At 70.3% G+C, this 57,461-nt stretch carries 49 protein-coding genes, 3 tRNA genes and 5 pseudogenes (2 of these 57 cut by a window edge); 33 read left to right on the top strand and 24 right to left on the bottom strand.

Annotation, left to right across the window (positions count from 1 at the left end; genetic code table 11):
* The 6 genes from ABXS69_RS00770 to ABXS69_RS00745 all read left to right on the top strand — a co-directional run.
* Positions 1–750, top strand: partial view of a fructose bisphosphate aldolase gene (locus ABXS69_RS00770; RefSeq protein WP_366180730.1) — the 3' portion only. 141 nt of this gene lie to the left of the window's left edge; only the last 750 of its 891 coding nucleotides appear in the window; the start codon falls outside the window, past its left edge; its stop codon occupies positions 748–750.
* Between the two features lie 249 nt (positions 751–999).
* Positions 1,000–1,842: a HAMP domain-containing sensor histidine kinase gene (locus ABXS69_RS00765; protein ID WP_366180729.1), complete on the top strand. Its 843-nt coding sequence runs from the start codon at positions 1,000–1,002 to the stop codon at positions 1,840–1,842.
* On the top strand, positions 1,839–2,549 hold the full coding sequence (locus tag ABXS69_RS00760; RefSeq protein ID WP_366180728.1) for a response regulator transcription factor: 711 nt from the start codon (positions 1,839–1,841) through the stop codon (positions 2,547–2,549). Before ABXS69_RS00765 ends, ABXS69_RS00760 begins: the two co-directional genes overlap by 4 nt.
* 142 nt (positions 2,550–2,691) lie before the next feature.
* Positions 2,692–3,744: an ABC transporter substrate-binding protein gene (locus ABXS69_RS00755; RefSeq protein ID WP_366180727.1), complete on the top strand. Its 1,053-nt coding sequence runs from the start codon at positions 2,692–2,694 to the stop codon at positions 3,742–3,744.
* Between the two features lie 33 nt (positions 3,745–3,777).
* The gene (locus tag ABXS69_RS00750; RefSeq protein ID WP_366180726.1) at positions 3,778–5,550 is read left to right on the top strand and encodes an iron ABC transporter permease; all 1,773 of its coding nucleotides are present in this window, start codon (positions 3,778–3,780) and stop codon (positions 5,548–5,550) included.
* 58 nt (positions 5,551–5,608) lie between these two features.
* A complete protein-coding gene (locus ABXS69_RS00745; RefSeq protein ID WP_366180725.1) occupies positions 5,609–6,781 on the top strand; it encodes an ABC transporter ATP-binding protein in 1,173 nt (390 codons plus the stop codon).
* A 39-nt stretch (positions 6,782–6,820) separates the two neighbouring features.
* On the opposite strand, the gene ABXS69_RS00740 is transcribed toward ABXS69_RS00745, so the two are convergent.
* From ABXS69_RS00740 to ABXS69_RS00730, 3 genes are read right to left on the bottom strand one after another with little or no spacing between them, the layout of a single operon-like run.
* The gene (locus ABXS69_RS00740; protein WP_366180724.1) at positions 6,821–7,693 is read right to left on the bottom strand and encodes a DUF5926 family protein; all 873 of its coding nucleotides are present in this window, start codon (positions 7,691–7,693) and stop codon (positions 6,821–6,823) included.
* A gap of 53 nt (positions 7,694–7,746) precedes the next feature.
* Entirely contained in the window at positions 7,747–8,901 is a 1,155-nt protein-coding gene (locus ABXS69_RS00735; RefSeq protein ID WP_366180723.1) for a DUF5129 domain-containing protein, read from the bottom strand.
* A 35-nt stretch (positions 8,902–8,936) separates the two neighbouring features.
* Positions 8,937–9,332, bottom strand: a complete 396-nt coding sequence (locus ABXS69_RS00730) for a RidA family protein (RefSeq protein ID WP_366180722.1) — start codon at positions 9,330–9,332, stop codon at positions 8,937–8,939.
* 181 nt (positions 9,333–9,513) lie between these two features.
* Between ABXS69_RS00730 and pgm the strand changes: the two genes are divergently transcribed.
* Positions 9,514–11,193, top strand: a complete 1,680-nt coding sequence (gene pgm / locus ABXS69_RS00725; protein ID WP_366180721.1) for a phosphoglucomutase (alpha-D-glucose-1,6-bisphosphate-dependent) — start codon at positions 9,514–9,516, stop codon at positions 11,191–11,193.
* Positions 11,194–11,342: 149 nt separating this feature from the next.
* Positions 11,343–12,272 carry a YwiC-like family protein gene (locus tag ABXS69_RS00720; protein WP_366180720.1) on the top strand — a complete coding sequence of 310 codons (930 nt, stop codon included), beginning with the start codon at positions 11,343–11,345 and terminating at the stop codon, positions 12,270–12,272.
* A gap of 16 nt (positions 12,273–12,288) precedes the next feature.
* Here ABXS69_RS00720 and hisC read toward each other — a convergent pair.
* The 5 genes and pseudogenes from hisC to ABXS69_RS00695 form a co-directional block, all read right to left on the bottom strand.
* Positions 12,289–13,429: pseudogene (gene hisC / locus ABXS69_RS00715) on the bottom strand (histidinol-phosphate transaminase).
* Positions 13,430–13,528: 99 nt separating this feature from the next.
* Entirely contained in the window at positions 13,529–14,449 is a 921-nt protein-coding gene (locus ABXS69_RS00710; protein WP_366180719.1) for a hypothetical protein, read from the bottom strand.
* 1,072 nt (positions 14,450–15,521) lie between these two features.
* Positions 15,522–15,734 (bottom strand): hypothetical protein, encoded by a 213-nt coding sequence (locus tag ABXS69_RS00705; RefSeq protein WP_366180718.1) that lies wholly within the window; start codon positions 15,732–15,734, stop codon positions 15,522–15,524.
* Positions 15,735–15,890: 156 nt separating this feature from the next.
* Entirely contained in the window at positions 15,891–16,553 is a 663-nt protein-coding gene (locus tag ABXS69_RS00700; RefSeq protein WP_366180717.1) for a hypothetical protein, read from the bottom strand.
* Positions 16,550–16,684, bottom strand: a complete 135-nt coding sequence (locus ABXS69_RS00695) for a hypothetical protein (RefSeq protein ID WP_366180716.1) — start codon at positions 16,682–16,684, stop codon at positions 16,550–16,552. Before ABXS69_RS00695 ends, ABXS69_RS00700 begins: the two co-directional genes overlap by 4 nt.
* A 113-nt stretch (positions 16,685–16,797) precedes the next feature.
* Between ABXS69_RS00695 and ABXS69_RS00690 the strand changes: the two genes are divergently transcribed.
* Together ABXS69_RS00690 and purB are read left to right on the top strand one after the other, a co-directional pair.
* Entirely contained in the window at positions 16,798–17,205 is a 408-nt protein-coding gene (locus tag ABXS69_RS00690; protein WP_366180715.1) for a phage holin family protein, read from the top strand.
* A gap of 57 nt (positions 17,206–17,262) precedes the next feature.
* The gene (purB, locus tag ABXS69_RS00685) at positions 17,263–18,717 is read left to right on the top strand and encodes an adenylosuccinate lyase (protein ID WP_366180714.1); all 1,455 of its coding nucleotides are present in this window, start codon (positions 17,263–17,265) and stop codon (positions 18,715–18,717) included.
* A gap of 231 nt (positions 18,718–18,948) precedes the next feature.
* On the opposite strand, the gene ABXS69_RS00680 is transcribed toward purB, so the two are convergent.
* The gene (locus tag ABXS69_RS00680) at positions 18,949–19,656 is read right to left on the bottom strand and encodes a hypothetical protein (RefSeq protein WP_366180713.1); all 708 of its coding nucleotides are present in this window, start codon (positions 19,654–19,656) and stop codon (positions 18,949–18,951) included.
* A 141-nt stretch (positions 19,657–19,797) separates the two neighbouring features.
* Here ABXS69_RS00680 and ABXS69_RS00675 point away from each other — a divergent pair, with 141 nt between their 5' ends.
* The 4 genes and pseudogenes from ABXS69_RS00675 (at position 19,798) to ABXS69_RS00660 (ending at position 24,168) form a co-directional block, all read left to right on the top strand.
* A complete protein-coding gene (locus ABXS69_RS00675) occupies positions 19,798–20,439 on the top strand; it encodes a phosphoribosyltransferase (RefSeq protein WP_366180712.1) in 642 nt (213 codons plus the stop codon).
* 216 nt (positions 20,440–20,655) lie between these two features.
* Positions 20,656–23,050 (top strand): annotated as a pseudogene (locus tag ABXS69_RS00670) (carbon starvation CstA family protein).
* Between the two features lie 36 nt (positions 23,051–23,086).
* Positions 23,087–23,302: a YbdD/YjiX family protein gene (locus ABXS69_RS00665; RefSeq protein WP_366180711.1), complete on the top strand. Its 216-nt coding sequence runs from the start codon at positions 23,087–23,089 to the stop codon at positions 23,300–23,302.
* A gap of 242 nt (positions 23,303–23,544) precedes the next feature.
* Positions 23,545–24,168 carry a VanZ family protein gene (locus tag ABXS69_RS00660; RefSeq protein WP_366180710.1) on the top strand — a complete coding sequence of 208 codons (624 nt, stop codon included), beginning with the start codon at positions 23,545–23,547 and terminating at the stop codon, positions 24,166–24,168.
* Positions 24,169–24,225: 57 nt separating this feature from the next.
* Here the strand turns inward: ABXS69_RS00660 and ABXS69_RS00655 are convergent.
* Positions 24,226–24,312, bottom strand: a tRNA-Leu gene (locus ABXS69_RS00655).
* Between the two features lie 231 nt (positions 24,313–24,543).
* On the opposite strand from ABXS69_RS00655, the gene ABXS69_RS00650 reads away from it, so the two are divergent.
* The 8 genes from ABXS69_RS00650 to ABXS69_RS00615 are packed head-to-tail and all read left to right on the top strand — an operon-like array spanning position 24,544 to position 33,691.
* Positions 24,544–25,266, top strand: a complete 723-nt coding sequence (locus tag ABXS69_RS00650; protein WP_366180709.1) for a DUF3662 and FHA domain-containing protein — start codon at positions 24,544–24,546, stop codon at positions 25,264–25,266.
* Positions 25,263–25,760, top strand: coding sequence for an FHA domain-containing protein (locus ABXS69_RS00645; RefSeq protein ID WP_366180708.1), 498 nt, complete (start codon positions 25,263–25,265; stop codon positions 25,758–25,760). Before ABXS69_RS00650 ends, ABXS69_RS00645 begins: the two co-directional genes overlap by 4 nt.
* Positions 25,757–27,214, top strand: a complete 1,458-nt coding sequence (locus ABXS69_RS00640; RefSeq protein WP_366180707.1) for a PP2C family serine/threonine-protein phosphatase — start codon at positions 25,757–25,759, stop codon at positions 27,212–27,214. The genes ABXS69_RS00645 and ABXS69_RS00640 overlap by 4 nt, the downstream gene beginning before the upstream one ends.
* Positions 27,215–27,254: 40 nt before the next feature.
* Positions 27,255–28,853: an FtsW/RodA/SpoVE family cell cycle protein gene (locus ABXS69_RS00635; protein ID WP_366180706.1), complete on the top strand. Its 1,599-nt coding sequence runs from the start codon at positions 27,255–27,257 to the stop codon at positions 28,851–28,853.
* Positions 28,850–30,343, top strand: a complete 1,494-nt coding sequence (locus tag ABXS69_RS00630; RefSeq protein ID WP_366180705.1) for a penicillin-binding protein 2 — start codon at positions 28,850–28,852, stop codon at positions 30,341–30,343. The genes ABXS69_RS00635 and ABXS69_RS00630 overlap by 4 nt, the downstream gene beginning before the upstream one ends.
* A gap of 8 nt (positions 30,344–30,351) precedes the next feature.
* Entirely contained in the window at positions 30,352–31,818 is a 1,467-nt protein-coding gene (locus ABXS69_RS00625) for a serine/threonine-protein kinase (RefSeq protein WP_366180704.1), read from the top strand.
* Complete coding sequence (gene pknB / locus ABXS69_RS00620; protein WP_366180703.1) at positions 31,815–33,404, top strand: Stk1 family PASTA domain-containing Ser/Thr kinase; 1,590 nt, start codon at positions 31,815–31,817, stop codon at positions 33,402–33,404. Before ABXS69_RS00625 ends, pknB begins: the two co-directional genes overlap by 4 nt.
* Complete coding sequence (locus ABXS69_RS00615; protein WP_366180702.1) at positions 33,383–33,691, top strand: PASTA domain-containing protein; 309 nt, start codon at positions 33,383–33,385, stop codon at positions 33,689–33,691. Before pknB ends, ABXS69_RS00615 begins: the two co-directional genes overlap by 22 nt.
* A 541-nt stretch (positions 33,692–34,232) precedes the next feature.
* Here the strand turns inward: ABXS69_RS00615 and ABXS69_RS00610 are convergent.
* Positions 34,233–34,989 (bottom strand): annotated as a pseudogene (locus tag ABXS69_RS00610) (class E sortase).
* 228 nt (positions 34,990–35,217) lie between these two features.
* Here ABXS69_RS00610 and ABXS69_RS00605 point away from each other — a divergent pair.
* A complete protein-coding gene (locus ABXS69_RS00605; protein ID WP_366180701.1) occupies positions 35,218–35,580 on the top strand; it encodes a cell division protein CrgA in 363 nt (120 codons plus the stop codon).
* A 131-nt stretch (positions 35,581–35,711) separates the two neighbouring features.
* Here ABXS69_RS00605 and ABXS69_RS00600 read toward each other — a convergent pair whose 3' ends face one another.
* Positions 35,712–36,194 (bottom strand): hypothetical protein, encoded by a 483-nt coding sequence (locus ABXS69_RS00600; RefSeq protein WP_366180700.1) that lies wholly within the window; start codon positions 36,192–36,194, stop codon positions 35,712–35,714.
* Positions 36,195–36,390: 196 nt separating this feature from the next.
* Here ABXS69_RS00600 and ABXS69_RS00595 point away from each other — a divergent pair, with 196 nt between their 5' ends.
* The gene (locus ABXS69_RS00595; RefSeq protein WP_366180699.1) at positions 36,391–36,912 is read left to right on the top strand and encodes a peptidylprolyl isomerase; all 522 of its coding nucleotides are present in this window, start codon (positions 36,391–36,393) and stop codon (positions 36,910–36,912) included.
* 59 nt (positions 36,913–36,971) lie between these two features.
* Positions 36,972–37,769 (top strand): rhomboid family intramembrane serine protease, encoded by a 798-nt coding sequence (locus tag ABXS69_RS00590; RefSeq protein WP_366180698.1) that lies wholly within the window; start codon positions 36,972–36,974, stop codon positions 37,767–37,769.
* Between the two features lie 696 nt (positions 37,770–38,465).
* Here ABXS69_RS00590 and ABXS69_RS00585 read toward each other — a convergent pair.
* The 10 genes from ABXS69_RS00585 to dnaA all read right to left on the bottom strand — a co-directional run bounded on the left by ABXS69_RS00585 (position 38,466) and on the right by dnaA (position 49,714).
* Positions 38,466–38,538, bottom strand: a tRNA-Ala gene (locus tag ABXS69_RS00585).
* An 11-nt stretch (positions 38,539–38,549) separates the two neighbouring features.
* Positions 38,550–38,690, bottom strand: coding sequence for a hypothetical protein (locus tag ABXS69_RS00580; RefSeq protein WP_366180697.1), 141 nt, complete (start codon positions 38,688–38,690; stop codon positions 38,550–38,552).
* Positions 38,691–38,723: 33 nt separating this feature from the next.
* Positions 38,724–38,797, bottom strand: a tRNA-Ile gene (locus tag ABXS69_RS00575).
* Between the two features lie 48 nt (positions 38,798–38,845).
* A complete protein-coding gene (locus tag ABXS69_RS00570; protein ID WP_366180696.1) occupies positions 38,846–39,322 on the bottom strand; it encodes a DUF3566 domain-containing protein in 477 nt (158 codons plus the stop codon).
* On the bottom strand, positions 39,319–41,886 hold the full coding sequence (gyrA, locus tag ABXS69_RS00565) for a DNA gyrase subunit A (RefSeq protein WP_366180695.1): 2,568 nt from the start codon (positions 41,884–41,886) through the stop codon (positions 39,319–39,321). Before gyrA ends, ABXS69_RS00570 begins: the two co-directional genes overlap by 4 nt.
* A gap of 90 nt (positions 41,887–41,976) precedes the next feature.
* Positions 41,977–43,998: a DNA topoisomerase (ATP-hydrolyzing) subunit B gene (gene gyrB, locus ABXS69_RS00560; protein ID WP_366181602.1), complete on the bottom strand. Its 2,022-nt coding sequence runs from the start codon at positions 43,996–43,998 to the stop codon at positions 41,977–41,979.
* 404 nt (positions 43,999–44,402) lie between these two features.
* Positions 44,403–45,074 (bottom strand): DciA family protein, encoded by a 672-nt coding sequence (locus ABXS69_RS00555; protein ID WP_366180694.1) that lies wholly within the window; start codon positions 45,072–45,074, stop codon positions 44,403–44,405.
* Positions 45,067–46,290, bottom strand: coding sequence for a DNA replication/repair protein RecF (gene recF / locus ABXS69_RS00550; protein WP_366180693.1), 1,224 nt, complete (start codon positions 46,288–46,290; stop codon positions 45,067–45,069). Before recF ends, ABXS69_RS00555 begins: the two co-directional genes overlap by 8 nt.
* 37 nt (positions 46,291–46,327) lie before the next feature.
* Positions 46,328–47,461 carry a DNA polymerase III subunit beta gene (gene dnaN / locus ABXS69_RS00545; protein WP_366180692.1) on the bottom strand — a complete coding sequence of 378 codons (1,134 nt, stop codon included), beginning with the start codon at positions 47,459–47,461 and terminating at the stop codon, positions 46,328–46,330.
* A gap of 630 nt (positions 47,462–48,091) precedes the next feature.
* Positions 48,092–49,714: a chromosomal replication initiator protein DnaA gene (gene dnaA / locus ABXS69_RS00540; protein ID WP_366180691.1), complete on the bottom strand. Its 1,623-nt coding sequence runs from the start codon at positions 49,712–49,714 to the stop codon at positions 48,092–48,094.
* A gap of 247 nt (positions 49,715–49,961) precedes the next feature.
* Here dnaA and rpmH point away from each other — a divergent pair, with 247 nt between their 5' ends.
* The 8 genes and pseudogenes from rpmH to ABXS69_RS00500 all read left to right on the top strand — a co-directional run bounded on the left by rpmH (position 49,962) and on the right by ABXS69_RS00500 (position 55,956).
* Complete coding sequence (gene rpmH / locus ABXS69_RS00535; protein ID WP_017177846.1) at positions 49,962–50,099, top strand: 50S ribosomal protein L34; 138 nt, start codon at positions 49,962–49,964, stop codon at positions 50,097–50,099.
* Between the two features lie 4 nt (positions 50,100–50,103).
* Complete coding sequence (gene rnpA, locus ABXS69_RS00530; RefSeq protein ID WP_366181601.1) at positions 50,104–50,469, top strand: ribonuclease P protein component; 366 nt, start codon at positions 50,104–50,106, stop codon at positions 50,467–50,469.
* Complete coding sequence (gene yidD, locus ABXS69_RS00525) at positions 50,466–50,771, top strand: membrane protein insertion efficiency factor YidD (RefSeq protein WP_366180690.1); 306 nt, start codon at positions 50,466–50,468, stop codon at positions 50,769–50,771. Before rnpA ends, yidD begins: the two co-directional genes overlap by 4 nt.
* Positions 50,772–50,834: 63 nt before the next feature.
* The gene (gene yidC / locus ABXS69_RS00520; protein ID WP_366180689.1) at positions 50,835–52,025 is read left to right on the top strand and encodes a membrane protein insertase YidC; all 1,191 of its coding nucleotides are present in this window, start codon (positions 50,835–50,837) and stop codon (positions 52,023–52,025) included.
* Between the two features lie 63 nt (positions 52,026–52,088).
* Complete coding sequence (locus ABXS69_RS00515; RefSeq protein WP_366180688.1) at positions 52,089–52,697, top strand: R3H domain-containing nucleic acid-binding protein; 609 nt, start codon at positions 52,089–52,091, stop codon at positions 52,695–52,697.
* 2 nt (positions 52,698–52,699) lie between these two features.
* Positions 52,700–53,371, top strand: coding sequence for a 16S rRNA (guanine(527)-N(7))-methyltransferase RsmG (rsmG, locus tag ABXS69_RS00510; protein ID WP_366180687.1), 672 nt, complete (start codon positions 52,700–52,702; stop codon positions 53,369–53,371).
* A gap of 103 nt (positions 53,372–53,474) precedes the next feature.
* Positions 53,475–54,485 carry a ParA family protein gene (locus ABXS69_RS00505; protein WP_366180686.1) on the top strand — a complete coding sequence of 337 codons (1,011 nt, stop codon included), beginning with the start codon at positions 53,475–53,477 and terminating at the stop codon, positions 54,483–54,485.
* Positions 54,486–54,491: 6 nt separating this feature from the next.
* Positions 54,492–55,956 (top strand): annotated as a pseudogene (locus ABXS69_RS00500) (ParB/RepB/Spo0J family partition protein).
* Positions 55,957–56,148: 192 nt separating this feature from the next.
* On the opposite strand, the pseudogene ABXS69_RS00495 reads toward ABXS69_RS00500, so the two are convergent.
* A pseudogene (locus tag ABXS69_RS00495) lies at positions 56,149–56,490 on the bottom strand (helix-turn-helix domain-containing protein); the annotation flags it as partial.
* A 306-nt stretch (positions 56,491–56,796) separates the two neighbouring features.
* Positions 56,797–57,461: the 3' portion of an ATP-grasp domain-containing protein gene (locus ABXS69_RS00490; RefSeq protein WP_366180685.1), read on the bottom strand. 289 nt of this gene lie beyond the right edge of the window; only the last 665 of its 954 coding nucleotides appear in the window; its start codon lies beyond the right edge, outside the window — the gene reads right to left on this strand; it ends in the stop codon at positions 56,797–56,799.

The raw sequence follows: 57,461 nt of genomic DNA, 5'->3' as shown, positions 1-57,461 counted from the left end.
TTCGACCTCGTCCACGCCATGCGGGCCCGTGTCATCACCTCTCCCGCCTTCACCTCGGAGCGCGTCATCGGCGCCATCCTCTTCGAGCGCACGATGGACGGCGCCATCGAGAGCCGCCCCACCGCCGAGCACCTGTGGGAGGTCAAGGGCATCGTCCCCTTCCTCAAGATCGACAAGGGCCTGGCCGAGCGCGCCGACGACGCCCAGGTGATGAAGCCCATGCCCGAGCTCGACTCCCTGCTCGACCGCGCCGTCGCCGCGGGCATCTTCGGCACCAAGGAGCGCTCGGTCATCCACGGCGCCAATCCCGCAGGGGTCGCCGCCGTGGTGGACCAGCAGTTCGAGGTGGCCAGGCGAGTCCTGGACAAGGGGCTCGTGCCGATCATCGAGCCCGAGGTCTCCATCAGCGCCCCGGATAAGGCCGAGGCCGAGGCGCTGCTGCGCGATGCCCTGGTGGCGGGCCTGGACGCCCTGCCCGAGGACGCCGTCGTCATGCTCAAGCTCACCATCCCCACGGAGGACGGTTTCTACAGCCCGCTCATGGCCCACCCCCGGGTGGCGCGCGTCGTGGCGCTGTCCGGCGGCTACCCGCGCGAGGAGGCCAACGAGCGCCTGTCGCGCAACCCCGGCCTCATCGCCTCGTTCTCCCGCGCCCTGCTGGAGGGACTGAGCGACGGCCAGTCCCAGGAGGAGTTCGACGCAGCTCTCGCCGCCACGATCGACGGCGTCTACCGGGCCTCCCTCGCCTGAACGCGCTCGGGGCCGGCAGGGGCGTCCCGCCACGACAGGCGCGTCCCACCCCCACAGGTACCGAATGCGCCGACAGGCGCGATCTACCCCGACAGGTGCCGAATACACCGACAAGCGCGATCTACCCGCTCCTCTCGGTGTATTCGGCACCTCTCGGTGTGTTCGGCTCCTCTCGACGCGCGAGGCTGGATGCGGCGCGGGGCGCGCCTCATGGCGCGGGCGCTCCCGGCGAGGCGGCACAATGACCCCATGCCCAGCGTCTGGACCCCCGCGCTTCTGGCCGCCCTGTGCCTCGCCCTCGCCGCGGCCTGCGGCATCGTCGCCCGGCAGCGCCACCTCCTGCGCCTGGCGCGCCTGGACAACGCGCGCCTGAGCGCCACCGCCCAGGACCGAGCGACCCCTCGCGACGTCCTGGCGCACGAGATCCGCACGCCGCTGGCCCTCATCGGCGCCTCCGCCGAGCTCCTCGCCGAGGAGACCCCTGGGGAGCTCAACGAGGTGCAACGGCGCTTCGTCCACACGATCCAGGACAACGCCCGACAGGCCCAGCAGATGGCCGAGGACTTCCTCACCGAGGCCCGCCTGGGCCACGAGTTGTTCTCCCTGCGCCTGGCGGACGTGGAGCTGCGCGGCCTCGTGCGCGAGCTCATCCAGGAGATTCGCCACACCGCGAGCAACCCGATCCGACTGGAGGAGCGGGGCCGCCCCATCCGCGCGCACGCCGACCACCGCCTCCTGCGCCAGGCCATCGCCAACACCGTCACCAACGCGCTGCGCCACTCCCCCGAGGGCGGCGCCGTGACGGTGCGAGTGAGCGCCGAGGCCGAGAGCGCGCTCATCACCGTCATGGATGACGGCGCGGGCATGACCCCGGATGAGCGCAGTCGCGCCTTCGAGCCCTACGCTACGACCAACCCGCTGGCGGCCCCGGCGAGCCGAGGGGCGGGCCTGGGCATGCTCGTCACGCAGCGCATCATGGAGGCGCATGATGGGAGCGTGCTCATCGACACGATCATGGCCAGGGGCACCACCGTCTACCTCTCGCTCCCCCTGCGCCGCGGCGCACCGCCGAAGGAGGGCCAAGCAGCATGACCGGGACGCCGGCCCCGCCGTCGCTCACCGCGCTCGTCGTCGACGACGAGCCGCAGATGGTCTACATCATCACCTTCGCGCTCGAGACCCAGGGCTTCACCTGCCTGAGCGCCTCCAGCGCCGAGGAGGCCTGGGCGATCCTGTCCGCTCAGGCCATCGATCTCGTCATCCTCGACGTCATGCTCCCCGGCGCCAGCGGCGTGGACCTGTGCCGCCGCATCCGGGCAGCGGGGAACGGAGCGCCCATCATCCTCCTGACGGCGCTGGGCGACGAGCCCAACCGGATCGCAGGGCTCGAGGCCGGGGCCGATGACTATGTGGCCAAGCCCTTCTCGCCCCGGGAGCTCGCCTTGCGGGCCCGCGCGGTCACCCGGCGCGCCGGGGCGGGCCCGGAGGCGATCGAGAACGGACCCCTGCGGGTCTCCACGCTCACCGGCCGGGTCTCCTGGGCGGGGCGCTCCATCCCGCTGCCGGACACCGAGGCCAGGCTGCTGGCGGCGCTGGCCCGCCGCCATGACGCGGTCATCACCTGGCAGGAGCTGCTCGGGGAGGTCTGGGGCACGAGCGACGACGCCGGGGGCAAGGAGATGGTGCGCACCACCGTCTACCGCCTGCGCCGCCACCTCCAGGCCCGGGGCATCAGCCCGGAGATCGTCGTCTCCGCGCGCGGGCGCGGCTACCTCATGCCCCGGCTCGACGGAGCGTGAAGCCCGACCACGCGCAGGACGGCATGCATGACAGCGCTGTCACCATCCGTGATCATTAAGGCATGGATTATGACGGCGCTCACGGACGATGATGGACCCGATCGGCGCAATGTGGCGCCGCTTGCAACTGAAAGGCAACCCCATGCGCTTCCCTCTCCACCGCGCTACCGCCGCCGCTCTCCTGACCGCGAGCCTCAGCCTCGCCGGGTGCGCGGGCACCACTTCCTCATCCTCCGGGGATGACGGCGACGGCCCCATCACCATCGCCTGCGGCGCCATGGAGGACCTGTGCCAGGCCTGGACGAGCGCCTTCACCGCCGCCACCGGCATCCAGGCCACCTACGTGCGCCTGTCCTCCGGTGAAACGGTGGCCCGCCTGGCCTCGGCCAAGGACAGCCCCGAGTTCGACGTGTGGCACGGCGGTCCCGTCGACGGCTACGGGGAGGCCGTCAACCAGGGGCTCATCGAGGCCTACAAGTCACCCGAGGCCGAGAAGATCCCCGCCCAGTACAAGGACGCCGACGGCAACTGGACCGGCGTGTACATCGGCGCGCTCGGCTTCTGCTCCAACAAGACCCAGCTCGACAAGCTCGGGGCGAAGGTCCCCAACTCCTGGGACGACCTCCTCGACCCCGCCCTCAAGGGCCAGATCTCCACCGCCCACCCCTCGACCTCCGGCACCGCCTTCACCACCCTGTGGACGCAGATCACCCGCCTGGGCGGCGAGGAGGCCGGCATGGACTACATGAAGAAGATGCACAACAACGTCCTCCAGTACTCCAAGTCGGGCACCGCCCCCGGGCAGATCGCCGGGCGCGGGGAGGTCGCCGTCGGGCTGGTCTTCTCCCACGACTGCGTGAAGTACCAGGAGGAGGGCATGAGCGACCTCGTCGTCTCCTTCCCCAAGGAGGGCACGGGCTATGAGGTCGGCGGCGTCGCCCTCGTGGCGGGCTCGAAGCACAAGACCTCGGCGCAGAAGTACATCGACTGGGCCATCTCCGCCAAGGCGCAGAACATCGGGCAGACCGTGGGCTCCTACCAGGCGCTGACCAACCCGGAGGCCAGCGCGAGCGACAAGACCGTGGATCTGTCCACCCTCAACCTCGTCAAGTACGACTTCACAGCGGCCGCCAAGGAGAAGTCGAGGCTCACCGCCCGCTTCGACGAGGAGATCGCCGCCGCCCCCAAGGAGTGACGGCGCGGTCGGCATCTGTATAAGGACATCACTATGACTGCCATCACCCTGCCCTCCCCCGGGGGCGCCGCCCCCGCTGCCCCAGCCGGTCCTGCCCCCCGCGGCCAGGCGCCGGCGGGGCAGCGGGCCCGCACCCGTGTCAAGCAGGACCCTGTGACGATCGCGATCCTCGTCATCGTCCTGGCCGCCCTCATCTCCCTAGTCCTCCTGCCGCTGAGCCGCATCCTCGGCGAGGCCGTGTCCGCCAAGGGCATGGCCGTGCTGCGCGTCATCGTCAGCTCGGCGGCGAATCGCACCACGGTGCTCAACACGATCCTGATGGGAGCCGTCGTGGGCGCCGTCGGGACACTCGTGGGCTTCCTCCTGGCCTACGTGCAAGTACGGGTGCGCTTCCGCGGCAAGCGGCTCTTCCACCTCATCTGCCTGCTGCCCGTGGTCTCCCCGCCCTTCGCGGTGGCGACGGCGGCCATCACCCTGTTCGGGCGAAACGGCATCATCTCCACCCAGATGCTGGGCCAGCACTGGAACATCTACGGCTTGAACGGCCTGACGCTCGTGCTCGTGCTGTCCTTCTTCCCGGTGGCCTACATGAACCTGGCGGGGATGCTGCGCAGCCTCGACCCGGCCATGGAGGAGGCGGCGGCGTCCCTCGGCGCCTCACGCTGGACGGTGTTCCGCACGGTCACCCTGCCGATGCTCGTGCCGGGCCTGGGCGCGTCCTTCCTCCTGCTGTTCACCGAGGCGATCGCCGACCTGGCCAACCCCCTGGTGATCGGAGGGGACTTCACGGTACTGGCCTCGCGGGCCTACATCGCCATCACCGGCGAGTACAACACCGCGGCCGGCGCCGCCTACTCCCTGGCACTGCTCATTCCCTCGCTACTCGTCTTCCTCGTGCAGCGGTACTGGTCCAAGCGCTCCTCCACGGTCACAGTGACCGGCAAGCCGGCCGGCTCCTTCAAGCTTCTGGGCGGGCCGGCCCGCGTACCGCTGCTGGCGGTGAGCGGGATGATCCTGGCGCTCGTGGTGGCCATCTACGCCGCGGTCGTCATCGGCGGCTTCGTGGAGATCCTGGGGGTCAACAACGCCTTCACCATGCGGCACTTCGACTACGTGCTCTCGGGCATCGGCAATGACGCCATCGTCGACACCACGATGCTGGCGCTCCTGGCCACCCCGGTGGCGGGCCTGCTCGGGATGCTGGTGGCCTGGCTGGTCGTCGTGCGCATGAGGCGCGGCGCCGGGATCGTCGACTTCCTCGGGATGCTGGGACTGGCCGTTCCGGGCACGGTCCTCGGTATCGGCTACCTCGTCACCTTCAACAAGCCCGTGGCGCTGTTCGGCTCCAACATCATTCCGCCGCTGGCCGGGGGCGGGGCCATCATGGGCGGCGCCCTGGCGATCGTCATGGTGTACACGGCGCGCTCCATGCCCGCGGGCCAGCGCTCCGGAATCGCCTCCCTCCACCAGATCGACAAGGCGATCGACGAGGCCTCGACATCGCTGGGCGCCTCGGGGGCGCAGACCTTCCGGCGCGTCACCCTGCCGCTCATCCGGCCGGCGTTCCTCACGGGCCTCGTCTACGCCTTCGCGCGCTCGATGACGACTCTGTCCCCGATCATCTTCATCACGACGCCGCACACGAAGATCATGACCTCCCAGATCCTCGCGGAGGTCGACGCCGGGCGCTTCGGCAACGCCTTCGCCTTCTGCACGATCCTTATCGTCATCGTCATGACCGTCATCGGCGGCCTCAACCTACTCATGCGGGGCCGTGCCGGCCAGGCCCGCAGCGACGCCGGCTAGAGCCGGCCGCACCGGCCCCCACATCCCCTACGAGCACACAGAGCCAAGGAGGCTCCCCATGCCCACACCGTCCACACCCACCGCGCCCGGCCCCAAGACCGGCCCCGCCGCCACTGGCCGCCTTGAGCTGCGCGACGTCGTCAAGGTCTTCTCCAACCGGGGCAAGGATGTCTACGCCGTCCACGGCGTCAGCCTCGACATCGCCCCCGGCGAGTTCGTCACCCTGCTAGGCCCCTCGGGCTGCGGCAAGACGACGACGCTGCGCATGATCGCCGGATTCGAGGACACCACCTCCGGCCAGGTGGTCCTCGATGACCAGAACATGGTGTCCCTGCCACCCAACAAGCGGCCCATGTCCATGGTCTTCCAGTCCTACGCCCTGTTCCCCCACCTGAGCGTGCGCGAGAACATCGCCTACGGGCTCAAGCTGCGCCGGACCAAGCCCGAGGAGATCCGCGAGCAGGTGGAGGTGGCTCTGACCTCCATGAACCTGCACTCCCTGGCAGATCGCGCGCCTAATGAGCTCTCCGGCGGGCAGCAGCAGCGCGTGGCCCTGGCCCGCGCCATGGTCATGCGGCCCAAGGTGCTGCTCTTCGACGAGCCGCTGTCCAACCTGGACGCGAAGCTGCGCGTGCGCATGCGCCTGGAGATCCGCCGCCTCCAGCAGCGCATGGGCATCACCTCGATCTACGTCACGCACGACCAGGCCGAGGCCATGACGATGTCGGATCGGATCGTGGTGATGAACGCCGGCCGGATCGAGCAGGTGGCCACGCCCGAGGAGATCTACCGGAGACCGGCCAGCGCGTTCGTCGCCGACTTCATCGGCCGGGCCAACTTCCTGGCGGCCACCGCCCGAGATGTCGCCGCCGGGCGCTGCTCGGTGCGGGTGCTCGGCGCGACCATCCAGGCGGCCTGTCATGAGGACGTGTCCTCCGGCAGCGGCGTCACGGTGATCGTGCGGCCCGAGTCGGTGCGCCTGAGCCCGTGCGGGACCACTGGCGGCGTGGGCGGCAGCGAGCTCATCGGCGCGCACGGCCGGGTGCTGTCCGCCGTGTTCTACGGCGATCACGTCGAGTACGAGGTGGAGACGGAGGCCGGCACGATCCTGTGCGTGGAGTCCGATCCTGAGCCCTCCTCCGTCCACTCCGAGGGCGACGACGTCATGGTCGATATCGAGGCCTCCCGCGCCTGGGTGCTACCCGAGGCAACCGCCGACGGCGGTCGATGAGGATCGAGGAGGACGATTCGCGGCGCCTGTCGACACGGCTCAGAGGTTGACCTGGCGGGAGATGATGCCAGCCTTGGCGCGGCGGGCGGCAGCGTCGAGCGGTGAGTCGTCCGCGAGCGCGGCGTCGAGGCGCTCGGCCATGGCCCGCATGGGCTCGGTGAGGTCGGCCGCCGTCGTGCCGGGGAGGAGCTCCCACACGGGAATCGCCAGGCCGCAGGCGCGGAAGGCGCCGATGAAGCGCACGCCCTCGGCGAGGTCGGACTGGCGGGCGGCGTGGACGCGGGCGAAGGCGTTGAAGAACTCATCCTCGTCCTCCCTGCGCACCCAGCGCACGAACTCCTTGCCGTTCATGCGGCACCAGTAGGCGTGCGGCACCCCGGGCACTGGCTCAGTGGGGGCGATGTCGCCCTTGGCCTCCTCGATGACGCGCACCGTGTCCGGGTCCTCGCGCTGCTCGTCGGTGAGCCAGAAGCCGAAGGACTCGTGGACGGTGAACTCGGAGTCGAAGGAGGGGTCGAGCATGTCCTGCAGGCGCGGGCCGGGCTCGGGCAGGGCGTTGGCAGTCAGGCCCGTGCCCGGCTCGAGGCCGAGGGTGGTCTGGAGGGCGGCGGCGACGTCGCGGGAGGCGTCCCCGGAGTGGAGGGAGGTCTGCAGGGCGATGAGGACCGCGCCGTCGGCGCGCTTGAGGCCCTGGGCGAGCTCGGGCAGGAGGGTCGCAAAGGTGATCTCGGTTCCGCCGTGCTCCTCGGTGAGGCGGGCGGTGAGGGTGGCGGCCGGGATGAGCTGCATCATGGCGACGAGGTCCTCCTCGTCCGCCAGGCCCTCGAAGGGACGGGCGACGAAGGGGACCTGCTGCTTCTTGGGGGCCTTGGCGGCGTCGGGCTGACGGCGCTGGCGCTTCTTCTTCGACATGCGGGCAAGACTACCGGGAGCCCGCGACCTCGCCCCGCAGGCCCCGGTGGCCGCTACTTCTTCTTCCCCGAGCCCCGCGAGCCGTCGTAGGCATCCAGGATCCGCTCGATCGGGCTGGAGTACTGCGACGCCGTCGCCAGGCCCCGCCACCGGATTCCCGCGGCCCGAATGCCCGGGGAGTGGTCATGGAGGCGGATGGTGGCGGCGGGGTCGTAGGCGACCTCCGCTGGCTCACCAGCCTGCCCGCCGCTGGCGCCGCCCGGGCTGACCCCGCTGGCACCGGCGCCCTCGTCCTGCCAGGTGCCGGAGTACTCGAAGCGGTCATCATCAACGGGCAGCTTCCAGCCGCTGATGTACTCGCGGTAGTGCGCGAGCCCCGCGCCCCCTCCGGGCGGGGCCTCGGCGACGAGGGCTCGACGGGCCAGGGCGTCGGCGCGGGCACGGATCTCCGCCGCCATCGCGTCGAGCTCGTCGAGGGCGGCGCCCGGGGCCAGGGTCCCGGAGGCGAGCTGGGCGCGCAGGGCGGTGAGCCGGGCGCCGCGGACGCGGGCCCAGCCGAGCTCGGAGTCGGTGGTGGGGGCGGCCGGGCCGTCGTCGCCCGTCTCCCGGCAGAGCTCGCGGAAGGTTCCCAGGTCCTCGCGCAAGGGACCGCACTCGTTCTCCCAGGCGTCCTCCCAGCCCGGGGCCAGGGTGAGGAGAGTGGCGGCGTTGTGGACGGCGTCGTTGATGGCGCTCAGGCCGGGGACGTCGTCGCCCAGCTCGGTGGCGACCTCGCGCAGGGCGGGGTCGTGCCAGTCGATCCAGCGCATCCGCCCGACGCTTGCGAGGACCTCGCCGATCTCGCGCTGCCTCCTCTCGCACCAGCGCAGGCGCTTGAGGACCTGGGCTCCATGGGCGTCGTCGGTGGGGATGCGGGCGGCGTCAGCGCGCGCGGTCCCGGCACCGGCCTCGGCCCGCGCACAGAACTCCTGGGCCCGGTGGAGCATCCGGCGGCCGCGCCGCGGTGGGGAGATGATCTCCTCCTCCAGGATCAGGGCGCCGCAGGCCACCAGCGCGACGACGACGAACCAGCCCTCCAGGTCGAGGTCCAGCATGACGATCAGGGCGGCGGGGATGGCGAAGAAGATCGCCGTGACGGCGCCCATGGGGATGAGCGCGCGGACAGCGCGGCGCGCGGAGGGCCGTGGGAACGCGGCGGGGGAGCTCACGGCCTCAGGCTATCGCCCCCCCGGTTCCCGCGGTTTCAGGGCCGCACGGCTACCGCCTCGATCTCCACGCCGGCGCCAAGGGGCAGAGCGGCGACGCCGAACGCCGCCCGGGCCGGCAGGACCTCGCCGGTGAAGTAGCGGGCGTAGACCTCATTGACGGCGGCGAAGTCGGCGATGTCGGCGAGCAGGACAGTGGTCTTGACGACGTGCTCGTAGCCCAGCCCGGCCTCGGCGAGGATCGCGCCCACGTTCTTGAGGGACTGCTCGGCCTGGGCCGCGATGCCGCCGTCGACGAGCGCCCCGGTGGCGGGGTCGAGCGGCACCTGGCCGGAGACGAAGACGAGGGAGCCGGGCGCGTCGGCGGCGCTCACTCCCTGGGAGTAGGGGCCGACGGCGGCCGGGGCCTGGGCGGTGGCGATGCGAGTGGGCATGGGCGATCCTTCCGGGGGCGGGGTGCGGGGCGCCGATGGTGCGCTGCCACACACTGTAGAGCGCCCGGGCGGGGCGGCGACGCTCCGGCCCCGGAGCCGGACGCGTCCCGCTAGCCATGCTGATTCCGTCCGCCCGGTGGACATCTTCGGCGCGACCAGTGGCCTGTGACACACTGCCCTCATGCACCCACGCGCAGGAACAGTTGCCCAGCCCGAGGACCTCATCGACGTCGACGAGGTCACATCCGCCTTCTACGACCTCGTCCCCGACCCCGCCAACCCCGCCCAGCAGGTGGTCTTCGGCACCTCCGGGCACCGCGGCTCCTCCCTCGACACCGCCTTCAACGAGGCCCACATCGTCGCCACCACCGCCGCGATCATCGAGTACCGCCGCTCCCAGGGCACCGACGGCGTCCTCTACATCGGCCGCGACACGCACGCCCTGTCCGAGCCCGCCTGGCGCACCGCCATCGAGGTGCTCGTCGGCGCCGGCGTCACCACCGCCGTCGACGCCCGCGGCTCCTACACGCCCACCCCCGCCGTCTCGCACTCCATCCTCCTGGCCAACGGCGTCGGCACCGAGGCCGGCCCGCGCGCCAGCGGCCCCGGCCTGGCCGACGGCATCGTCGTCACCCCCTCCCACAACCCGCCGCGCGACGGCGGTTTCAAGTACAACCCCCCGCACGGCGGCCCGGCCGACTCCGACGCCACGAGCTGGATCGCCGCCCGGGCCAACGAGCTGCTCGCCTCCGGCTGGCGGGACGTGCCGCGCGTGCCCATCGCCGAGGCTCTCGAGGGGCCCCACGTCGTCAAGCACGACTACCTCGAGACCTATGTCTCCGACCTCGAGAGCGTCATCGACATGGAGGCCATCCGCGCCGCCGGCGTGCGCATCGGTGCCGACCCGCTGGGCGGGGCCTCCGTGGACTACTGGGGCGCCATCGGCGAGCGCTACGGCCTTGATCTCACGGTCGTCAACCCGAGGGTGGACCCCGCCTGGTCCTTCATGACGCTGGACTGGGACGGCAAGATCCGCATGGACTGCTCCTCCCCCAACGCCATGGCCTCCCTGCGCGCCGCCATGACCCCCGACGCCGAGGGCAGCACCCCCTACGACGTCGCCACCGGGAACGACGCCGACTCCGACCGCCACGGCATCGTCACCCCCGACGGGCTCATGAATCCCAACCACTACCTGGCCGTGGCCATCGAGTACCTCTTCACGCACCGCCCCGGCTGGCGGGCGGACGCGAAGGTCGGCAAGACCCTGGTCTCCTCCTCCCTCATCGACCGGGTCGTGGCCGCGATGGGCCGCGAGCTCGTCGAGGTGCCCGTCGGCTTCAAGCACTTCGTGCCCGGCCTGCTCGACGGCTCGGTGGGCTTCGGCGGCGAGGAGAGCGCCGGTGCCTCCTTCCTGCGCAAGGACGGCACCGTGTGGTCCACGGACAAGGACGGCATCATCCTGGCCCTCCTGGCCAGCGAGATCATCGCCGTCACCGGCAAGTCCCCCTCGCAGCTGCACGAGGAGCAGGTCGAGCGCTTCGGCGCCTCCGCCTACGCGCGCATCGACGCCGCCGCCTCCAAGGAGGAGAAGGCCAAGCTCGCCGCCCTGGCCCCCGAGGACGTCACGGCCACCGAGCTCGCCGGTGAGCCCATCACCGCGCGCCTCGTCAAGGCCCCCGGCAACGGCCAGCCGATCGGCGGCCTCAAGGTGACCACCGAGAGCGCCTGGTTCGCGGCCCGCCCGTCCGGCACGGAGGACGTCTACAAGATCTACGCCGAGTCCTTCAAGGGCGAGGCGCATCTCGCCCTCGTCCAGGAGGAGGCCAAGAAGGTCGTCGCCTCCGCCCTCGGGAGCTGACGGACCCTCCTGGGCGGTGGCGCCGACCCGTCAGGGCCGACCCGCGGACCGGCGCCGCCGCCCCCGCCCGATCCCGGATCCCGACGGCGCGGCTCCCGGGAGATGACAGTACTGACTCACTGGTGGGCGGTGCCCTTAGGCTGGTCGGCATGACGCAGACCCGCCCCTCCGCGCCGGCGAGGCGGGCTCCCGGTCGCCCCGGCCGCGAGCCCCGTCCCACGCAGGAGCAGATCCGCCGCCAGCCGGGCCGCCGAGCCTGGGTGCCCAACCAGCACGGCGCCTGGGCGATGCTCATCGTCCCGCCGATGGTCGGCTGGGTGGTGGGAGGCTGGAGCTGGCTCAACCTCCTGCTCCTGCCGGCCTGGTGGAACGGCTACCTCACCTACTGGGCCTGGTCGCAGTGGCTGCGCACGCGCTCGGCCCGCAAGCGGGCCCTTCTCATCCCCCCGCTGGTCACCTACACGTCGCTCACCGCGGGGCTCGGGCTGCTGACGACGCTCCTGGCCCCCTACCTGCTGCAGTGGGCCGTCCCGATGCTGCCGCTGCTGGGCATCGCCGCTCACGAGGTGTGGCGCGGCCGGGAGCGCTCACTGGCCTCCGGGCTGTCGACGACGACCGCCGCCAGCCTCATGGCCGGCATCACCTACCACCTGGCGGTCCAGGGGCGGGGTGGCTTCCTCGGCACCGGCGAGGGGGCGACGGCGCTCGCCGGGGCGAGCCCCAACGGCGAGCTCACGGGATGGGCGTGGTCCTGGATGGCCACCGCGCTCATCACCGCCTATTTCGCGGGGACGGTGCCGTACATCAAGTCGATGATCCGCGAGCGCTTCAACTACCGGCTGCTGGCATGGACGGTGGGCGCCCACGCCGTCGTCGCTGCTGGCGCCCTGTGGCTGGCCGTTGGCGGGTGGCTCCCCTGGGCGCACGCGATCCTGTGGGTGGTGCTGGCGGTCCGCGCCTGGGTCATGCCGGCCCTCCAGTGGCGCCAGGTGCGCCTCAAGCACCGGCCCCTGCGGCCGGGGACGATGGGGATCGCGGAGATGCTCTTCTGCGTCCTGTTCCTCGTCACGATCGCCTGAGCACGAACGGAGCGGGTCAGTCGGCCCCAGTCCCCGGCCAGGAGGCCGCCGCAGCCAGGACGCGGTCGTTCTCCGCCGGCGTCCCGATGCTGATGCGCACGCCCTCACCGTCGAAGGGCCGCACGAGGATCCCGTCGTCGGCGAAGCGCGCGGCCAGGGCGGCGGCGTCCCCACCCACGGGCAGCCACAGGAAGTTGCCCTGGGCGTCGGGAACCGACCAGCCCTGATCGCGCAGCGCGGCGAGGACCCGGTCCCGCTCGACGGCGACGGCGTGCGCGCGCCTGGCCGTCTCGGCCAGGGCCGCTGGGGCGATGGCGGCAGCGGCGGCGGCCTGCGCGGGCAGGCTCACCCCGAAGGGCGTGGTCACGGAGCGAATCGCCGCGGCGAGCGCCTGCTCGGCCACGAGGTAGCCCACCCTCATCCCGGCCAGGGCGTGAGCCTTGGAGAAGGTCCGGGAGACCACGAGGCCGGGGTGCTCGGCGAGCAGGTCGAGGGCGTTGCCGACCGCCGGATCGGTGACGAAGTCGAGGTAGGCCTCGTCGACGAGCACGAGCACGTCGTCGGGGGCGCCATCCACCAGCGCCTCCAGCTCGGCGGCGGTGAGAGCGGGGCCGGTCGGGTTGTTCGGGGTGCAGGCCATGATGACCCGGGTGGACGGCCCGCAGGCGGCAAGCATGGCTGGCACGTCGTGGCGTCCCTCGGCGGTGACGGGGACGCGCACGGCCCGCGCCCCGGCCACCGCGACGCAGATCGGGTAGGCCTCGAAGGACCGCCAGGGGATGACGACCTCGTCGCCCGGTTCGCAGACCGTGTCAAGCAGGTGCTGGATGAGGGCCACTGAGCCATTGCCGAGCACGATCTGCCAGGGGTCGATCCCGTGCTCGGCGTGCCGGGCGGCCAGGGCCTCGGCCAGCGACCGCCCGGTCATCTCCGGGTAGCGGTTGACGCCCGCGGCGGCGGCGGTGAGGGCGGCGAGCACGGAGTCCTGGACCGGGTAGGGCAGCTCGTTGGAGGAGAAGCTTGGCGATCCCCGCGCCCTGGGGGCGAGCGCCGGGCACATAGGCCGGCAGGGCGGCGATGCCGCGGCGCAGCGGGACGGCCGGGGGAGCGGGGACAGGCGCTGCGGCGCCCGTGGCGGGAGTGCTCGTGCTGCTCATTCCCGCATCCTCCCACCAAGGGGCCCTTCCGCGCCCCGCCTTCCGCGCCCGTCCGACACCCGGCTCCGGCCGCGCGCGCCCAGGCTCCCCCGGCCTCCGTCAGGACTCGCGGGTGATGTCGAAGACCACCTCGGTGGTGGTGGCCCCCTGCTCCCCCGCCCCGGTGAGGCCGGAGAGGTCCTTGGAGTAGTCGGCGAAGGCCTGCTCGCCGCTCTCGGCGCCGCGCACGGCGTCGGCGTAGACCGACTCGCTGTGGACGCTTCCCCCGCGGGTGTCGACGTAGGCGGTGGCCCGGTTGGGGGCGACCGGATTGGTCGAGGCGTCGAGCCCCGGCACGACATCGCTGGTGGACTCCAGATGGAGGGCGCGGACGCCGTCCGGCAGGGCCACCCCTGAGGTGGGGCCGGCCGCGGTCAGGATGCTCGTGATCGTGTAGTTCTCGGTGATAGCGGGGTCGGAGGCGATGTTGACCGCCGTCATCGCACCCTGGGAGTGCCCGTAGATCCCGACCTCCTCGCCCGGCTGGATCCCTGACTGCCTCATCGCCGTGACGACGGCGGCCTCCATGTCCGTGGGGCGCCCGGAGACGGCCTGGAGGTTGGTCTGGAGGTCCTGGGGGTTGGAGTCCCCGCTGGTCCACTCCGTGGTCCCGGGGACGACGACCACCCAGCTGCGCGTGCCGTCGGCGTGGTCCGTGCGCAGGATCGAGATGGCGCCAGCGCCGGTAGCCCGGGCCTGGCCCTTGATGGTCTGGGCGTGGTCGAGGAGCTCGGCGGCGGTGGACGGGGGAGAGTCGATCCGGCTGCCCGTGAGGTCCTGGGCGGCGATGTCGGTGCCCAGGCCGAAGGGGTCCTGGGGGCCGGGCGGGACGCGGACCGCCGCGCCCGTGGCGCCTTTCTTGTTGTGCGGAGCGATGAGCAGGCCTGTCGGCGCGCCGTGGCGGATGGCCCCGGCCCTCTCCGATTCGAGCGCCAGGGCGTAGGCGACGCGCTGCATGGGCGTGAGGGAGGATGTGGGCACCTTCCGACTGCCCACCCGCACCTCAGGGGAAGCTTCGCCGTCGCCCTGGCGTCGAGTCGGCTCGCGGAGGCCCTGAGGAACTCCTGGATGGTGGCCCCCTCCCTGCCGGTCTTCCCCTTCCTCGCCCAGGCGCAGAGGCTGGCCAGCCCGATGAGGTTGCTCGCCGCCCACTCCGAGGTGATGTCGCTCTTGAGCAGGAGCTGCAGGTCCTCCAGGACCACCTGGGCGTCATCGGGCATGAGGCCGTATGTGGTGAGGATGTCGACGAGGGCGGCGGTGGGCAGCCAGGCGCCGGCGGTGAGCACCAGCCCGCTCCCGATGGCCGCGCCGACCGCGAGAGCCTCCAAGGACGGGCCGTAGTCGCGGGCGCCGACGTCGGCGTCCGTGCGCACCGTGGCGCCGTTCTCGGCATCGGTGTACATGAGCGAGCAGGCCGACACGTCCGCCGCCAGCGAGGTGAGGGCGCTCGAGGCGGCGCTGAGCGAGCCCGTGCCGGTGAGCAGGGCGTCGCAGGCCGAGATGAGGGCGCTGCGCTTGCGCTCGAAGGCGGCCACGGGCAGCTCGATGAGGTTCGCGACGAATGATGAATCGGCGTCGGGCAGGAGGGAGCCGCCGGTCTGGGCGCCGGTAACCGTGTTGTAACTGGGGTCCTGGGCGATGATGTCCGCCGGGACGGGCGCGTTCTCGGCGTCGGTCTTGGCGCTGCGCACATGCGTCACCGCGGTGTCGAGGTGGCTGGCGGCGGTGGTGAGCGAGGCAGCGAGGGCATCCAGGTCCGCCGTGCTCACTGAGATGGAGGACCCCCCGGCCACGAGAACGAGCGGACGGCCCTGGGTCATCCACCAGCTGTGACCTGAGGTGACTGGCGCCGCTGAGGGCGGTTCCATCGGGTCCATCGGGGTGGGGGCGGGTCCCGCCTGGGCGGTCGGCACGGGGCTCGGCGCCTCGGTGGGTGAGGGCGAGGGACGGGGATTCGCCGAGGGCCCGGGGCGGTGGGCCCAGCCCATCGGCGTCGGCGGGGGGCTGGGCGGCAGGACGGGGCCCGCGCTCAGCAGACTGGCGGCCGCGGGCGTCATGACGCGCCTCCTCGCATCGCGTCGAAGTCCTTGGCGGCGCTGGCGGCGGCGTCGATGAGCGGCTGGAGGGCCGGGATGAGCAGGACTGCCGAGTCCAGCGCGCTCTGGCACTGGTTGGCGGCCAGCCCTGTCCAGCTGGCGGGGACGGCGGAGGGAACGGATGCGGCGTCGACTGCGGTGTCAGCCGACGCGATGTCGAGCTGGGCCATGGCCCGACGGTAGGCCGGCCCCGGAGCTCCCTGGGCGGGGCGTCCCCAGAGGCCGTCCCGGGCCATGCATGAGGAGGCCTGTGGTTCACGGGGAAGGGGCGGGGGCCGAGCAGGGCCGGCGCACCACGGTCGTCCCGCGCGAGGGGCGGGGGAGCCTCAGGCGGCCGTGCTCCGGCGTCGCGCCCCACGCTCGCGGCGCACGGCTAGCGCCGCCTCGATATCGGCGACGACGGCCAGCGCGCCCGCCCACCACCAGGAGGCGCCCGGCAGTCGCGACCCCTCAGCCGTTCCCGCCACGAGTCCCGCCACGACGACGGCGCAGGCGGCCACCACGGCCAGCGCTGTCGCCGCCCGTCGCGCCCGGGCGCCGAGGCCCGCGCGCGTCCAGACCCCTAGGTTGCCGATGGCCATGGCCGCGCCAGCGCAGGCCGCGGTGGTCACGAGGGCGCGCGGGGCGCCGGACAGGCGCAGCCCGATCCACAGCCCGAGGGACAGGGCGCTCACGGTGAGGTCGACGAGGAGCACCCGGGTGCCGGTGACCACGCCCGCGGGCAGACGGCGGTCCGCGGGCCGGTCACGGTCGAGGGCGAGGACGGCACCTGCGGCAAGGAGGAGCAGTGCGGCGGACCAGGGCGCCACGGGCAGGTCGGGCGGGGGGAGGCGGGCCGCCCAGGCGCCGACGGCCGCCGCGAGGAGGGCGCCGGCGCCGATCCAGGGAAGGGCGGTGGTCAGGGGCTCTCGGGCGCGATCGGCCATGGGCACGAGCTCGGCGATCCAGGTAGGGGGCTCGGCGCCCGCGCCGCCCGGCGGCTCGCTCATGCCGTCTCCGGGCGGCGCGGGCGGATGAGCGCGACGGAGCGGCGCACGGCCTCGGCGTTGAGGCGCTCGACGGCGGAGGGGGCGAGGCTGGCGGCCCGGGAGGCGGCGGTGCGCGAGGCGTCATACGTCATGGGCTGAGCGTAGCGAGAGCGGACCATGGTCCAGCCATCCTCCTGGGCGCCCCCGCGCCCTCTTCGCGGCCCTGCCACCGCGCGGCCCGCGCGGGGCCTGGCAGGATAGAGGCATGGAACTGGCCATCAGGATCGTTGGGAACGCCGCCGGGGTGTGGCTGGCCTCGCGCCTCCTGCCCGCCTCACTGTCCCTGCCCGCCAACGCGACGACGCCGCTGGCGATCACCAACCTCCTCATCATCGGCGCGATGCTCGCCACCGTGAACTCGGCCAAGCCCGTCGCGAAGGTTCTGGCCTTCCCCCTGTACGTCCTCACCCTCGGGCTGTTCGCCCTCGTGGTCAACGGCACGATGCTGTGGTCGGCGGGCTGGATCACGGAGGAGCTCCTCAGCCCCGCCGTCGGCGACCGCCTGGCCGTGGGGCTGACGGTGAACGGCTGGTCCGGGGCGATCCCGGCCGCGCTCATCACCTCGATCGTCTCGGAGGCCGTCGTCACCACCCTCCACCGCGAGCGCGACTGACCCCCGTCCCGCCGGCGCCCCGCGCGCGGACCGCCCGGCACCTGCCACAATGAGCGCATGGTCGACCTCGCCACCGTGACTCCCCCCATCGCCCTGGGCCCGCTCGACGGCCGCTACCGCTCCGTCGTCGCCCCGCTGACCAACCACCTCTCCGAGGCCGCGCTCAACCGGGCGCGCCTGCACGTGGAGATCGAGTGGCTCATCCACCTCACCGCCGAGCGCGTCCTTCCCGGGGCGCCCGTCCTGACCGAGACCGAGACCGCCTACCTGCGCGGGCTCGTGGAGGCCTTCGGGCCGGACGAGATCGCCGAGCTCGCCACCATCGAGGCCGAGACCCGCCACGACGTCAAGGCCGTGGAGTACCTGCTCAAGCGCCGCCTCGCCGCCGCGGCCCAGGCCCCCGGGGTCACGGGCGCCGACGGCGGGGCCTCCGTCCTGCCGGGCGTGGGCGAGATCGTCCACATCTTCTGCACCTCCGAGGACATCAACAACCTCGCCTACGCCCTGACCATCCGCTCGGCGATCCAGGAGGTGTGGCTCCCGGCGGCCCGCGGGCTCGTCGCCGATCTGGGCGCGATGGCGCGCGAGCACGCCGACGCCGCGATGCTGGCGCGCACGCACGGCCAGCCCGCCACGCCCACCACGCTCGGCAAGGAGCTCGCCGTGCTCGCCCATCGGCTGGGCCGCCAGGCGCGCCGCGTCGAGGCCGCCGAGTACCTGGGCAAGATCAACGGCGCCACCGGCACCTACGGGGCGCACGTCGTCGCCGTTCCGGGGGCCGACTGGGAGGCGGTGGCGCGCGGCTTCGTGGAGCGCCTGGGCCTGACATGGAACCCGTTGACCACGCAGATCGAGTCTCACGACTGGCAGGCCGAGCTCTACGCCGATGTGGCGCGCTTCGGGCGGATCGCCCACAACCTGGCCACGGATGCCTGGACCTACATCTCCCTGGGCTACTTCCGCCAGCGCCTGAGCGCGCAGGGCTCCACGGGCTCGTCGACGATGCCGCACAAGGTCAACCCGATCCGGTTCGAGAACGCCGAGGCGAACCTGGAGGTCTCGGGGGCGCTGCTGGACACGCTCGCCGCCACGCTGGTGACCTCCCGCCTCCAGCGCGACCTCACCGATTCGACGACGCAGCGCAATATCGGGGTCGCCCTGGGCCACTCCCTGCTGGCCATCGACAACATCCGCCGGGGCCTGGCCGGCCTCGACGTCGACGCCGCGCGGCTCGCCGAGGACCTGGACGCCACGTGGGAGGTGCTGGGCGAGCCGGTGCAGCAGGCGATGCGGGCGGCGTCGGTGGCCGGGGCCACGGGCATGGCCGACCCCTACGAGCGGCTCAAGGAGCTGACCCGCGGCCGCGCGGTGAGCGCCGAGGGGATGCGGGACTTCATCGCCGGCCTGGGCATGCCCGCGGAGGTGGAGGCGCGCCTCCTGGCGCTCACGCCCGCGACCTACACGGGACTGGCGGCCTCCCTCGTCGCGCGCCTCGACGACGAGCCGGCCTGAGAGCCCCCGGGCCGCCGGCGCGAGCGGATTCCTGCTCAAGAGCGCACCGTCCCAGGAGACCCTGACCGCCGCGCGGGCTGTCCGCTCCGGCGCCAAGGTCGTGGCTCCGGTTCCCACAGCCCGGCTCATCGATCGCGCGCTGGCCTCCGTCCAGCGGGCCGACGGGAGCATCGAGCTGTCCGAGCGGGAGGCCGACGTCCTGCACCTGCTGTGCGAGGGCGCCGGGCGTTCTCAGCGCAGGAAGCTGAGAATCGCGAATATGAGCAGGATGATGAAGCCGATGACGCGGCCCGCGTTGCCCTGCGCCTTCTTGCCAGTGGAGGACGGGCTGCCCACGCCCCTGGCCGGGCGGGGCTGGGGACGGGCACCGGGCACCACGCCCGGAGTGGCAGCGCCCCTGGGCACCGGCATGGTGGGCGCGCCGCCACCGGGGCGCCCGGGAACGCGCTGAGTGGCGCGGCGAGGGTCATGGCCATAGGGGACGGCGATGCCCTGAGGGGGCAGGCCGCGGCGGGCAGGGGGCCTCGGGGGCACGGCTCGGGCGGCCGCCCTTGGCCGAGGCGGGCCCGAGGGCCCCGCGGACTGGGCGACCGCCTGCGGGGAGGCCGCCTGGTCGAGATAGCGTTGAGCGGCGGCCCGCAGCTCCTCCGCCTGCTGGGCCTGCTGGGCCGCGAGCGCCCGCGCGGCCGGATCGGGCTCGTCGCGCACTCCGTCCGCCGCAGCGGGCCGGTCCCCGGAACCGGGCGCGTCGGCAGCGGCCGCGGTGTCGCCGTCGTCGAAGAGCGGGGAGCCCATGAGCGGGTCTCCCAGGACGGAGCCGAAGGGATCATCGCCGAATCCGGGATCCGCCGGCTCCCAGCCCATGGGCGCCCAGGTGCCGACGTCCTCGGACCCGTGCGCGTCGGCCGGTGCGGTTGCGGCTCCGCGTGACTCGCTCATAGGCACCAGCATCGCACGCCGAAGAGGACCTGTGGCGCTCCCGGACCACTGAACGCGGCTCTCGGCATCCGCCTCGCCTCGGCGCGCGCCTCCTACTACGATTCACACGCAACCGCTTTGTCCCGATCCCAGGATGCCGACGTGAGCAACGCGAACAGCCCCAGCCCGACCTCTCCCACCGCCCCCGGCGCGGCCTTCGACGACGGTGCCTCGACCACCGCCCACCCGGACCGCGAGAACCTCACCTGGGAGCTCTTCGGCGTCGCCGAGCGCGAGCTGAGCGCGCAGATCGTCGCCTCGGGCTGGATGCCGGACCTCATCATCGCCATCGCCCGCGGCGGCCTCATCCCGGCGGGCGCGATCGGCTACGCCATCGGGATCAAGGCGATGGGCGCGATGAACGTCGAGTTCTACACCGGGATCGACGAGACGCTGGAGGAGCCGGTCATCCTGCCCCCGCTCATGGACGCCTCCGAGCTACCGGGCAAGAAGGTCCTCGTGGTCGACGACGTCGCGGACTCGGGCAAGACGCTCAAGCTGGTCATGGACCTCCTGCGCAGTCAGGGCCTGGAGCTGGGGGATGAGACGGTGCCGGTCGACGCGCGCAGCGCCGTCATCTACCGCAAGCCGCGCAGCGTCTTCACCCCGGATTACTGCTGGAAGGAGACCGACAAGTGGATCAACTTCCCCTGGTCGGTCCTGCCGGTCATCACCCGGGAGTCCCTCGGCGCCCATGACTCCCGCGACCTCCGCGACTCCCAGCCCTCACGCCGAGACCGGTAGTTATCAGCGCCGAGACCGGTTCAGGGCGGTCCCGTCCCCGGCCCGCCCCCGCGCCGTCCGCCCACGCTTGCCCCCTCTGCGCCGCGTTTTACTGACGCGGGTGTGTTCAACGTGGCCAATCCCTGAGACAATGAGTAGGCTCTGCGGGGCCGTCATCCCAGGCGCGCCTCATGTCCCACCCCACAACGCTCTCTCTCAGTGCCGAGAAGGGAATCTATGAACTCCCAAGACCAGAAGGACCTGCCCTCCTACACGCCCCAGGAGGAGCGCCTCATCATCAGGAACAAGGCTGGCGTGCCCGTCGGCACCAGGATGGATACCACCTGGACCCCCAAGCGCATCGCGACCTGGGTGGCCATCACCGCCCTGGGCGTGCTGGGCTGGTGGATGCTGGCGGTGGCGCGCGGGGAGAGGGTCAACACGATCTGGTTCGTGGTGACCGCCATCTGCACCTACGCCATCGGCTACCGCTACTACGGCCTGTTCATCCAGCGCACGATCATGCGCCCCGATGACACCAACGCGACCCCGGCCGAGCGCATCAACAACGGCCGCGACTTCGACCCGACCCACCGCGTGGTCCTCTACGGCCACCACTTCGCCGCCATCGCCGGCGCCGGGCCACTGGTCGGACCGGTCCTGGCCGCCCAGATGGGGTACCTGCCCGGAACGCTGTGGATCATCCTGGGCGTCGTCGTGGCCGGGGCCGTGCAGGACATGCTCGTCCTGTTCTTCTCCATGCGCCGCGGCGGGCGCTCCCTGGGCCAGATGGCCACCGATGAGATCGGCAAGATCGGCGGCACCGTCGCCACCATCGTCGTCTTCGTCATGCTCATGATCGTCCTCGCGGTCCTCGCGATGGTCTGCGTCAACGCGCTCGCCGAGTCCCCCTGGGGCGTCTTCAGCGTCGGCATGACCATCCCGATCGCCATCGGCATGGGCCTGTGGCTGCGCTACGTCCAGCCCGGCAACATCACGCAGGTCTCCATCGTCGGCTTCGCCATCCTCATCGGCGTCATCATCGGCGGCCGGTGGGTGGCCGAGTCCTCCTTCGGCAGGTTCCTGCACCTATCCCCCACGACGCTCGTGTGGGCCATGGTCATCTACGGCTTCCTCGCCGCCGTCCTGCCGGTGTGGGTGCTGCTCACCCCGCGCGACTACCTCTCGACCTTCATGAAGGTCGGCACCATCGCGATCCTGGCAATCGGGATCATCATCGTGCGCCCCGTCGTCGAGATGGCCGCCGTCTCCGAGTTCGCCCTCAACACCGAGGGGCCGGTCTTCGCCGGCGGCATCTTCCCGTTCCTGTTCATCACCATCGCCTGCGGCGCCCTGTCCGGCATGCACGCCATGGTCTCCTCGGGCACCAGCCCCAAGATGATCCAGAAGGAGTCGCAGGCCCGCATGATCGGCTACGCCGGCATGCTCATGGAGTCCTTCGTGGCGATCATGGCCCTGGCGGCGGCAGTCTCGCTCAGCCCCGGCATCTACTTCTCGATGAACACCTCCCCGGCCACGATGGACAAGCTCGCCGGCCCCGACGTCGTCGCCGCGGCCAACGCCGCCAACGGCAACGACAAGGCCGCCGCGCGCGCCGAGGTCGCCGACGCCGCCGTCGAGAAGCTCAACGTCACCGACGCCCACGGCAATCGGATGGAGCCCACCTGGGACTCCTGGGACGAGGCGGGCAACCCCAAGACCTACACGGGCGCCGAAGCGCTCAAGCAGGTGGCCTCCGACGTCGGCGAGCCCAGCATCGTCTCGCGCACCGGCGGCGCGCCGACCCTCAGCGTCGGGATGTCGCACATCCTCCACCAGATCGGCGGTGGCCGGACCATGATGGGATTCTGGTACCACTTCGCCATCATGTTCGAGGCCCTGTTCATCCTCTCGGCCGTCGACGCCGTCACCCGCGTGGCGCGCTTCCAGCTTCTCCGACGCGCTGGGCAACATCTGGCCCAAGTTCCGCGACCCCTCCTGGCACGTGGGCGCTTGGGCGACCACCGCCGTCGTCGTGACGGCCTGGGGGTCGCTGCTGCTCATGGGCGTGACCGATCCACGAGGAGGGATCCAGACCCTCTACCCGCTCTTCGGCATCGCCAACCAGCTCATCGCGGCCGTCGCGCTGCTGGTGTGCACGGTCATGGTGGTGCGCAAGGGCTACACGAAGTACGTGTGGATCCCGATGATCCCGCTGGTGTTCGACACGGTGGTCACCTTCACGGCGTCGTGGCACAAGATCTTCTCCACCGATCCGCGCGTGGGCTACTTCCAGCAGTGGCGCGACGCCAAGAAGCTCCTGCCCGTGCTCACTGACGCCACGGCGATCGCCGACACCCGGGCTGTCGTGCGCAACACGATGATCCAGGGCACCCTGTCCGTCGTCTTCGTCGTCATGGTGGCCTTCGTCATGGTCATGGCGCTCCTTCGGGTCATCAAGGCGATCCGCGCGCACGACACCTCGAACTCCGAGGATCCGTACCAGGAGTCCAACTTCTACGCGCCGAGCACGATGTTCGCCTCGCCGCTGCAGAAGAAGCTCATCAAGGAGTACGAGGCCGTGGGCGACCCGGCGCTCATCCCCGGCCAGGCGCCCCACGGCGCGCACTGAGGCCGGGCGGACGACGAGAAGAAGGAGATGGTTCGGATGACTCGCGCCCTGACGGGGCTGCCAGGCGGCCTGCGCGACGGCCTGCGCCAGGCGCGCGCCATGTGGCGGGACTTCACCGGTGAATCCGGGTACGAGCGCTACGTCGCCCGTCATCGGCGCGAGCATCCGGACCACGAGCCGATGAGCGAGCGGGAGTACTGGCGCTCCCGCCGCGAGCTCGCCGAGCAGAGCATCGAGACCGGCTGCTGCTGATCCCCGCCCCCCCCACGCCGAGACCGGTCGAAAACAGCATCGAGACCGGTCGAAATGACGATCGAGACCGGTTGGTCCTCCACAGGCCCTTCTAGCCCTTGCCGGGATGGGAGGGGCCTGTGGATGGCGGACCGGTCTCGATGCTGTTTTCGACCGGTCTCGCGCCGATCACCCGGCCTCGTGACCATTTTGAGCCGCTGCGGTCTCGAAACCAGTCCCGTCCCACACCTACGCTGAGAGGCGTGCCCACCCCCATGATCTCGCGCTCCTCCCGCGTCAGAGCGCCCAGCACCATCGATCCGGACTCCGCCGAGGGGCTCCCCCTCCTCGGCCCCGATCGGCTCACCAGGCCCAGGCACGTCCACCGCCCTGGTCCCCGCCGGAGGACGGCGAGGGCCCTGGCCGTGCTCTACGGGATCACCGTGCTCGCGGCGGTGCTCTGGCCCTCGGGCGGGGATGTCGCCTCCATGAAGAATTTCCTCGGCCCGTCCTTCCTGAGCGAGGCGGGCAAGGACATCGTCCTCAACCTGGTCATGCTGGCGCCCCTGACGGCGATCCTCACCGTGGCCTGGCCGCGGGTGCCCTGGTGGGCGTGGGCGCTGCTGGGGTGCCTCATCGGCGTGGGTGCGGAGATCGCCCAGGCGCTCATCCCCACCCTCGATCGCAGGCCGAGCCCGGCCAATGCCGCGCAGAACGCCGTCGGCTCCTGGTGCGGGGCGGTCATCGGCCTCATCGTCTCCCGCCTCATCGAGCGCCGACACCGCGCCCGGGCCGCCCGACGGCGACCGTCTCGCCCCCACGGCAGCCCGCCCCTCCGCGCGGGCTCCGGGCATCGCGGGAACCACGCCGCCGTCAAAGGACGGTAGGCCGGGGGAGAGACGACGAGGGCCCGGTCCACCCGGACCGGGCCCTCACCGCGAGGCTGGTGCGCGAGGGGGGACTCGAACCCCCATGATCGTGAGATCACACGGACCTGAACCGTGCGCGTCTACCAATTCCGCCACTCGCGCGAGAAGCGAGAGAGACGATAGCCGCTGGACGCCCCCGGAGTCCAATCGAGGACCTCACCTCGGAAGTGACACCGATCACTCGGGCGCTCCGCGGGGCGCGCCGCCCCGCGAATGTCGACCGTCTTGCAACGCGCCCCACTCGGCTAGCACCGGATCAGCGGTTACGATGGGCGCGGAGAAAATCCGGTCTCACGCGGCCGGGCGCAGTCCCCACACAGGGAGGTTGAGTCCATGGGTTTCCTGGACAAGCTCGAGAAGGGCGTAGGGAGCGTCACCAGCCGCGCCATGTCACGGCTGGGGGACGACATCGAGCCGATCGAGATCGCCTCCAAGATCCGCGAGACGATGGACAAGCGGGCCGCCTCGTTCGCGCGCGACCGCTCCGTGGTGCCCAACCACTTCCGCGTCCGGCTCCCGGCCACCGCCATCGAGCGCGTCCGCGCCTGGGGCGAGGAGGAGATGGTCCGCCAGCTCGTCGACGTCGCCACCTCTCACGCCGCCGAGCAGGGCTACTCCTTCGTCGGGCCCGTCGAGGTCGTCCTCGCCTCCGACTCCGCCCTCACAGCCTCGGCTATCGAGGTGGACTCCTCGACGCGCCGCGGCGCCTCCACCCCGGCGGCCACGCCGTCGCCGACCCAGCCGATCCTCGACATCGACGGCCAGCGCTACCTGCTCACCGGGCAGGTCACGGTCATCGGCCGCGGCAGCGAGGCGGACATCATCGTCGATGACTCCGGCGTCTCCCGCCGCCACCTGGAGATCCGCCTGACCCAGGGGCACGCCATCGCCACCGATCTCGGCTCGACCAACGGCACATTCGTCGAGGGCCACAGGGTCGACGCCGCCACCCTCCTGGACGGCAACACGCTGACGATCGGCCGCACCCGGATCATGTTCTGGGACGGGTCGCAGAGCGCCAACCAGGCGCCGTCACCCGTAGGAGCGGCCACTTGAGCCAGTTGGCCTTCACTGCTCTGCGGCTGGGGTTCATCGTCCTACTATGGGTCTTCGTCTACCTCGTCATCCGCGTCCTTCGTCGCGACATGACCGATATCCCGATCGGGCGCCCCGGGCGCGCGCTCCCCTCCGCTCCCCGCGCGCAGCGGGGGCAGGGCCAGGTCGCCCCCCAGGCCCCGCCCGCGCCGCCCAGGCGCAATGACGCCCGCCGCCTCATCATCACCGAGGGGCCGCTCGCCGGCTCCACCGTCCCCCTCTCCCCCTCCTCGATCATCATCGGCCGATCGCCGTCATCAACCCTCGTGCTCGATGACTCCTACGCCTCCTCCCGCCACGCCCGCGTCTTCCCCAAGGACGGGTCCTGGTGGCTGGAGGACCTGGGCTCCACGAACGGCACCATGCTGGGCGGGCGCTCAGTGCACGGGGCCGTCGAGCTGCCGATCGGCGTGCCCGTGAAGATCGGTCAGACCACCTTGGAGCTGCGCCCATGACGATCTCCCTGCGCTATGCCGCCCGGAGCGATATCGGACTCGTGAGGCAGTCCAACCAGGACTCCGCCTACGCGGGCCCCCACCTGTGCGTCCTGTGCGACGGCATGGGCGGCCCCGCCGGCGGGGACATCGCCTCGGCGGTCGCCATCGAGCACCTGGCGCCCCTCGACGCCGACTCCCACCAGGCCGGCGAGCTCCTCAGCCTCCTGCGCTCAGCGGTGCAGGACGCCCATGCCGAGCTCATCGACCGCTCGGCCTCCGACCCCGAGCTGTCAGGGCTGGGCACCACCTGCGTGGGCCTCATGCGCTCCGGCAACAAGCTCGCCATGGTCCACGTGGGCGACTCGCGCGCCTACCTCCTGCGCGACGGCGAGTTCACCCAGGTCACCACCGACCACACCTTCGTGGAGTACCTCGTGGAGTCCGGCCGCCTCACCCGCGAGCAGGCGCGTCGGCACCCCCAGCGCTCCGTCCTGCTGCGCGTCCTGGGGGACACCGAGGGCGACGTCCAGCTCGACGAGTCGATCCGCGAGGCGGTCCCCGGGGACCGCTGGCTCCTGTGCTCAGACGGCCTGTGCGGTCCGGTCACCGCTGAGACGATCGGCGAGGTCCTCACCTCGATCCCCGAGCCGGGGATGGCCGCCGACCAGCTCATCGACCTGGCCCTGCGCGCCGGCGGCCCGGACAATGTCACCGTCGTCATCGTCGATATCGTCGACGACGACGAGTCGCCCCAGTCGGACGCCCAGGTCGTCGGCTCGGCCGCCAACCGGCGCGCCCTGGCCGCCGCGGCCCGCGCCAAGAGCGCCGGGACCCCGGCCGACGCCGAGCCCGGGGATGAGGAGGAGGATGACGAGGGCGCCGGTAGCGCGGCAGGCCCCGCGCCGGGCTCCGCTGACACCCCCGCCGCCAAGGCCGCAGCCCTCGTGGCGGGCCTTGATCCGGAGGCCGGTAAGGAGGCCAGCCGTTCCGAGCGCGAGCTCGTCGCCGAGGAGGCCGCCAAGCAGGCCGAGCGCGCCGAGACCCAGCGCCGTCGCGGCCGCCGCTCACTGGTCGCCTCCCTCGTCCTCCTCGTCGCCCTGGCCGCGGCCCTCGGCCTGGGTTACATGTGGACGCAGAGGCAGTACTACGTGACCACCGCCCTGGCCAACGGTCAGGAGCGGATCGCCATCTACCAGGGGATCCCGCAGTCCGTGGGCCCCGTCCGCCTGAGCCACGTCGTCGAGACCTATGACGCTCCACCGGTGGACGCCCTCACCGCCGAGATGCGGACGCGGCTCACCGACACGGTTGCCAAGGGCTCGCTCGAGGAGGCCCGCGCCTACGTCACCCAGACGGTGACCGCCGCGACCGTCCTCCCGGCGACCCCCACCACCACCAGTGGCGCCGCGACGCCCGCGCCCAGCGCCACGCCCCCCACCCCGCCCGCGCCATCGGCGACCGCGCAGGGGTGATCACGTGCGCTTCCGATCCCGCGGACCCCAGAGCCAACCGATGAGCGCACCCCCTGCCAGTCCCCTGGGGGCGCACCGCACCACGGGACGCTGGGCGGAGGCCGCGCTCATCGTCGTCGCCGTCATCATCGGCCTGAGCGGCTTCGTCCTCACCGCCCTCAACCGCACCGGCACCTCACCGGCCCAGGCCCTCCTGCTCGGCGCGGCCCTCGTGCTCATCGGCATCGTCGTGCACCTGTGGGCGCGGTGGAAGGCCCCCTGGGCCGATCCCGTCATCCTGCCCACCGCCATCGCGCTCAACGGCATCGGCCTGGCGATGATCTCCCGCCTCGACATGTCCTACAAGATCCTTGAGGCCTGGCAGTACTACGTCGGGCCGCGCCAGGCGATCTGGACGGGCCTGGGCATCGCCCTGTTCTGCGCGGTGCTCTTGATCCCCGACTACCGCGTCCTGCGCCGATGGGACTGGTCGGCGATGGTCGCGGGCCTGGTCTTCCTCATCCTGCCGTTCATCCCGTTCCTGGGCGTGCAGATCAATGGCGCGAGGATCTGGATCCGCCTCGGCCCCATGTCCTTCCAGCCGGCCGAGCTCACCAAGGTGCTCCTCGCGGTCTTCTTCGCCTCCTTCCTCGTGGCCAACCGCGACAACCTCGCCCTGGCAGGGCGCCGGGTCATGGGGATCAACCTGCCCCGGGCCCGCCACCTCGTGCCGCTGCTCATCGTGTGGGGGGTGAGCATCATGGTGCTCGTCGCCCAGAGCGACCTGGGCACCTCCCTGCTCCTGTTCGGCCTGTTCGTCGTCACCCTGTACGTGGCCACCGACCGGCCCTCCTGGCTGCTCATCGGCGCCGGCCTGTTCGTGCCCGCCGCCTGGTTCGCCGCCACGCACCTGGCCCACGTGCAGGCCCGCATCCAGAACTGGCTGCACGCCATGGACCGGGACGTCTATGAGAACTCGTCGCGCCAGCTGCCCGACGCCCTGTTCGGGATGGCCTCGGGCGGGCTGACGGGCTCGGGCTGGGGCAAGGGCTACCCCACGCTCGTTCCCTTCGCGAACTCCGACTTCATCGTCTCCTCCATCGGCGAGGAGCTGGGCCTGACCGGCGTCCTGGCGATCCTCGTGCTGTACATCGTGCTCATCGAGCGCGGCCTGCGCACCGCCATGAGCCTGCGCGACGGCTTCGGCAAGCTCCTGGCGACCGGCCTGTCCTTCACGATCGCCCTGCAGGTCTTCGTCGTCGTCGGCGGCGTCACCCGCCTCATCCCGCTGACGGGGCTGACGATGCCGTTCCTGGCCTACGGCGGTTCCTCCCTGGTGGCGAACTGGGTGATCCTCGCGCTCCTCGTGCGCCTCTCCGATGCCGCACGCCGACCGCCATCGACGGCGCCGCGCATCATCGACACCGCCGAGCTGCCCGTGGGCCTGCGCAAGCTCGTCCTCGACCCCGATTTCGACTTCGATGAGATGCACGGCGCGGACGGCCCGGCTGGCACGCCGTCGGGCACGGGGCGCTCCTTCGACGAGGATCCGGACATCACCATCGACACCCCGCCCGACGGCGTGCGCAAGCAGCGGGGCGGCGCCCCGACCGGCACGGCCCCCCAGGGAACGCCGAGAGTGGAGGGAGTCCAGCCATGAACCGCCAGATCCACCAGGTGGCCATGCTCGTGACCATCATGTTCCTCGCGCTAGCCGTGTCCGTGACCAGCGTGCAGGGCTTCGCGCGCCCCGCCCTGTGGGAGTCGGAGTCCACCGAGGGCAGCCTGACCACCGACTGGCGCAACCAGCGCGCCGCCTTCGCCGCCTTCGGGGCCCATCGCGGCCAGATCCTCGTGGCCGGTTCCCCCGTGGCCTCCTCGCAGCCCTCCGACGACGTCTACTCCTACCAGCGCGTCTACGCCTCCGGCCCGCTCTACGCGCAGGTGACCGGCTACTCCTCGCCGATCCGCTCCGAGCTGACCGGCATGGAGAAGTCCGAGAACGATGTGCTCAACGGGGATGACCCCTCCCTGTTCTCCTCGCGGGTGAAGGCCCTCATCACCGGCGCCTCCCAGGAGGGCGGGTCGGTGGACCTGACCATCAACGCCCAGGCCCAGCAGGCCGCCTCGAACGCGCTGGGGGGCAGGCGCGGCGCGGTCGTCGCGCTCGACCCGTCCACGGGGGCGGTCCTGGCACTCGTGTCCTCCCCCTCCTTCGACCCCAATGTGCTGGCCTCCCACGACGCCGCCACCGTATCCGCCGCCTGGGACCAGTACTCCGCCGACCCCGGCCAGCCACTGGTCAACCGGGCGACCGGCGGCGACCTCTACCCCCCGGGCTCGACCTTCAAGATCCTCACCACCTCGGCCGCGCTGCGCGCCGGCAAGGTCACCACCTCCACCTCCCTCGACGCCCCCGACTCGATCACGCTGCCCGGCACGAACCACTCGCTGTCCAACTACCGGGGCGAGTCCTGCGGCAACGGCACCGTCACCCTGTCCACGGCCTTCGCGCAGTCCTGCAACACGCCCTTCGCCCAGCTCGCCATGGACGTCGGCGATGACTCCCTGGGCAAGGAGGCCGAGGCCTGGGGCTTCGGCACGAAGGACGACTTCTCCCTCCCGGTGACCGCCTCCACCTACCCGGCCAACTCCTCCGCCGCGGAGACCGCCATGGCGGGGATCGGCCAGCAGTCCGTGCGCGTCACCCCCCTCCAGATGGCGCAGGTGGCCGCCACGGTCGCCAATGGCGGCAAGCAGATGAAGCCGTACCTGGTCTCCCGCACCCTGGACGCCGATCTGTCCGTCGTCTCGACGACGAGCCCCGAGGTCGCCCGCACCCCGATCGACGCCAGAACCGCCAAGACCCTCTCCGGCCTCATGCAGGACGCCGTCTCCTCCGGCACCGGGACCACCGCGCAGGTCGCCGGCGTGCAGGTCGCCGGCAAGACCGGCACCGCGGAGACCGGCTTCGACGAGGGTGGCCCTGTCACCTGGTTCGTCGGCTTCGCCGGCACGGACATCAACAAGCCGTCCATCGCCCTGGCCGTGGTGCTCGACGGCGGCCAGCAGACCTCGCCCACCGCCACCGGTGGTTCGGAGGCGGGGCCGATCGCGGCCGCCGTCATCGACGCGGCGGTGAACCAGTGATCCCACAGGTGGGGCTCGAGCTCCAGGGCCGCTACCAGCTCCTGGAGCGCATCGCCTTGGGCGGCATGGGGGAGGTCTGGCGCGCCACCGATCTCAACTCAGGTCGGATCGTCGCCGCCAAGATCCTCCGCCCCGAGCTCACCGGGGATGAGATCTTCCTGTCCCGCCTGAGAGCGGAGGCCGCCAACTCCCGGGGACTGCGACACCCCAACCTCGCCGTCGTCCTGGACTTCGGGGAGCGCAAGGGCTCGGGCTGGATCATCATGGAGCTCGTGCAGGGCCGCGCCCTGTCCGACATCCTGGAGGAGAAGGGCACGATGGCGCCCGCGGAGATCCTGCCGATCCTCGCGCAGGTGGCCCGCGCCCTCCAGGTGGTCCACGACACCAGCGTCGTCCACCGCGATGTCAAGCCCTCCAACATCCTCATCAACCGGGAGGGCCTGGCCAAGCTGACCGATTTCGGCATCTCCACCGGCCCCCACCAGCGGCCCATGACCGCCACCGGCATGGTCATGGGCACCGCCCAGTACCTGGCGCCCGAGCAGGCCATGGGCAACGCCGCCCAACCCTCCGGCGACCTCTACGCCCTGGGGATCATCGCCTACGAGGCTCTCGTGGGCCGCAGACCCTTCACCGGGTCCACTCAGGTGGACATCGCCTTCGCGCATGTCAACGACCCCGTGCCTCCGATGCCCAAGAGCGTGCCCCCCGAGGTCCGCCAGGTCGTCATGGAGCTCCTGGCCAAGAAGCCCGCTGATCGGCCGGCCTCGGCCCGGGAGCTCGCCCGGCGCCTCGATCGGATCGTCATCCACCTGCCGGAGGAGCACTGGGATCCTGAGGACAGCCTCGCCTGGGCCTCGACAGGCAGGTCGGCCCGGGGACCGGGCACCGCCTCCACAGCCGGTGGCGCCAGCGGCGCAGCGGGGAGCGGCCGCGCCTCCTCGTCCACCAGCCTCTCTGCGGCCGATGCCGCCACTGACGGGGAGAGCGCCGCGTCGGCACCCTCGAAGCCTTTGAAGGCTGCCGAGCGCCCGCGAGCGTCGGCGAGCGCCGCGGAGTGGGCCGCCGCGATCGTCGAGACCGCGCCCAAGCGCTGGCCCGAGCGCCGACCCGGGATCCACGGCACCCGTAGGGGCGCGTTCGGCTCGCGCGCGCGTGCCCTGCCGGTGTCTCATCACGCGCGTGATGCTCGTCGCCCCCGCCGCAGCTCAGGGCGGGGCCGGCTCGGCCTGCCGCTGCTGAGCAGCCTGTCCGTCCCGGCCCTGCTGATGCTCGCCGGGGCAGTGCTCATCCTCATTGCCGCCGTCATCGCGCTCGTGAGTACCCTAGCCTCAGCGCAACCGGGCACGACGGATGCCACCCACCAACCACCCACCACCACCGGGTCCCTGAGCAGAGCAGGCTCAGAGACCATCGTGCGGGCCTCCGGATTGCCCGCCCCAGTGCCCGTCACCTCAGTCAAGGAGGCACCGTGACCGACACGTTCCCAGCGATCCTGGCCGGACGCTACGAGATCCGTGACCTCATCGGCCGTGGCGGCATGGCGGAGGTCCACCTCGGGTACGATCGGCGCCTCAACCGTGTCATCGCCATCAAGCTCCTGCGCTCGGACCTGGCCAGCGACTCCACGTTCCAGACCCGCTTCCAGCGCGAGGCCCAGTCGGCCGCCGCGCTCAACCACCCCTCGATCGTCGCCGTCCACGACTCCGGCGAGGAGGCCCTCGTCCAGCCGGACGGGACGAGCCGCACCGTCCCGTACATCGTCATGGAGTACGTGGAGGGCCACACGGTCCGCGAGCTCCTGGGCGACGGCGAGGCCGTGCCGATCCCCGAGGCGGTCGAGATCGTCACCGGCGTGCTCGACGCCCTGGAGTACTCCCACCGCGCCGGCATCGTCCACCGGGACATCAAGCCCGGGAACATCATGATCTCCTCCACCGGCGCGGTGAAGGTCATGGATTTCGGCATCGCCCGCGCCATCGAGGACTCCGCGGCGACCGTCACCCAACAGCACGCCGTCGTCGGGACCGCCCAGTACCTGTCCCCCGAGCAGGCCCGCGGGGAGGTCGTGGACACCCGCTCGGACCTGTACTCCACCGGCTGCCTCCTCTACGAGCTCCTCACCGGCCAACCGCCGTTCACTGGCGACTCCGCTGTGGCCATCGCCTACCAGCATGTGCGGGAGGTACCCAAGCCGCCGTCGTCGATCGCCGCCGACATCCCGGAGGCGATCGACCGGGTGGTCCTCAAGGCGCTGGCCAAGCGCCGCGATGACCGCTACGGGGACGCCGCCCACATGCGCACCGACCTCCTTGCCGCGCAGCGGGGCAGTGCCGTGTCCGCGCCCGCGACCTCCGCCTGGGCCGCCACTCCGACGACGACGCTCCCGCAGCAGGCCGACGCCTTCGGCCCCGCCCGCCCCGAGGCGCCGGCGCCACCGCCCCCGGTGACCCAGCAGCCCCTGGTCATGCCCACTGAGGAGGCCGACGAGCGCGAGTCCAAGAACCGCCTCGGACTGTGGCTGCTCATCGCGGCGCTGCTCATCGCGGTCGGGTTGGGGGCGTGGGCGGTCAGCTCGGGCGTCCTCGGCGGGGCCGATCCCAAGCCCACCGCCTCGCCGACGCCGACCACTGTCGCCGTCCCGGATGTTGCGGGCAAGTCGGAGCAGGAGGCCAAGGCCGCGATCGAGTCCGTCGGCCTGGTCTACGCCAAGGGCGACAACGTCGCCTCCGACACCATCCCCCCGGGCCGGGCGGTCTCCACCGACCCGGCTGTGGGCACGGGCGCCGCCCCTGGCTCCACGGTGACGGTTCAGTACTCCCTGGGCACCGCCATGGTCGAGGTTCCCGACGTCTCGGGCAAGACCCAGGAGGAGGCGCGCGACGCCCTGGAGAAGGCGGGTCTCAAGGTGGGGACCTCCACCTCGGAGGACTCCGCGGAGGTGGGCAAGGACAAGGTCATCCGCACCAAGCCCACGGCGGACACGACCGTGCAGCGGGGAAGCCGGTGGCGCTCGTGCTGTCCACGGGGAGGGTCACCGTGCCGGACATCAAGGGCATGACCCTGGAGGCGGCGCAGGCGGCATTGCAGGATGCCGGTCTGACCTACAACGTCAACAGCCCGACCACGGAGAAGACCTCCGACCAGTCCAAGAAGGACACCACCGAGGTCACGGGCACGAGCCCCGTCGCCGGGGCCTCCGTCGACGCCGGGGCGCGGGTGACCATCGACTACAAGAAGTACGACTTCCAGCCCGCGTCCACGGCGAGCCCCCCGAAGAACGCGCAACCGGGTAACCAGAAGGATTCATCGCCCTCGGCTTCGTCGCCCTCAGCCAAGCCCAGTTGATCCCTCCCCCCCATCACCGAGACCGGTCGAAAATAGGAGCGAGACCGGTCAATCAGCACGGCGAGATTATGAATCGGCCGCGCTCCCGCCGAGCATCGTCCCCGTCGACGGGCGCCTTGCGCCAACGGGCGCCTTGCGCACCGAGAGTCGCGCTTCCAGCTCACCTCTCGGCCCGGCGCGCAAGGCACCCCTCGGCGCTCAGACGCGCGCCTCAGTGAGAAACACCCCCATCCGCGCTCAGCGCGCGACCCCGCAGCGCTACCACCCGCCCCTCCGAACCGGTCTCGCTCTTCATTTCGACCGGTCTCGATCCTGATATCGACCGGTCTCGCATATAGGGAGGGGTGATGGGATGACGGGGCGCGAGGCCGAGCGCGGACGCTCCGTCAGACGGTGGCCTCGCCGGAGAGGTGGAAGGTCTCGTTGGCCCACGGGAAGACGAACTCGAACAACCCGAGGACCACGAGCGCGGCGAGGACGAGCGCCTCAATGAGGCGCAGCCACACCGGTCCGGGCAGGTGCCGCCAGATCCATCCGTACATCAGTTGACCTCCGGGTCGTTGAGGACCGAGGCCGGGCGGCCCTCGGAGCGGGGCATCCAGTAGGAGAAGCTTCGCGTAGGTGATCCACCGGTGGTCATTGCCCCACTCGCCGACTGTCAGCGAGTGGCAGGTGGTCAGGGTGAGCATGCGATCGGTGGCCGCGATCTCGGGGTGGTGGGGCACCGGCGCGATGACCTCGACGGTGCTCGGGTCGACGATCTCGTACTCGGTGACGGTGTAGACGTACCAGGTGTCCTTCGTGGACACCACTACCTCGTCACCGGGCCCGAGCAGATCGATGCGCCGGAAGGAGTTTCCGGAGGTGCGCCGGTGGCCGGCGAGCGCGAAGTTGCCGACATCGCCCACCTGCTGGGTCTCGCGATAGTGGCCGGCGACGGCGGAGTCGAGGATATCCGCGGCGGTGCCCTCCAGGATGGGCATGTTGTTGTTCGTCTTGCCGTACCACTTGGGGACGATGAGCATGCCGATGGTCTCCCCGTTGCCGACGGGGGCGACGGCCGGCGGGGCGTCATAGTGCTTGACGCCCTCGGTCTTGGGGGAGTCGACCTGCTGGCTCTGGAAGGCGTCGCGCGTGGCGGCAGCCTCCTCCAGGGCGTCCAGACTCGTCCACCACAGCTGCCAGGTGAGGAAGAGGGCGATGACGAGGCCCACGGTGATGAGGATCTCACCGACACCGGTGATCATGATGTCGAGCGCCGAGCGCTTCTTGCGCTCCGCCGCGCCGCCGTGCCTCATGCTGGTCATCCGCACTCCGTCTTCTTCGGGACTGTCCTCAGGGTTGGGGCGAGACTGATAGCCTGCCCACCACTCGGCAGCCAGTCTAGGGCGTCGTCCCTGCTTGCAGGGGCAAGCGTGATCACAGTCCCACCTCTCGCCCGCCGCCGCCCATGCCCTAGGCTAGGAGCGTTTTAGTGCCCGCGCACGAGCCCTTCCCCAGGCTCGTCATGCTAGGAGGAGGCCCGCGTGGCCCTGCTGAACAAGCTCAAGAACTCTGATGATGAAGCGAAGCGCAGCGCCAAGCGCTCCGGCAACCCGGCCAAGGCGGCGAAGGCCGCCGAGGAGGAGTCGCGCGCGGCGGCCAACCGCGTGTCCCGCGTGCCCCAGAAGGTGGTGCGCACCGGCAGCCCCAGCTGGTACGCGCCGTCGATGGTCGCTCTCATGGTCATCGGGCTCCTGTGGGTCGTGGTGACCTACCTGTTCAAGGGGAAGTACCCGATGCCGTACTTCCTCCACCACCACGCCGCCGACTGGCTGTCTAATGGGAACCTCTACATCGGCTTCATCATCATGATGGTCGGCTTCCTCGGCCTGCTGCGCTGGAAGTAGGCCCCCGCGACGGCCCCGCCTGCCCTGCGGCCAGCGCCGCACCCGGGCGATGATCGACGACGGCGCCCCCGCCATCACAGGTCGGGGGCGCCGTCGTCGTCATGCGGTCACGGGCGGGATAGCCGGTGGGCTCAGGCCCCGGTGGCCTCCTCAATGGCCTCGGCGCCCTCCTCGGCGGTGTCGGCCCAGTACTCCTCGGCCCACGGGTCCTCGACGGGCTGGCTGCGGCGCCAGGCGATGTAGGCGGCACCGGCGGCGGCGGTGACCACGGTGGTCCATGCGAGAACCTTGAGGCCTCGGCAGCAGCGGCGCTTCTTGGGGGCGACGACGGGCGCCGGGGCCTCGGCGATCGCGGCGCGGGCGGCCTCGGCGGCGCGCTGGGCGCGCGGCAGGTAGTCGTCGACGACGCGGGCGCGGGCCTCGCTGTAAGCGGGCTCGATGCGCGTCTGCGCCTCTTTGGCGGCGCGCGAGACGTTCTCCCCGGCGCGCGCGACGCGCGGGGCGGCCCACTCGGCGGCGCGCTCGGCCCGCTCGGCGATGGCCTCGGCGAGGTTGGCGGCCTCCTGACGGAGGTGGTCGGAGTCGATCCTCTTGTCGGCGGTCTTGCAAGGCATGGCGCTCTCCTCCTGGGGGCGTTCAAATGGTCGTGTCGCGGGATGCCAGGGCGGCGTGAGGCGAACTGGAACCCATGGTGGCACTGTTCCCGCCCGGGCGGGTGCTCTTGACGGCGGCATTTTGCCTGGGGTGAACAGGCCCCGCCACCCTTGAGCGCAGAGGGCCCCGACCGCCCGCCCATGGGACGATGAGCCCATGGAAGCGACTCTTCACACCACCCTCGGAGATATCCGTCTGACCCTCTTCCCGGAGCAGGCGCCCGTGACCGTTGAGAACTTCGTCGGGCTCGCAACCGGGTCGCGGACCTGGACGGATCCGCGCACTGGTGAGGACTCCAACGAGCCCCTGTATGAGAACGTCGTCTTCCACCGGGTCATCCCGAACTTCATGATCCAGGGCGGGGACCCGCTGGGCACCGGCCGCGGTGGCCCCGGATACACCTTCGACGACGAGATCGACCCGACTCTCACCTTCGACGCCCCCTACGTCCTGGCCATGGCCAACGCCGGCCGTCATATGGGCAAGGGCACCAACGGCTCGCAGTTCTTCATCACCACCGCGCCCACGGCCTGGCTGCACGGCAAGCACACGATCTTCGGAGCCGTCGCCGACGACGAGTCGAAGGCCGTCGTGGATGCGATCTCGGCGACGCCGACGGACAGCACGGACCGCCCCCTCAAGGACGTCACCATCACCTCCGTGAGCGTCGTCCAGTGACGGCGGTGGGCGGCCCGGGCACCCCAGGCGCACCGGTCTGCCCGCGCCACCCCGATCGGGTGGCCTACGTGCGCTGCCAGCGCTGCGGCCGCCCGGTGTGCCCGGCCTGTCAGGTGCCCAGCGCCGTCGGCGTGCACTGCGTGGACTGCGCCGCTCGCGCCAGCGCCGGGCGCCGGGCCCCGACGACGGCGCTCGGCGGCCGGCTCTCCGACGGCTCCACGCTCGTCACCAAGGCGCTCATCGCCGTGTGCACCGTCGTCTTCATCGCCCAGGAGATCCCCGCCTCGACGGGGATGGGGCTGAGCGTGATCAGGGACCTCGCGCTCGTGCCGGCCTTCGTGGGCGCTCAGCCGTGGCGCCTGCTGACCAGCGCGCTCCTGCACGGCTCGATCATGCACCTGGCCTTCAACATGTGGGCCCTGTGGGTACTGGGCGAGGCCCTTGAGCCCCTGCTCGGCCGCTGGCGCTACAGCGCGCTCATGGCATTGAGCGCCCTGGGCGGGTCGACGGCCGTGTACTGGTTGTCCGCCTCGGGGTCGCGCGACTGGTTCACCGCGACAGTGGGCGCCTCCGGCGCGGTCTTCGGCCTTTTCGCCGCCATGTTCGTCATCCAGCGGCGCTTCGGCCGGGACACCACGGGCATCGTGGGGATCCTGGCGCTCAACCTGGTCTTCTCCTTCACCGCCGCGGGGATCTCCTGGCAGGGGCACCTGGGCGGGCTTGTGACCGGTGGCGTCGTCGCGGCGGTCTACGCCTGGGCGCCGCGCGAGCGCCGAGGGACGCTCTCAGCGGCTGGCACCGCCGCCGTTGCGCTCGCGCTGATCGGTCTTGTAGCGCTGCGCCTGGCGAGCCTCTGAGGGACTTCTCGTCAACGAATCACATCGGTGTGGTTCATCCACAGCTGGGGATAATCGTGTGGAAGAACAGCGCTGTGGTTTTCCACAGGGCTGTCCCCAAGTGGGGAAAGCCTGGAATTGCAGTCTCTCGACTGTCCACAGGCCTCCACAGGGCTAGCGGCCGAGTCTCTTCGCAACCTGTGGGCAAGCGCGCCCAGCCGTGATGGGGGCGTGGTCGCGTCCCCTGGATCCCCACCCGGGCGTGCTCGGCGCGCTGTGGGCAGGCTCCCTGGCGACCGCGGTGGGCGTCCCCCCAAGTCGACGCTCTACCGGCGGTGGGGGACCCTCCTGGACCTCGCGGTGGACGCCGTGGACGCAGCGCTCGGGCCACGGCGGCTGCCCGCGACGGGGGAGCCCCTGGCGGATCTCGCCGCGCGTATCCAGCGGGCGCACGCGGTCCTATGGAGATCGGCACGGTCCTGTACCGCCTCACCTATCTGGGGATCGGGACGAGTCTCGAGGAGGCCTTCGAGCTGGGGGAGATGACGGCCGACCATCCCCTTCCCAGGCTGGCCTGAGGCGCCGTCGGCCGACTCTCGGCCCCGATGATCGGCATCGGCTCGCGGAAGGCGGTCTCACATCATCGCCGCGCGGGCGACCGCCTCCGGCCTAGGAGTGATCGACTCAATGCTGGTCATCGCGGGCGATGCGGGGAAGTGGAGCCAACGGGACTCGAACCCGTAACCCCCTGCTTGCAAAGCAGGTGCGCTACCAATTGCGCCATGGCCCCTCGGGGAAGGGTCAGATCTCCTCGACAGGGTCCGTGACCTCGACCCAGGCGGCCCGCTCCTTGCGAGCGGCCTCGTACGTGAGCCAGGCCGCGTACGCGATCGCTCCCATGCACGAGAAAACCGCAGCGGTCAGGGCTGTCCGGTTCCTCATGTGGAGCCTCCTCGCCTTCGCGCTGCGGTGCCGTGGGCCTAACTGGACTCGAACCAGCGACCTCATCCTTATCAGGGATGCGCTCTAACCAACTGAGCTATAGGCCCTTGAGACCGGATGAGATTATCTCATCGGGTCTGGGACGACCAAATCGGTCAGTCGTCCGCGAGTGTGAGATGAATCCCGCCCACGAGAGAGGCGATGACGTTGTAGATGAGGGCCCCCAGTGTGCACAGGGCGGTGCTCAGGATGAGGTTGACGACGGCGATGATCGTGGACAGCGAGATGGCCCTGGAGAACTTCATGTACTCAACGACGCCGGTAAAGGCGTTGGAGTTCGTCTCCACCACGGAGCTCACGAGGTCCTGGATCTGGGAGAACACGTGCAGCGAGTCGAGCATGAACCACACGATGGCGGCACCGACCACCATCATGATGCCGATCGCCACGTTGAGCAGCAGGGACACTTTGAGGACGGACCAGGGGTCGACGCGGTTGATCACGAGCCGCACGCGGCGCGGGCTGCCCAGCGCGGGCTGCTTGCCACCCTTGCCGGTCCTGGGGGCGCCGGCGATCGGCGGGTTCGTCGCGATGGATGCGTTCATGGGCTGGGCGGCGTCGGGCTGGCTCATTGATCCTCACTCTCGTCCTCGCTCAACGCTACCGCGTCAGCGGGGACCTGTGCAGAGTCATCAGCGTCGAGGTCGCGCTCGGCGTTCCGGGCCACCGCGATGATGCGGTCTCCGTCGTCCGGCTTGGCGAAGGTCACGCCTTGTGTGGCACGGCCGGTCACGGATACCTCGGCAATGGCAGAGCGAACCACCTTGCCAGACGCCATGATGCACATCACCTCATCGCTGGGGGCGGTCACGAGCGCGCCCACGAGATCGCCCCGCTCCTCGACGAGGTTCGCGACCTTGACGCCCAGGCCGCCGCGTCCCTTGACCGGGTAGTCGCGCACGTTGGTGCGCTTGGCGAAGCCGCCCTCGGTGACGACGAACAGGTCGGCATCCTCCCAGGAGGGGTCGATGACATCCATGGCCAGGAGCGAGTCGTCCTCCCGGAAGCGCATCCCGGTCACACCGCTCGTGGCGCGCCCGGTGGGGCGCAGAGTGGCGTCGTCGGCGTGGAAACGCAGGGACTGGCCGTGGCGGGAGACGAGAAGCAGGTCCTGGCCGACCGACAGGAGCGAGGCGGAGATGAGCTCATCGGGGTTGCCGTCCTCGTCATCGCGCAGGTTGATGGCGATGATGCCGCCCGAGCGGTTGGAGTCGTACTCACTCAGGCGGGTCTTCTTCACCAGGCCGCGGCGCGTGGCCAGCACGAGGTAGTCGGCCTGGTCGTAGGCGCTGAGCTCCATGACCTGGGCGATCTCCTCGCCCGGCTGGAAGGCGAGCAGGTTGGCCACGTGCTGGCCCTTGGAGTCGCGGCCGCCCTCGGGCAACTCGTAGGCCTTGGCGCGGTAGACCCGGCCGAGGTTGGTGAAGAACAGCAGCCAGCGGTGCGTGGTGGTCACCCCGAAGTGCTGGACGATGTCGTCCTCGCGCAGGGTGGCGCCGCGCACGCCCTTGCCGCCGCGGTGCTGGGAGCGGTAGGCGTCGGTGCGGGTGCGCTTGGCGTAGCCCGAGCGGGTGATGGTGACGACGACCTCCTCCTCGGGGATGAGGTCCTCCATGCTCATCTCGCCGTCGAAGGGGACGATCCTCGTCCGGCGCTCATCGCCGAACTTGTCGACGATCTCGGCGAGCTCGGTGGAGACGATGTCGCGCTGGCGCTGCGGAGAGGCGATGATCTCGCGAAGGTCGGCGACCTTGGCCTTGAGCTCCTCGGCCTCGGTCTGGATCTTGAGGCGCTCCAGGGCGGCCAGGCGGCGCAGCTGGAGGGACAGGATCGCCTCGGCCTGGGCCTCGTCGACGCCGAGCAGGCCCATGAGGCCGGTCCGCGCCTCCTCGGTGGTCGGCGAGCGGCGGATGAGGGCGATGACGGCGTCGAGGGCGTCGATGGCCTTGAGCAGACCCTCCAGGATGTGGAGGCGCTCCTCGGCCTTGCGCAGGCGATAGCGGGAGCGCCGGACGATGACGTCGATCTGGTGCTCGACCCAGTGGCGCACGAAGCCGTCGATGCTGAGAGTACGGGGCACCCCGTCCACCAGGGCGAGCATGTTGGCCGGGAAGTTGTCCTGCAGCGGGGTGCGCTTGTAGAGGTTGTTGAGGACCACCTTGGCGACGGCGTCGCGCTTGAGCACGATGACGAGCCGTTGGCCTGTGCGGCCGGAAGTCTCGTCGCGGATGTCGGCGATGCCGCCGACCTGCCCGTCGCGCACGAGCTGGGCGATCTTGTCGGCGAGATTGTCGGGGTTGACCTGGTAGGGCAGCTCGGTGACGACAAGGCACTGGCGGCCCTGGATCTCCTCGACGTTGACCACGGCCCGCTGGGTGATGGATCCGCGCCCGGTCCGGTAGGCGTCCTCGATGCCGCGCCGGCCCAGGATGGTGGCGCCGGTAGGGAAGTCCGGACCGGGGATGATCTCGAGGAGAGCCTCGAGAAGCTCCTCGCGGGTGGCGTCGGGGTGCTCGAGGAGCCACTGGACGCCACGGGCGACCTCGCGCAGGTTGTGCGGGGGGATGCGGGTGGCCATGCCCACCGCGATGCCCTCGGAACCGTTGACCAGCAGGTTGGGGAAGCGCGCCGGCAGGATCGTCGGCTCCTGGTTCCTGCCGTCGTAGTTGTCCTGGAAGTCGACGCTCTCCTCGTCAATGTCCCGGACCATCTCCATGGCCAGCGGGGCCATCTTGCACTCGGTGTACCTGGGGGCGGCTGGCCCCAGGTTGCCTGGGGTGCCGAAGTTCCCCTGCCCGGCCACGAGCGGGTAGCGCAGAGACCACCACTGCACGAGTCGCGCCAGGGCGTCGTAGATAGCGGCATCGCCGTGGGGGTGGTAGTTCCCCATGACCTCGCCCACCACGCGAGAGGACTTGGAGAAGGAGGAGTTGGGGCGGTAGCCGCCGTCGTACATGGCGTACAGGACGCGGCGGTGGACGGGCTTGAGGCCGTCGCGCACGTCCGGCAGGGCGCGCCCGACGATGACGCTCATCGCGTAGTCCAGGTAGGAGCGCTGCATCTCCATCTGGAGGTCGACCGGCTGGATACGGTCGCGCTCCTGGATGCCGGTGGGGGTGGTGGTCTCGTCGCTCACGTGGATCCTTCAGTGTCCTTCAGTGCGTTCAATGCCTTGCCAGGCGGTGACGTCGGGCCGATGGCGGCCCGCGGGCGCCGGCAGCGGCTATCAGATGTCGAGGAAGCGGACGTCGGTCGCGTTGCGCTGGATGAAGGCGCGGCGCTGCTCGACGTCGTCGCCCATGAGGATCGCGAAGGTCTCATCGGCATTGGCGGCCTCATCGAGGGTGACCTTCTTGAGGATGCGGGTGGCCGGGTCCATGGTGGTCTCCCACAGCTCGTGGTCGTTCATCTCGCCCAGTCCCTTGTATCGCTGGATGCCGCCCTCCTTGGGCAGGCGGCGACCGGCGTCAGCGCCCGCGGCCAGGAGCTTGTCCCGCTCGGCGTCGGAGTAGGCGAACTCGTGCTCGGCTCCCACCCACTTGAGGCGGTACAGGGGCGGCATCGCGATATAGGTGTGCCCGTGCTCGATGAGGGGCCGCATGTAGCGGAACAGGAGGGTGAGCAGGAGGGTGGCGATGTGCTGGCCGTCGACGTCGGCGTCGGCCATGATGACGATCTTGCCGTAGCGCAGCTTGGCCAGGTCGAAGTCCTCGCCGATACCGGTGCCGAAGGCGGTGATGAGACTGCGGATCGTGTCCGAGGACAGGGCGCGGTCCAGGCGGGCCTTCTCGACGTTCAGGATCTTGCCGCGGATCGGCATGATGGCCTGGTGCTCGGGGTCGCGCCCGCCGACGGCGGAGCCGCCCGCGGAATCCCCCTCGACGATGAAGATCTCGCACACGGAGGCGTCGCGGGAGGAGCAGTCGCGCAGCTTGCCGGGCATGGAGGCGGACTCCAGGACGCCCTTGCGGCGCGTGGCCTCACGGGCCTTGCGCGCGGCCACGCGAGCGGCGGCGGCCTGCGAGGCCTTGGAGATGACGGACTTGGCGTCTGCGGGGTGGGAGTCGAGCCAGTCGCCGAGCTGGGCGTAGACGGTCTGCTGGACGAAGGTGCGGGCCTCGGTGTTGCCGAGCTTGGTCTTGGTCTGGCCCTCGAACTGCGGCTCGGAGAGCTTGACCGAGATGACGGCGGTCAGGCCCTCGCGGATGTCGTCGCCGGTGAGGTTGTCGTCCCTGTCCTTGAGCAGGCCCTTGTCGCGGGCGTACTTGTTGACCAGGGTGGTCAGCGCGGTGCGGAAGCCCTCCTCGTGGGTGCCGCCCTCGGTGGTGTTGATCGTGTTGGCGTAGGTGTGGACGGACTCGGAGTAGGCGCTGGTCCACTGCATGGCGATCTCGAGACTGATGGAACGGGTGCCCTCAAGGACGGTCTCGGCCTCGAAGTCGATGATCTCGGGGTGGACGAGCTCGGCCTTCTTGGACTTGTTGAGGAAGGCGACGTAGTCGCGCAGCCCGTGCTCATAGCGGAAGGTGTCGGAGCGGTGCCCCTTGGCCGGCACCGGCGCCTCGGCGCCCAGCCCGCCCTCGTCCCCGGCGATCTCATCGCCCTCCTCGACGGCGCTGGGGCGCTCATCGGTCAGGGTGATCCGCAGGCCCTTGTTGAGGAAGGCCATCTGCTGGAATCGACGGCGCAGGGTCTCGTAGTCGAAGTCGACCGTCTCGAAGATCGCAGGGTCGGGGTAGAAGGTCTGCGTGGTGCCGGTGGCCTGGGTCTCCTCACCCCGGACGAGCTCAGTGATGGGGCGGCCGCCGTCGGCGAAGGACATGCGCCACACGTGTCCCTGACGGCGGATCTCCGTGTCCACGCGGGTGGACAGGGCGTTCACCACGGAGATGCCCACGCCGTGCAGGCCTCCGGAGACGGCGTAGCCGCCGCCGCCGAACTTGCCGCCGGCGTGCAGGATCGTCATGACGACCTCGACGGTGGGCTTGCCCTCGGTGGGGTGGATGTCCACGGGGATGCCGCGGCCGTTGTCGACCACGCGCACCCCGCCGTCGGCGAGGATGGTGACCTCGATGTGATCGCAGTAGCCGGCCAAAGCCTCGTCGACGGAGTTGTCGACGACCTCGTAGACGAGGTGGTGCAGGCCCCGCTCACCGGTGGAGCCGATGTACATGCCCGGGCGCTTGCGCACGGCCTCCAGCCCCTCGAGGACTGTGATGTCGGAGGCGCCGTAGTCCGCGGAGCCCACGGTCGCCGGCGAGGCGGGCGTCGCCGGATGAGTCTCCGCCCCGGACGATGCCACGTCGGCAGAAGTGGATTCGGGGACAGAGTTCTCAGAGGCGTCCTGGTCGGGCACGGGCTTGCTGCTCCTCAGTTCTCGCGCCCGCGATGCGGGCGGGCCGGGCGGTGCGGGGTGGTGACCCCGCCGCTTCGCCCGGGGCGGTCGTCGGCATTCCGCTCTCACAGGGCGCTCCTGGGAGGCAGGCCCCTTCCATGGGGAGGGGTACGCGTCAGCGCCTTCAACGTCTTCGACGCGCCATGGGCTTGTCCGAGGCGATCCTATCGCGAATCCGTCCGCCAGCCCGACCTCGAGGGGCCTGGTGGGGAGTGCCGGGCATCACCTCCGTTCCCCGTGCTCCGGGGCGCCGCGGCTCAGCCGTAGGTGTCGCGGGGGCCTCGCCCGCCCCGCACGGGGAAGCGGCCATGGCGCCAGGTGGGCCCGGCCGGACCCAGCACATGGACGTTGACCCCGGCGCCCCCGACCTCCTCGCTGATGCGCCGCAAGATGGTGGGCATCATGAGCCGCAGCTGCTGCGCCCAGCTGGAGGAGGAGGCCCGGATGGTGATCCGCCCGGGCTCGAAGGACTCCACGCGCGAGTGCTCGGCGACGGACCTGCCCACGATCTCCTCCCAGCGGGCAGCGACGCCGGCCACGGCGAGCATCCCCGCCCATCCCTTGCGGTCGACCATGCGCGCGAGGTCCTTCTTCGCGGTCCTCGGGTCGAAGCGGCTGGGGCCGGGGCGGCCGCGATCAGCGGCCAGCCCCGGCGCTCGGTCCGTCCAGTCGGCGTCGTCGGGGCCGACGCCCCCCTCGCCGTCAATGCCGGCTCGGCCCCGGCGGGCATCCCAGGGCGCGGGATCATCCGCCCCCGCGGTACCGCCCGAGCGCATGGGCCCGCGCATCTGACCGCGCTCGAAAGCCGAGGCCCGCACGCGCGACAGGGCGCGTGAGGCGAGACTCGCGCCGTCCCCGACGCCGTCCTCCTCACGATCACCAGGGTGGCCGGCGCGCCCGCCCTCAGCCCCCGACGGGTCCTCAATCACGGGTGACCTCCGATCCGGCGACGTGGAATCTCGCGCCGACCAGGTCCTGCGGCACGTCGGCATCAACGGCGGCCGTGACCAGTACCTGCTGAGCGCCGGCAACAGTGGTCACCAGGGCTTTGCGGCGCTTGTCGTCCAATGAGGCGAAGACGTCGTCGAGGATGAGGACGGGCTCGCCGTCTCCGCCGTAGGCATCGACGTCGTGGCGCAGCATCTCGTAGGACGCCAGTCGCAGGGCCAGCGCCATCGACCACTGCTCGCCGTGGGAGGCGAAGCCCTTGGCGGGAAGGCCGCCGAGGAAGAGGGAGAGGTCGTCGCGATGGGCGCCCACGAGGTTGGCGCCGCGCTCGATCTCGCGCTCGTGGAGCCCGCCCATGGCCGTCTCCAGGCGGGCGGCGACCGTCGCGGCGTCGCCGAGCCCACTCTCGGCTGCCAGCGCCTCCTGCCAGGCGGGACCGGGATCGGGATCAGCGGCTCCCTCGTGGGCCAGGAGGCTGGAGCGGTAGGCGATGCGCGCCTCGGACTGGTTGCCCGAGACGGCCTCGTAGCAGGACTCGACCCAGGGGCGCAGGCGCTGAACCACCTCGATGCGCGCGGCGGTCAGGCGCGAGGCTGCCGCGGCGAGCTGGGCATCCCAGACCTCGAGGGTCGACATCATCGACTCCATCGACGAGGCGGCCCCCCGGCCCCGGCGGGAACGGGCCGATCGCAGCAGGCTCGCGCGCTGGGCGAGGATCTTGTCGTGCTCGAGGCGCGTCCCAGCGAGGGCCGGACGCAGCATGACGGCGAGGTCGTCGAGGAAGCGGCGGCGCACCCCGGGCTCGTCGCGCACGAGGGAGAGGTCCTCGGGCGCGAAGACCACGGTGCGCAGGATCCCGGTGAGGTCCCGCGGCCGGCAGGCGCCGCGATTGAGCCGGGCGCGGTTGGCCTTGCCCGCGATGATCTCGATCTCGATGACGCTGGGACGATCGCCATGGACCACCCTCGCCCGCACGACGGCGCCGCCGGGCTGCTCGCCGTCGTCCGCGCGTCGCACGAGGGCCCGATCGGCGCCCACGCGGTGGCTGCTCAGCGTGGACAGATAGGCGATCGCCTCGACGAGGTTGGTCTTGCCCTGCCCGTTGGGGCCGATGAAAGCGCTGATGCCCGGCTCCAGGCCCACCACGAGGTGCCGATAGGACCTGAAGTCATCGAGTGCCAGGTCGGAGACGTACACGAGCGGCGCGAGGGCGAAGCCGGGGCCTCGCGCCGGGTCAGGCGCCGAAGCGGATCGGCATGATGAGGTAGCGGAAGGAGGAGTTCTCCTCTCCGCCGATCGCGCTCATGCCGGTCAGGACCGCGGGCTTTGAGGCGTGTGTGAAGTCGAGGCGCACGTAGGGGTCGGAGATGGCGCCGAGGCCGTCGAGGAGGTATCCCGGGTTGAAGGCCGTGGCGATGTCCTCGCCCTCCAGGTGCGCCACGATGCTCTCAGAGGCCTGGGCGTCATCGCTCTGGCCGGCCTCGAGCGTGAGGCTCCCCTGGGAGAACGACATGTGGATCGGGGTGGAGCGCTCGGCGACGAGGCTGACGCGCCGCACCGCGGCCATGAGCTCCTCCCGCCCGACGGTGGCGTGGATGAGGGTCTGCTCGGGGAAGAGCCGCAGCACGGGGGGGTAATCGCCGTCAGTGAGCAGGGAGGTCGTGCGGCGCCCGCCTGCCTCGAAGCCGATGAGGCCCGAGGAGGTCCCGCCGCCGTTGGTCAGCGCCAGGGTGACATCCCCTGAGGAGGTGAGCGATTTGGCCACATCGGACAGCGTGCGGGCCTTGAGCAGGGCGGTGGTCTCGAGGGAGGAGTCCGACGGCGTCCAGGTCATCTCGCGCACGGCGAGCCGGTAGCGGTCGGTGGCCATGAGGGTGAGGGCGTCGCCCTGCACGTCGACCTGGATGGAGGTGAGCAGCGGCAGGGTCTCGTCGCGGGAGGCGGCGATGGAGACCTGGGCGACCGCCTGGGCGAGGTCGTGGGCGTCGATCGTGCCGGCCACCTGGGGCATGGGGGGCAGCGCCGGGTAGTCGTCGGCGGCCATGGCGGCCAGGGAGAAACGCGAGGAGCCGCAGGTGACCATCACCTTGGTCCCCTCGAGCTCGAGGTCGACCGGCTTGGCGGGAAGGGCCTTGGCGATGTCGGCCAGCAGGCGCCCGGAGACGAGGACGACGCCCTCGGTCTCGATGTCGGCCGGCACCTCGCAGTGGGCGGAGACCTCGTAGTCGAAGGAGGCCAGGACCAGCGTCGACCCGGAGGCCTCCAACCGCACGCCGGCCAGGACGGGCACAGGCGGACGGGCGGGAACGGAGCGGGCTGTCCAGGTGACAGCCTCCGCGAGGACATCGCGGTCGACCCTGAGTTTCACTGTGGCCCCCTGAGGAGAGTGCGGACAGACAACATCGGCGAGTGTAGACGGTTTGCGCTCGGCGCGCCTCGTGCGGCAATGGCGCGTGAGTCCTCCGGGCACTCGGGCTAGGGCGTCGGGCTCCTCGTTGGCGAGGCGTGTGATTCGGGCTGGTGTAGTGGGTTTGTAGGTGTAGTAGGAGGTGTGGATCCTGTGGGAAACGGGACTCCGCGCTGGCCACGGCCTGATGGGGATGTGGAACTACAAAGGAGTGGTTCGGTGCCCCGGGGCGTGGCAGGGGTGGAGGGGCCCGGGAGCGCCCAGGGCCGACTCACAGCCGGCCTCGGTGAGCGCCACAGGGTGGGGGCCGGCAGTCCACGGCGCGCACGACGTTATCCACAGGAATGTCCACAGAAGTGGATCACTGATCAAAAATCACATGAGTCACATGAGTCACGCAGGCCTCATGGCAGTGTCGATCCCTGTCAAATCAGGCAAACTCATTCCCCGCCCCTATAATCGAGACCGGTCGAAATAACGATCGAAACCGGTTCAGAGGGCGCGGCGACGGCGCCAGCGCCCCCGTTCCCACGCGGGCCTGTGGAGAGAGGACCGGTCTCGCTCCTATTTTCGACCGGTCTCGGCGAGGGATCAGGCCTGTTCCAGGGCCGCCTGCTTGATGCGGCTGGTCATCTCCGTGACCTGGTTGAAGGTGGAGCGGCGCTCGGCCATCTGCTGGCGGATCTTCTTGTCCGCGCTCATGACGGTGGTGTGGTCGCGCCCGCCGAACTCCCGGCCGATCTTGGGCAGGGAGAGGTCGGTGAGCTCGCGGCACAGGTACATGGCGATGTGGCGCGCGTGGACGATGAGGCGAGAGCGGTTGGCGCTGCACAGGTCATCGACGGTGATGCCGAAGTAGTCCGCCGTCTGCGCCATGATGAGGGAGGTGGTGACCTCCTCGCCGGCGGGGTCGGAGATGATGTCCCGCAGGACCATCTCCGCCAGGGTCTGGTCGATCGTCTGCTGGTTGAGCGAGGCGAAGGCGGTCACGCGGATGAGCGCGCCCTCGAGCTCGCGGATGTTCGTCGTCACCCGCGAGGCGATGTACTCCAGGACGTCCATGGGCAGGTCGAGTCCCTCGGCCCGGGCCTTGAGCGACAGGATCGCCATACGGGTCTCGAGGTCCGGGGGCTGGACGTCGGCGAGCAGGCCCCACTCGAAGCGCGAGCGCAGGCGCTCATCGAGGTTGTTCATGGCCTTGGGCGGCTGGTCCGAGGTGAGGACCACCTGCTTGCCCGCTGAGTGGAGGGCGTTGAAGGTGTGGAAGAACTCCTCGAGCGTCTGCTCCTTGTCCGCCAGGAACTGGATGTCGTCGACGAGCAGGATGTCGACGTCGCGGTAGCGGCGCTTGAAGGAGTCGAGGCTGCCGTTGTCGCGGTTGTCGCGCACGGCGGCGATGAAGTCGGCCGTGAACTCCTCGGAGTTGACGTACTTGATGCGCGTCGTCGGGTCGAGCGTGCGCGCGTAGTGGCCGATGGCGTGGAGGAGGTGGGTCTTGCCCAGCCCGGACCCCCCATAGATGAACAGGGGGTTGTAGGCGCGCGCCGGGGCCTCGGCGACGGCGATCGACGCCGCGTGCGCGAATCGGTTGGAGGAGCCCGTGACATAGGTGTCGAAGGTGTAGCGCGGGTTGAGGGTGGAGCCGTCGGGGCTCGCGGGCGCCGTGGCGGCGAAGGGATTGGACCCGGTGCTCCCCGTCGAGTGCCCGTGCCCGCCCATCGAGAACTCGGTGCGCCCGGCCACGAGGGATGACGACGTCGGCTGGGGCAGGGGGGCGCCCGACGCCACCGATGATGGGGAGCGAGTCGATGGCGATGATCCGCGCTCGACGACGGTGGGGTGGACCACCGGCGGCGTGACGGGCGGCGCCGGTGGGACCGAGGACATGGCGGGCATGAAGGGGTTGCCGGCCAGTCCCTGCTCGGCGCTCGGGGCCGACGGCGGTGGCGGGGGCACGGGATCCCCGGAGGTGTCGATCATGACCTCGAAGGGGACCTCCTTGCCCCAGGTGGTCATGAGCGCTCGGCCGATGGGATCGCGGGACCTGTCGATGATGTCCTTGGCGAATGAGGAGCCCGCGACGAGGACCAGGGTGCCATCGACGTCGATGACCCGGGTCATGCGGATGATGGACACCTTGCCCTGGCCGAGCTCGCCCGAGGCCGCGAGGACCTCGAGAGCCGAGTGCCACTTGGTGACCGCGTCCTCGAGCACGTGGTTCTCCTGAGTGATGATGAACGGATCTAGGCGACGAGCCTAGCGCGCGGGGGCCCCTCCCGCCGACGTGGCCCGTTTCTCACCCCCCAGCAGCACAAGGGGTTTGACCCGTCAGAGCGCCGAAACGTATTGTGGTGCGGACGTTCGCGTGGAGTCACGCCCCTGACCCTGGGGCCGCCACTGCGGGCGACAGCGCCGCGGTCCCGCGTCGCGCTGTTCCACGTTTCCGACCAGGAGTATCCCCGTGAGCAAGCGGACCTTTCAGCCGAACAACCGCCGTCGCGCCAAGGTGCACGGCTTCCGCAAGCGCATGAGCACCCGCGCTGGCCGCGCCGTTCTCGCCTCGCGTCGCCGCAAGGGCCGCGCGCGTCTCGCCGCCTGAGGTGATCCCGGCCGCGCATCGGATGCTGCGATCGGATGATTTCTCGATCGCGGTGAGGTCCGGCGCGCGCAGTGGAAGCCGTAGACTAGTCGTTCACTACCGCGTCGGCGGGGCCGGGGACACCAGTCCCGGACTCGTCGGCGTCGTGGTACCGAAGAAGCAGGTGGCCAGGGCCACGCACCGCAATCGCATCAAGCGCCGCATCCGGGCCCTCATGCGGGCGCGGATCGGGGGGGTCGAGCCCGGCTCGAGGATCGTCATCCGAGGGCTTTCCGAGGCGGACGGCGCCACGAGCGCTGAGCTCGGCGTCGATCTCGATCGCGCGCTGGCCCGCTGCCGTGATCTGGCGGGGAGGGGACGACGTCGATGACCGACTCATCCGGTGCCCGTCCCTCGCTCCTGGTCCGGGCCATGACGGCCTGCGTGTGCGCCTATCAGCACTGGATCTCCCCGGCGATCCTCGCCAGGTGCCGCTACTACCCGACGTGCTCGTCCTATGCCGTCGAGGCGCTGGGCGCGCACGGCGCCCTTAAGGGCCTCGCGCTGGCGGCCTGGCGGGTCCTGAGGTGCAATCCCTGGAGCAGGGGCGGCGTCGACCATGTGCCTGACCGGGGTCAATGGCGCTACCACCACCCACACGACATCCCCCGCTTCGAGCTCGAGAAGGGCTGAGCGGGACCAGCCGGATCATCCGGCAGGCGGTTCCCTCCCGCCAGACGCATACAAGGAGTGCAGATGGACGCGATACTGTGGCCTATCAAGGTGGCTATCGCCTGGGTCATGGTCCTTATCCACCAGGCCCTGGTCGCCATCGGCCTGCCCGACGGGGCGGGCATCGCCTGGGTGCTGTCGATCGTCGGCCTGACGATCGTGGTCCGCCTGCTCATCATGCCGCTGTTCGTGCGGCAGATCCGCGCCCAGCGGGGCATGCAGCTCATGCAGCCCGAGCTCAAGGCCATCCAGGAGAAGTACAAGGGCAAGAAGGACCCGGCCTCCCGCAAGCGGCAGCAGGAGGAGATGATGGCCCTCTACCGCAAGCACGGGACCAACCCCATGGCCTCCTGTCTGCCCATCATCGTGCAGATGCCGATCTTCTTCGCCTTGTTCCGCGTGCTCGCGTCCCTGCAGAATGTGGCCGATGGCTCCTACTCCCGCGGATCGATCGGCCCCCTGACCGCCGAGCTGGCCGAGCAGGTGCAGGACTCCACCGTCCTCGGGGCGCCGCTGTCCTCGTCCTTCATGCATGCCAACGGCGATCTGACGGTCCAGATCGTCTCCGTGATCCTCATCTTCGCCATGTCCGCGAGCCAGTGGTACACGATGGCGCAGATCACCACCAAGAACATGCCGGACTCGTCCAAGACGGACGACAACCCGATGATGCGCACTCAGAAGATCATGATGACGGTGATGCCCATCATCTTCGCGGTCACGGGCATCAACTTCCAGATCGGCGTGCTCATCTACTGGCTGGTCTCGAACCTGTGGACCATGGGCCAGCAGTTCTACACGATCCGCCGGATGCCGGCCCCGGGATCGGAGGCGGAGCGCAACTACCGGGCCAAGCAGAACGCCAAGCGCGCGGCCAAGGGCCTGCCCTCTCTCGAGGAGGAGGAGGCCGCCAAGCGCCTCGCGGAGGCCGAGGCCGCCGGTAGGACTGGGGGCCAGCGCGTCCAACCGGTGCGCAAGAACCGCCAGAAGAGGTCCCTGCCGGCCACCGTCGAGGAGGCCTACGGCGCGGCGGGCTCTGAGGACAGCGCGTCGGATGATGACTCGCAGGCCTCGACGACGTCGGGCTCGGCCAAGCATGGTGGTCTCACCGAGCAGGAGATCGCCCGGCGCCGCTACGAGCGCAAGGCCCGCGCGCGCCAGCAGGCGGCCGCCAAGCGCAAGGCGCAGGCCAACAAGCAGCGAAAGAACCACTGATCTGGGCCACGAGCCCGGCCCACTCAGCACCGCATTTCGAAGAAGCGAAAGAACGGATAGATCGTGACGGACAACACTGACAACGCGGTATCGGCCCCGGCCGTCTCCAACACCGTCAAGCGCCTGGAAGAGGAGGGCGAGATCGGCGCCGACTACCTCGAGGAGCTCCTCGACATCGCCGACCTCGGCGGGGACATCGACATCGACGTCGATCACGGCCGCGCCTCCATCGCCATCGTCGCCTCGGAGGAGGGCGATGAGCGCGAGCTCGCCGACCTCGTCGGCCGTGACGGTGAGGTCCTCGAGGCGGTTCAGGAGCTCACCAGGCTCGCCGTCCAGGCCCGCACCGGTAACCGCTCGCGCCTCATGCTCGACATCAACGGTTATCGCGCGGCCCGGCGCGAGGAGCTCACCAAGATCGCCGCCGAGGCCGTCGCTCGGGTCCACGCCTCGGGTGAGACCGTGTCCTTGGCGCCGATGAATCCCTTCGAGCGGAAGGTCTGCCACGACGTCGTCGCCGCGGCGGGGCTGGTCTCCGAGTCCGAGGGCGCTGAGCCGCACCGCCACGTCGTCATCATGCTGCCCGAGGAGGACGAAGAGCCCGGAATCGACGATGCCGGCAGCGCTGACAGTGCTAACAGCGCTGAGGTCGGCGAGCAGGGCCAGGACTGAGGATGGGGCAGGATCAGGAGGACGCTGGGAGCGCCCTGGGGGACCTGGCCGCCGAGGTCGAGCAGCCGAGCGAGGAGATGCGCGAGATCTTCGGACTCGGCTTCCCCGCGGCGGAGCACTTCGCCCAGATGCTGGTCGCCGAGGGCGAATTGCGGGGTCTTCTGGGTCCTCGTGAGCTCCCGAGGCTCTGGTCCCGCCACCTCGTCAACTCCGCCGCTGTCGGCCCCTTCCTCCCCTCTCGGGGGACCGTGGCCGACGTCGGATCCGGTGCGGGTTTCCCTGGGATCATCATCGCGATCATCCGACCAGATTTAGAAGTATCTCTTATTGAAACGATGGAGCGCCGCGTAGCATGGCTATCCGACGTTGTCGAAGAGCTCGGCCTCGACAACGTGACGATTCACCGTGCCCGGGCCGAGGAGATGAAGGAGAAATACGACGCCGTGACCGCGCGCGCCGTCGCCAATCTCTCCAAGCTCGTCCGGCTCACGGCGCCGATGCTCCGCCCCGGGGCGAGCCTCCTCGCCCTCAAGGGGGCCAAGGCGGACGACGAGGTCCGCGATGCCAAGTACGTCATTAAGAAGGCGAAGCTCCTGCCCGCTGTCATTCATGAAGTCGTCACCGCCGGCGACGACGTGACGAAAGTCGTCCAGGTTCAGCGCCCACGTCGTTGAGTTCGTCTCGCGCCCACCAGTGGCTCGCAGTACTCCTGCCGTAGACTGACGGGACAGACGGTGCCCCTTGAGGTACCGTGCGCCGTCGTTGGAGGAGAGCAGCGTGCCGGGATCCATCTTCGATCAGGTCCGAGCTGATCACTCGACACTGAACGAGCTGGCCGAGGGCGGGTTCCAGCCACCTGAGCAGACCCGGGTGATCGCGGTGGCCAACCAGAAGGGCGGGGTCGGCAAGACGTCGACCGCCGTTAACGTGGCTGCTGCCCTCGCAGAGGCAGGTCTTCACGTGCTGCTCATTGACGCTGACTCCCAGGGCAATGCCTCCACCGCCCTCGGCGTGCCCCACGATGAGGAGCACGCATCGATCTACGACGTCCTCGTGGATGGCATGCCGTTCAAGGACGTCGTCGTCCAGACGCGCTTCGCCCCGACCCTCTACTGCCTGCCCGCCACGATTGACGTGGCCGCTGTCGAGATCGAGCTCATCCACACCTCGTCACGTGAATCCAGGCTTCGCCTCGCCCTTGAGGACTACCTGCGCTCCCGGTACGAGGATGGGCAGCCCCGAATGGACTACATCATCATTGACTGCCCCCCGAGCCTGGGCATCATGACGATCAACGCCTTCGTGGCCGCTAACGAAGTGCTTATCCCGATGCAGGCCGAGTACTACGCCCTGGAGGGCCTGGCGCTGCTCAGCCGCTCTATCGAGCGGATCGCCAAAATCCACAACCCCGTTCTCGCGGTCTCCATGATCGTCCTGACCATGTTCGATGGGCGCACCACTCTCGCCAGAGACGTGGAGGCGGAGGTGCGGACCTACTTCCCCGATGCCACACTCGATACGAAGATCCCGCGCTCGATTCGGGTGGCGGAGGCCCCCTCCTTCGGCTCGCCCGTGGTGTTCTGGGATCCACGTGCCTCAGGCGCTATCGCCTACAAGCGACTCGCCTGGGAGATCGCCGACCGCGGCGTCGAGGGATGGCAGACGCGGCGCGTGGTTCGTGAGGCCACTGAGGGCTCCCACAACCCCGAGGTCGAGGACACGGGGATCACGGGAAACGACAACAGCAACGACGCCGGTACGGCGGACAACAACTCGAAGGAGGCCTGAGCACAGATGGCGCAGAAGAAGCGCGGACTCGGTCGCGGGCTGCAGGCCCTGATCCCGGAGGCCCAGGCGGAGGCGCCCGCCAGGCGCCCCACGGATGTCTTCTTCCCAGAGGGGCGCGCCGCTCGCGCCACCAAGGCGGACGACGGCGTGAAGGCGAAGATCGGCAACGATGAGAAGAAGCCCGGCACCGCGGAGAAGTCCACGGCATCCGGGCATGCCGCACACACCTCCGCGGATATCGCCGCCACTCTCCTCGCCCCGTCGAAGAGGGCGTCGAAGAATGGGCGGAAGGGCTCGGGCAATCGGAGTCGGCAGCCCGTGGAGACCAAGGACGGGAGCACGAGCGTCGCGGCGAAGCGGCCGGCGAGCGAGATCGAGAAGAAGGCGGTGAAAGCCGTCGACGATGTTTCACGTGAAACCGCTCAGAAGGACTCCGATTCTGGGAAGAATCCGGTTTCACGTGAAACCGACGCTCCCGCCGTCGAGACCACTGATGCGGCGGTCGCCCAGGCCGGCGATGTCAATGGCGCTGAGGCACAGGACGCGGTGACCGAGGAAGTGACCGTCGAGGATGGCGGCTCGGTGACGATGCCCAGTGAGAGCAGCGACGACGACGAGCAGGGAGAGGACCCCAGTGGGCTCGTCCCGGTTCCAGGAGCGACCTTCGCGGAGCTTCCGGTGGAGCTCATCTCACCCAACCCGAGGCAGCCACGACAGGTCTTCGATGAGGAGGATATCGAGGAACTCGCATCCTCCATCAAGGAGGTCGGGCTCCTCCAGCCCGTCGTCGTCCGCCGCATCGATGATGAGGAAGGCACGCGCTATGAGCTCATCATGGGTGAGCGCCGTCTGCGCGCCTCGAAGCATGCTGGCATTGAGACGATTCCTGCGATCGTCCGCTACACCGACGATCAGGACCTCCTCCGTGACGCCCTGCTGGAGAATCTCCACCGCGTTCAACTGAATCCCCTGGAAGAAGCAGCGGCGTATCAGGCGCTCCTGGAGGACTTCGGCTGCACTCATGCTGAGCTTCTCCCGGAGGATCGCGCGTTCACGCTCTCAGATCTCCAACACCCTGCGCCTCATGAAGCTGCCGGGAACCGTGCAGCGTCGGCTCGCCGCCGGCGTGCTCAGCGCAGGGCACGCTCGCTCCCTCCTCGGGCTGCCGGACCATGACGCGATGGAGACCCTCGCCGAGCGGATCGTTTCCGAGGGGCTCTCCGTGCGGGCAACGGAGGAGCTCGTCGCGCTTCACGACGAACCCGCCACTGCCGCGAAGCCGAGTTCTCAGCGCAGTCGCTCGCTTCCCCTCCCCGCGCTCTCCACTCGCCTCTCGGATGCCTTCGACACCCGGGTGAAAGTGGTTCGAGGCGCCAAGAAGGGAAAGATCACCATCGAGTTCGCGGGTGAGGATGATCTTGCTCGCCTGGTTGAGGCCCTCGCGCCGGGCACCTCTCTTGACGAGGTCTGAAGGTTTTTCAACTGACCCACTCGATCGTCGCGCCGCCAATCCTCTCGATTGGCGGCGCGACTGTTTCACGTGAAACGGCGGCGAGGCCGGACGATGATGCGCCGCTAGGTGTACTGATCGGGGATGTTGGTTAGCCGGGTGATCGGTGGGAGGTTGTCGCGGTTTTGATCGCCCTGGCGGTGTCCCACGAAGCGCCAGCCCCAGGCGTGAGGCGAGCTGGACGGGTCGTTCCCTCAACCTGAGCCGAAGGCTCACGCGCCGTTTGACGATCCGCTGAGGTGTCTTGCTCGGGCTGTGGCGTGGTCGTGATGAACGGTCCTGCATCGACTCCCCGGCGCGGTATCGGTCGGTCCAGCGCTTCACGGTCGGCCAGGACACCTGGAAGCGGGCGGCGGCCTCGCTGATCGGGACGCCGTTGCCGACCACCAGGCGGGCGATGATCAGACGGTGCCTCGGGGTCAATGCTGCGTTAGCGTGGGACGCGAGAGGGCCTTCCTGGCTTGAGCGGTTCTGTCGCGACTCCCACTCAACCAGTAAGGCCCTCCCCATACTCACACAACCGGATCGCAGTCCTTCAACCAACCTGTCTGACCAGTACTCCTAAGCGCCGGAAGACGAGTTGTGCCGTTTCACGTGAAACGGCTCCCTATCGCGCGTCAAGGGGCGGTTTCACGTGAAACAAGGCGTCCACGGGTGCGTCACCCGATGTCACCGCGGCCTCGGTAGGCGTTGACGTGTTTCACGTGAAACGCTCTGGTCGATGACGAAACGCCCTGAACGAAATGATCGCCCCGATGCGCGATGAGCGCATCGGGGCGATCAGCCGTCGGATAAGGATCGCTAGAGGAGAGGTGCGTGTACGAGCGCGTCGTAGAGGCTTGGAAGGTCGCCATCCGCCTCGGCGGCGAGTGGGAAGAGACTCGTCTCGGTCATGCCCGGAGTGACATTGACGTCGATGAACCAGGGCGTTCCCGCCTCATCGAGGATGAGATCGGTCCTGGAGACGTGGCCGAGCCCCAACGTCGTGTGAACGACGATGGCGGTCTCCTTGAGCCGTTCAATGGCATCCTCCGAGAGTCGCGCGGGAACGAAGTACTCGGACCTGCCGGGATTGTAGCGGGCGTCGAAGTCGTAAGCCCCCTCGGAGAAGACCTCCACCGGTGGGAGCGCACGTGGACCTGAACCGGTGTCGACGACGGATACTGCGACCTCAGTACCGGCGACATACTTCTCGATGAGCGCACGCTCGTCGTAGGCGAAGCAACCCACCATCGCGGAGCGGAGCTGATCTGCGTTCGAGGCGAGGGATACGCCGAGTCCTGAGCCACCCTGATTCGGCTTCACCACTACCGGGAGCCCGAGATGGTCGGTGACCATGCCTAGCACCTCCTGGGCACCCATCTGGGCGAAGTAGTCCTTGGGGAGCGTAAGCGAGTCAGGAGTGAGGACGCCCCCGGTGCGAACAGTGGCCTTGGCCGTAGGCTTGAACGAGGCTCGCTGGCAGC

It is taken from the genome of Actinomyces timonensis (genome assembly GCF_040702965.1).
Taxonomy (GTDB): Bacteria; Actinomycetota; Actinomycetes; order Actinomycetales; family Actinomycetaceae; genus Actinomyces; species Actinomyces timonensis_A.
The sequence above is the reverse complement of the archived record's forward strand: the minus strand, read 5'-3'. Positions and strand labels throughout refer to the sequence as shown.

What these genes read in the sequence shown, in the direction of transcription:
- ABXS69_RS00600 (WP_366180700.1), bottom strand. Translation starts at nt 36,194, where the DNA reads ATGCCTTGCAAGACCGCCGACAAGAGGATCGACTCCGACCACCTCCGT.
- ABXS69_RS00695 (WP_366180716.1), bottom strand. Translation starts at nt 16,684, where the DNA reads ATGACGTATGACGCCTCGCGCACCGCCGCCTCCCGGGCCGCCAGCCTC.
- ABXS69_RS00680 (WP_366180713.1), bottom strand. Translation starts at nt 19,656, where the DNA reads ATGAGCGAGTCACGCGGAGCCGCAACCGCACCGGCCGACGCGCACGGG.
- ABXS69_RS00630 (WP_366180705.1), top strand. Translation starts at nt 28,850, where the DNA reads ATGAACCGCCAGATCCACCAGGTGGCCATGCTCGTGACCATCATGTTC.
- yidD (WP_366180690.1), top strand. Translation starts at nt 50,466, where the DNA reads ATGACCGACTCATCCGGTGCCCGTCCCTCGCTCCTGGTCCGGGCCATG.
- pgm (WP_366180721.1), top strand. Translation starts at nt 9,514, where the DNA reads ATGCACCCACGCGCAGGAACAGTTGCCCAGCCCGAGGACCTCATCGAC.
- ABXS69_RS00690 (WP_366180715.1), top strand. Translation starts at nt 16,798, where the DNA reads ATGGAACTGGCCATCAGGATCGTTGGGAACGCCGCCGGGGTGTGGCTG.
- ABXS69_RS00745 (WP_366180725.1), top strand. Translation starts at nt 5,609, where the DNA reads ATGCCCACACCGTCCACACCCACCGCGCCCGGCCCCAAGACCGGCCCC.
- ABXS69_RS00700 (WP_366180717.1), bottom strand. Translation starts at nt 16,553, where the DNA reads ATGAGCGAGCCGCCGGGCGGCGCGGGCGCCGAGCCCCCTACCTGGATC.
- ABXS69_RS00720 (WP_366180720.1), top strand. Translation starts at nt 11,343, where the DNA reads ATGACGCAGACCCGCCCCTCCGCGCCGGCGAGGCGGGCTCCCGGTCGC.
- ABXS69_RS00640 (WP_366180707.1), top strand. Translation starts at nt 25,757, where the DNA reads ATGACGATCTCCCTGCGCTATGCCGCCCGGAGCGATATCGGACTCGTG.
- ABXS69_RS00580 (WP_366180697.1), bottom strand. Translation starts at nt 38,690, where the DNA reads ATGAGGAACCGGACAGCCCTGACCGCTGCGGTTTTCTCGTGCATGGGA.
- ABXS69_RS00570 (WP_366180696.1), bottom strand. Translation starts at nt 39,322, where the DNA reads ATGAGCCAGCCCGACGCCGCCCAGCCCATGAACGCATCCATCGCGACG.
- ABXS69_RS00760 (WP_366180728.1), top strand. Translation starts at nt 1,839, where the DNA reads ATGACCGGGACGCCGGCCCCGCCGTCGCTCACCGCGCTCGTCGTCGAC.
- ABXS69_RS00730 (WP_366180722.1), bottom strand. Translation starts at nt 9,332, where the DNA reads ATGCCCACTCGCATCGCCACCGCCCAGGCCCCGGCCGCCGTCGGCCCC.
- purB (WP_366180714.1), top strand. Translation starts at nt 17,263, where the DNA reads ATGGTCGACCTCGCCACCGTGACTCCCCCCATCGCCCTGGGCCCGCTC.
- ABXS69_RS00595 (WP_366180699.1), top strand. Translation starts at nt 36,391, where the DNA reads ATGGAAGCGACTCTTCACACCACCCTCGGAGATATCCGTCTGACCCTC.
- ABXS69_RS00765 (WP_366180729.1), top strand. Translation starts at nt 1,000, where the DNA reads ATGCCCAGCGTCTGGACCCCCGCGCTTCTGGCCGCCCTGTGCCTCGCC.
- ABXS69_RS00705 (WP_366180718.1), bottom strand. Translation starts at nt 15,734, where the DNA reads ATGGCCCAGCTCGACATCGCGTCGGCTGACACCGCAGTCGACGCCGCA.
- rsmG (WP_366180687.1), top strand. Translation starts at nt 52,700, where the DNA reads ATGGGGCAGGATCAGGAGGACGCTGGGAGCGCCCTGGGGGACCTGGCC.
- ABXS69_RS00740 (WP_366180724.1), bottom strand. Translation starts at nt 7,693, where the DNA reads ATGTCGAAGAAGAAGCGCCAGCGCCGTCAGCCCGACGCCGCCAAGGCC.
- ABXS69_RS00755 (WP_366180727.1), top strand. Translation starts at nt 2,692, where the DNA reads ATGCGCTTCCCTCTCCACCGCGCTACCGCCGCCGCTCTCCTGACCGCG.
- yidC (WP_366180689.1), top strand. Translation starts at nt 50,835, where the DNA reads ATGGACGCGATACTGTGGCCTATCAAGGTGGCTATCGCCTGGGTCATG.
- ABXS69_RS00635 (WP_366180706.1), top strand. Translation starts at nt 27,255, where the DNA reads ATGAGCGCACCCCCTGCCAGTCCCCTGGGGGCGCACCGCACCACGGGA.
- ABXS69_RS00650 (WP_366180709.1), top strand. Translation starts at nt 24,544, where the DNA reads ATGGGTTTCCTGGACAAGCTCGAGAAGGGCGTAGGGAGCGTCACCAGC.
- ABXS69_RS00750 (WP_366180726.1), top strand. Translation starts at nt 3,778, where the DNA reads ATGACTGCCATCACCCTGCCCTCCCCCGGGGGCGCCGCCCCCGCTGCC.
- ABXS69_RS00665 (WP_366180711.1), top strand. Translation starts at nt 23,087, where the DNA reads ATGACTCGCGCCCTGACGGGGCTGCCAGGCGGCCTGCGCGACGGCCTG.